At 62.5% G+C, this 56063-nt stretch carries 56 protein-coding genes, 1 tRNA gene and 2 pseudogenes (2 of these 59 running past the window's edge); 29 read left to right on the forward strand and 30 right to left on the reverse strand.

Going from position 1 to position 56063, the window contains the following annotated elements; translation table 11 throughout:
* The 5 genes from VOI21_RS10180 to pheT form a co-directional block, all read left to right on the forward strand.
* A protein-coding gene (locus tag VOI21_RS10180) for a gamma-glutamylcyclotransferase (protein WP_323769744.1) crosses the window boundary here: on the forward strand, positions 1 to 10 show its 3' end. It extends 716 nt beyond the left edge of the window; the window shows 10 of its 726 coding nt (coding positions 717-726); the start codon falls outside the window, past its left edge; its stop codon occupies positions 8 to 10.
* Positions 11 to 91: 81 nt separating this feature from the next.
* On the forward strand, positions 92 to 1165 hold the full coding sequence (gene pheS, locus VOI21_RS10185) for a phenylalanine--tRNA ligase subunit alpha (protein WP_323769745.1): 1074 nt from the start codon (positions 92 to 94) through the stop codon (positions 1163 to 1165).
* 164 nt (positions 1166 to 1329) lie between these two features.
* Positions 1330 to 1719 (forward strand): hypothetical protein, encoded by a 390-nt coding sequence (locus tag VOI21_RS10190; protein WP_323769746.1) that lies wholly within the window; start codon positions 1330 to 1332, stop codon positions 1717 to 1719.
* 21 nt (positions 1720 to 1740) lie between these two features.
* On the forward strand, positions 1741 to 2022 hold the full coding sequence (locus VOI21_RS10195; RefSeq protein ID WP_323769747.1) for a YrhK family protein: 282 nt from the start codon (positions 1741 to 1743) through the stop codon (positions 2020 to 2022).
* Positions 2023 to 2098: 76 nt separating this feature from the next.
* Positions 2099 to 4504 carry a phenylalanine--tRNA ligase subunit beta gene (gene pheT, locus VOI21_RS10200; RefSeq protein ID WP_323769748.1) on the forward strand — a complete coding sequence of 802 codons (2406 nt, stop codon included), beginning with the start codon at positions 2099 to 2101 and terminating at the stop codon, positions 4502 to 4504.
* A gap of 79 nt (positions 4505 to 4583) precedes the next feature.
* Here the strand turns inward: pheT and VOI21_RS10205 are convergent, their stop codons facing one another.
* From VOI21_RS10205 to VOI21_RS10215, 3 genes are all read right to left on the reverse strand, one after another.
* Positions 4584 to 5036, reverse strand: a complete 453-nt coding sequence (locus VOI21_RS10205; protein WP_323769749.1) for an EF-hand domain-containing protein — start codon at positions 5034 to 5036, stop codon at positions 4584 to 4586.
* A gap of 137 nt (positions 5037 to 5173) precedes the next feature.
* The gene (locus VOI21_RS10210; RefSeq protein ID WP_323769750.1) at positions 5174 to 5509 is read right to left on the reverse strand and encodes a carboxymuconolactone decarboxylase family protein; all 336 of its coding nucleotides are present in this window, start codon (positions 5507 to 5509) and stop codon (positions 5174 to 5176) included.
* A gap of 178 nt (positions 5510 to 5687) precedes the next feature.
* Positions 5688 to 7373, reverse strand: a complete 1686-nt coding sequence (locus VOI21_RS10215; RefSeq protein ID WP_323769751.1) for an acyl-CoA dehydrogenase family protein — start codon at positions 7371 to 7373, stop codon at positions 5688 to 5690.
* A gap of 238 nt (positions 7374 to 7611) precedes the next feature.
* Between VOI21_RS10215 and VOI21_RS10220 the strand changes: the two genes are divergently transcribed.
* Both VOI21_RS10220 and VOI21_RS10225 read left to right on the forward strand, forming a co-directional pair.
* Positions 7612 to 8379: a sulfite exporter TauE/SafE family protein gene (locus VOI21_RS10220; RefSeq protein WP_323769752.1), complete on the forward strand. Its 768-nt coding sequence runs from the start codon at positions 7612 to 7614 to the stop codon at positions 8377 to 8379.
* A gap of 5 nt (positions 8380 to 8384) precedes the next feature.
* Complete coding sequence (locus tag VOI21_RS10225) at positions 8385 to 8702, forward strand: hypothetical protein (protein ID WP_323769754.1); 318 nt, start codon at positions 8385 to 8387, stop codon at positions 8700 to 8702.
* Between the two features lie 23 nt (positions 8703 to 8725).
* Here the strand turns inward: VOI21_RS10225 and VOI21_RS10230 are convergent, their stop codons facing one another.
* The 4 genes from VOI21_RS10230 to VOI21_RS10245 all read right to left on the reverse strand — a co-directional run bounded on the left by VOI21_RS10230 (position 8726) and on the right by VOI21_RS10245 (position 12305).
* A complete protein-coding gene (locus VOI21_RS10230) occupies positions 8726 to 9211 on the reverse strand; it encodes a DUF6653 family protein (protein WP_323769755.1) in 486 nt (161 codons plus the stop codon).
* A gap of 2 nt (positions 9212 to 9213) precedes the next feature.
* The gene (locus VOI21_RS10235) at positions 9214 to 11184 is read right to left on the reverse strand and encodes an OmpA family protein (protein WP_323769756.1); all 1971 of its coding nucleotides are present in this window, start codon (positions 11182 to 11184) and stop codon (positions 9214 to 9216) included.
* A 527-nt stretch (positions 11185 to 11711) separates the two neighbouring features.
* Positions 11712 to 11787 (reverse strand) — tRNA-Ala (locus tag VOI21_RS10240).
* Positions 11788 to 11981: 194 nt separating this feature from the next.
* Positions 11982 to 12305 carry a TIGR02300 family protein gene (locus VOI21_RS10245; protein ID WP_323769757.1) on the reverse strand — a complete coding sequence of 108 codons (324 nt, stop codon included), beginning with the start codon at positions 12303 to 12305 and terminating at the stop codon, positions 11982 to 11984.
* A 105-nt stretch (positions 12306 to 12410) separates the two neighbouring features.
* Between VOI21_RS10245 and VOI21_RS10250 the strand changes: the two genes are divergently transcribed.
* Positions 12411 to 13100, forward strand: a complete 690-nt coding sequence (locus VOI21_RS10250; RefSeq protein ID WP_323769758.1) for a SprT family zinc-dependent metalloprotease — start codon at positions 12411 to 12413, stop codon at positions 13098 to 13100.
* On the opposite strand, the gene VOI21_RS10255 is transcribed toward VOI21_RS10250, so the two are convergent.
* Complete coding sequence (locus VOI21_RS10255; protein WP_323769759.1) at positions 13097 to 13585, reverse strand: J domain-containing protein; 489 nt, start codon at positions 13583 to 13585, stop codon at positions 13097 to 13099. The genes VOI21_RS10250 and VOI21_RS10255 overlap by 4 nt on opposite strands.
* Positions 13586 to 13791: 206 nt before the next feature.
* Between VOI21_RS10255 and VOI21_RS10260 the strand changes: the two genes are divergently transcribed.
* Positions 13792 to 14439 (forward strand): GntR family transcriptional regulator, encoded by a 648-nt coding sequence (locus VOI21_RS10260; RefSeq protein WP_323769760.1) that lies wholly within the window; start codon positions 13792 to 13794, stop codon positions 14437 to 14439.
* Positions 14440 to 14500: 61 nt separating this feature from the next.
* Here the strand turns inward: VOI21_RS10260 and VOI21_RS10265 are convergent, their stop codons facing one another.
* From VOI21_RS10265 to VOI21_RS10315, 11 genes are all read right to left on the reverse strand, one after another.
* Positions 14501 to 14914, reverse strand: a complete 414-nt coding sequence (locus VOI21_RS10265) for a thioredoxin family protein (RefSeq protein ID WP_323769761.1) — start codon at positions 14912 to 14914, stop codon at positions 14501 to 14503.
* 21 nt (positions 14915 to 14935) lie between these two features.
* Entirely contained in the window at positions 14936 to 15649 is a 714-nt protein-coding gene (locus tag VOI21_RS10270) for a cytochrome c biogenesis CcdA family protein (RefSeq protein WP_323769762.1), read from the reverse strand.
* An 85-nt stretch (positions 15650 to 15734) separates the two neighbouring features.
* Positions 15735 to 16745 carry a hypothetical protein gene (locus VOI21_RS10275; RefSeq protein ID WP_323769763.1) on the reverse strand — a complete coding sequence of 337 codons (1011 nt, stop codon included), beginning with the start codon at positions 16743 to 16745 and terminating at the stop codon, positions 15735 to 15737.
* A gap of 205 nt (positions 16746 to 16950) precedes the next feature.
* Positions 16951 to 17913, reverse strand: a complete 963-nt coding sequence (locus VOI21_RS10280) for an acetyl-CoA carboxylase carboxyltransferase subunit alpha (RefSeq protein ID WP_323769764.1) — start codon at positions 17911 to 17913, stop codon at positions 16951 to 16953.
* Between the two features lie 889 nt (positions 17914 to 18802).
* Positions 18803 to 19501, reverse strand: a complete 699-nt coding sequence (locus tag VOI21_RS10285; protein ID WP_323769765.1) for a GntR family transcriptional regulator — start codon at positions 19499 to 19501, stop codon at positions 18803 to 18805.
* Entirely contained in the window at positions 19498 to 20655 is a 1158-nt protein-coding gene (locus tag VOI21_RS10290; protein WP_323769766.1) for a PatB family C-S lyase, read from the reverse strand. The genes VOI21_RS10285 and VOI21_RS10290 overlap by 4 nt, the downstream gene beginning before the upstream one ends.
* The gene (locus VOI21_RS10295) at positions 20655 to 21404 is read right to left on the reverse strand and encodes an SDR family oxidoreductase (RefSeq protein ID WP_323769767.1); all 750 of its coding nucleotides are present in this window, start codon (positions 21402 to 21404) and stop codon (positions 20655 to 20657) included. The genes VOI21_RS10290 and VOI21_RS10295 overlap by 1 nt, the downstream gene beginning before the upstream one ends.
* On the reverse strand, positions 21404 to 22330 hold the full coding sequence (locus tag VOI21_RS10300) for a dihydrodipicolinate synthase family protein (protein WP_323769769.1): 927 nt from the start codon (positions 22328 to 22330) through the stop codon (positions 21404 to 21406). The genes VOI21_RS10295 and VOI21_RS10300 overlap by 1 nt, the downstream gene beginning before the upstream one ends.
* Entirely contained in the window at positions 22327 to 23703 is a 1377-nt protein-coding gene (locus VOI21_RS10305) for a dihydroorotase (RefSeq protein ID WP_323769770.1), read from the reverse strand. The genes VOI21_RS10300 and VOI21_RS10305 overlap by 4 nt, the downstream gene beginning before the upstream one ends.
* 1 nt (position 23704) lies before the next feature.
* Entirely contained in the window at positions 23705 to 24379 is a 675-nt protein-coding gene (locus VOI21_RS10310) for an aspartate/glutamate racemase family protein (protein ID WP_323769771.1), read from the reverse strand.
* 45 nt (positions 24380 to 24424) lie between these two features.
* Positions 24425 to 26212, reverse strand: coding sequence for an ABC transporter ATP-binding protein (locus VOI21_RS10315; RefSeq protein ID WP_323769772.1), 1788 nt, complete (start codon positions 26210 to 26212; stop codon positions 24425 to 24427).
* Between the two features lie 113 nt (positions 26213 to 26325).
* On the opposite strand from VOI21_RS10315, the gene VOI21_RS10320 reads away from it, so the two are divergent.
* The 7 genes from VOI21_RS10320 to VOI21_RS10350 all read left to right on the forward strand — a co-directional run bounded on the left by VOI21_RS10320 (position 26326) and on the right by VOI21_RS10350 (position 34498).
* Positions 26326 to 27195, forward strand: coding sequence for a sulfurtransferase (locus VOI21_RS10320; RefSeq protein ID WP_323769773.1), 870 nt, complete (start codon positions 26326 to 26328; stop codon positions 27193 to 27195).
* Positions 27196 to 27398: 203 nt separating this feature from the next.
* Positions 27399 to 28973 (forward strand): ABC transporter substrate-binding protein, encoded by a 1575-nt coding sequence (locus VOI21_RS10325; RefSeq protein WP_323769774.1) that lies wholly within the window; start codon positions 27399 to 27401, stop codon positions 28971 to 28973.
* A gap of 81 nt (positions 28974 to 29054) precedes the next feature.
* Positions 29055 to 30065 carry an ABC transporter permease gene (locus VOI21_RS10330; protein WP_323769775.1) on the forward strand — a complete coding sequence of 337 codons (1011 nt, stop codon included), beginning with the start codon at positions 29055 to 29057 and terminating at the stop codon, positions 30063 to 30065.
* Positions 30066 to 30078: 13 nt separating this feature from the next.
* Positions 30079 to 30915, forward strand: a complete 837-nt coding sequence (locus tag VOI21_RS10335) for an ABC transporter permease (protein ID WP_323769776.1) — start codon at positions 30079 to 30081, stop codon at positions 30913 to 30915.
* Positions 30912 to 32294 carry an ABC transporter substrate-binding protein gene (locus VOI21_RS10340; RefSeq protein WP_323769777.1) on the forward strand — a complete coding sequence of 461 codons (1383 nt, stop codon included), beginning with the start codon at positions 30912 to 30914 and terminating at the stop codon, positions 32292 to 32294. The genes VOI21_RS10335 and VOI21_RS10340 overlap by 4 nt, the downstream gene beginning before the upstream one ends.
* 48 nt (positions 32295 to 32342) lie before the next feature.
* On the forward strand, positions 32343 to 32726 hold the full coding sequence (locus VOI21_RS10345) for a VOC family protein (RefSeq protein WP_323769778.1): 384 nt from the start codon (positions 32343 to 32345) through the stop codon (positions 32724 to 32726).
* On the forward strand, positions 32723 to 34498 hold the full coding sequence (locus tag VOI21_RS10350; protein ID WP_323769779.1) for a formylglycine-generating enzyme family protein: 1776 nt from the start codon (positions 32723 to 32725) through the stop codon (positions 34496 to 34498). Before VOI21_RS10345 ends, VOI21_RS10350 begins: the two co-directional genes overlap by 4 nt.
* 37 nt (positions 34499 to 34535) lie before the next feature.
* On the opposite strand, the gene VOI21_RS10355 is transcribed toward VOI21_RS10350, so the two are convergent.
* Together VOI21_RS10355 and VOI21_RS10360 are read right to left on the reverse strand one after the other, a co-directional pair.
* On the reverse strand, positions 34536 to 34745 hold the full coding sequence (locus VOI21_RS10355; RefSeq protein WP_416358968.1) for a transposase: 210 nt from the start codon (positions 34743 to 34745) through the stop codon (positions 34536 to 34538).
* A 199-nt stretch (positions 34746 to 34944) separates the two neighbouring features.
* Positions 34945 to 35694 (reverse strand): FadR/GntR family transcriptional regulator, encoded by a 750-nt coding sequence (locus VOI21_RS10360; RefSeq protein ID WP_323769780.1) that lies wholly within the window; start codon positions 35692 to 35694, stop codon positions 34945 to 34947.
* A gap of 226 nt (positions 35695 to 35920) precedes the next feature.
* Between VOI21_RS10360 and VOI21_RS10365 the strand changes: the two genes are divergently transcribed.
* The 5 genes and pseudogenes from VOI21_RS10365 to VOI21_RS10385 all read left to right on the forward strand — a co-directional run.
* Entirely contained in the window at positions 35921 to 36127 is a 207-nt protein-coding gene (locus tag VOI21_RS10365) for a hypothetical protein (protein ID WP_323769781.1), read from the forward strand.
* Complete coding sequence (locus VOI21_RS10370) at positions 36121 to 37338, forward strand: aldehyde dehydrogenase family protein (protein ID WP_323769782.1); 1218 nt, start codon at positions 36121 to 36123, stop codon at positions 37336 to 37338. Before VOI21_RS10365 ends, VOI21_RS10370 begins: the two co-directional genes overlap by 7 nt.
* Positions 37339 to 37355: 17 nt before the next feature.
* Positions 37356 to 38543, forward strand: a complete 1188-nt coding sequence (locus VOI21_RS10375) for a mandelate racemase/muconate lactonizing enzyme family protein (protein WP_323769783.1) — start codon at positions 37356 to 37358, stop codon at positions 38541 to 38543.
* A gap of 60 nt (positions 38544 to 38603) precedes the next feature.
* Positions 38604 to 39320 (forward strand): annotated as a pseudogene (locus VOI21_RS10380) (2-dehydro-3-deoxygalactonokinase).
* A 12-nt stretch (positions 39321 to 39332) separates the two neighbouring features.
* A pseudogene (locus tag VOI21_RS10385) lies at positions 39333 to 39710 on the forward strand (2-dehydro-3-deoxy-6-phosphogalactonate aldolase); the annotation flags it as partial.
* 217 nt (positions 39711 to 39927) lie between these two features.
* Here the strand turns inward: VOI21_RS10385 and VOI21_RS10390 are convergent.
* From VOI21_RS10390 to VOI21_RS10410, 5 genes are read right to left on the reverse strand one after another with little or no spacing between them, the layout of a single operon-like run.
* The gene (locus VOI21_RS10390; protein ID WP_323769784.1) at positions 39928 to 40854 is read right to left on the reverse strand and encodes an amidohydrolase family protein; all 927 of its coding nucleotides are present in this window, start codon (positions 40852 to 40854) and stop codon (positions 39928 to 39930) included.
* A 2-nt stretch (positions 40855 to 40856) separates the two neighbouring features.
* Positions 40857 to 41699: a fumarylacetoacetate hydrolase family protein gene (locus tag VOI21_RS10395; RefSeq protein WP_323769785.1), complete on the reverse strand. Its 843-nt coding sequence runs from the start codon at positions 41697 to 41699 to the stop codon at positions 40857 to 40859.
* A 26-nt stretch (positions 41700 to 41725) separates the two neighbouring features.
* Positions 41726 to 42472: an SDR family NAD(P)-dependent oxidoreductase gene (locus VOI21_RS10400; protein WP_323769786.1), complete on the reverse strand. Its 747-nt coding sequence runs from the start codon at positions 42470 to 42472 to the stop codon at positions 41726 to 41728.
* A complete protein-coding gene (locus VOI21_RS10405; protein ID WP_323769787.1) occupies positions 42459 to 43553 on the reverse strand; it encodes a Gfo/Idh/MocA family oxidoreductase in 1095 nt (364 codons plus the stop codon). The genes VOI21_RS10400 and VOI21_RS10405 overlap by 14 nt, the downstream gene beginning before the upstream one ends.
* Positions 43550 to 44563, reverse strand: a complete 1014-nt coding sequence (locus VOI21_RS10410; protein WP_323769788.1) for a LacI family DNA-binding transcriptional regulator — start codon at positions 44561 to 44563, stop codon at positions 43550 to 43552. Before VOI21_RS10410 ends, VOI21_RS10405 begins: the two co-directional genes overlap by 4 nt.
* A gap of 168 nt (positions 44564 to 44731) precedes the next feature.
* Between VOI21_RS10410 and VOI21_RS10415 the strand changes: the two genes are divergently transcribed.
* The 8 genes from VOI21_RS10415 (at position 44732) to VOI21_RS10450 (ending at position 52487) form a co-directional block, all read left to right on the forward strand.
* Positions 44732 to 46051: a sugar ABC transporter substrate-binding protein gene (locus VOI21_RS10415; RefSeq protein WP_323769789.1), complete on the forward strand. Its 1320-nt coding sequence runs from the start codon at positions 44732 to 44734 to the stop codon at positions 46049 to 46051.
* Between the two features lie 106 nt (positions 46052 to 46157).
* On the forward strand, positions 46158 to 47045 hold the full coding sequence (locus VOI21_RS10420; RefSeq protein ID WP_323769790.1) for a sugar ABC transporter permease: 888 nt from the start codon (positions 46158 to 46160) through the stop codon (positions 47043 to 47045).
* Positions 47042 to 47899, forward strand: coding sequence for a carbohydrate ABC transporter permease (locus VOI21_RS10425; RefSeq protein ID WP_323769791.1), 858 nt, complete (start codon positions 47042 to 47044; stop codon positions 47897 to 47899). Before VOI21_RS10420 ends, VOI21_RS10425 begins: the two co-directional genes overlap by 4 nt.
* Positions 47896 to 49053 (forward strand): enolase C-terminal domain-like protein, encoded by a 1158-nt coding sequence (locus tag VOI21_RS10430; protein WP_323769792.1) that lies wholly within the window; start codon positions 47896 to 47898, stop codon positions 49051 to 49053. The genes VOI21_RS10425 and VOI21_RS10430 overlap by 4 nt, the downstream gene beginning before the upstream one ends.
* Before the next feature lies 1 nt (position 49054).
* A complete protein-coding gene (locus VOI21_RS10435) occupies positions 49055 to 50107 on the forward strand; it encodes a sn-glycerol-3-phosphate ABC transporter ATP-binding protein UgpC (protein WP_323769793.1) in 1053 nt (350 codons plus the stop codon).
* Between the two features lie 5 nt (positions 50108 to 50112).
* Entirely contained in the window at positions 50113 to 51279 is a 1167-nt protein-coding gene (locus VOI21_RS10440; protein ID WP_323769794.1) for an enolase C-terminal domain-like protein, read from the forward strand.
* The gene (locus VOI21_RS10445; protein ID WP_323769795.1) at positions 51276 to 51602 is read left to right on the forward strand and encodes an L-rhamnose mutarotase; all 327 of its coding nucleotides are present in this window, start codon (positions 51276 to 51278) and stop codon (positions 51600 to 51602) included. The genes VOI21_RS10440 and VOI21_RS10445 overlap by 4 nt, the downstream gene beginning before the upstream one ends.
* On the forward strand, positions 51603 to 52487 hold the full coding sequence (locus VOI21_RS10450; RefSeq protein WP_323769796.1) for a dihydrodipicolinate synthase family protein: 885 nt from the start codon (positions 51603 to 51605) through the stop codon (positions 52485 to 52487).
* A gap of 240 nt (positions 52488 to 52727) precedes the next feature.
* Here the strand turns inward: VOI21_RS10450 and VOI21_RS10455 are convergent, their stop codons facing one another.
* From VOI21_RS10455 to VOI21_RS10470, 4 genes are all read right to left on the reverse strand, one after another.
* A complete protein-coding gene (locus tag VOI21_RS10455; protein ID WP_323769797.1) occupies positions 52728 to 53540 on the reverse strand; it encodes a hypothetical protein in 813 nt (270 codons plus the stop codon).
* A gap of 127 nt (positions 53541 to 53667) precedes the next feature.
* Complete coding sequence (locus VOI21_RS10460) at positions 53668 to 54981, reverse strand: TRAP transporter large permease subunit (RefSeq protein WP_323769798.1); 1314 nt, start codon at positions 54979 to 54981, stop codon at positions 53668 to 53670.
* Complete coding sequence (locus VOI21_RS10465) at positions 54978 to 55691, reverse strand: TRAP transporter small permease (protein WP_323769799.1); 714 nt, start codon at positions 55689 to 55691, stop codon at positions 54978 to 54980. The genes VOI21_RS10460 and VOI21_RS10465 overlap by 4 nt, the downstream gene beginning before the upstream one ends.
* 61 nt (positions 55692 to 55752) lie before the next feature.
* Positions 55753 to 56063: the 3' end of a TRAP transporter substrate-binding protein gene (locus tag VOI21_RS10470; RefSeq protein WP_323769800.1), read on the reverse strand. Its footprint extends 673 nt past the window's final position; the window shows 311 of its 984 coding nt (coding positions 674-984); its start codon lies off the right edge, out of view — the gene reads right to left on this strand; its stop codon occupies positions 55753 to 55755.

Below are 56063 nucleotides of genomic sequence, written 5' to 3' on the forward strand. Positions count from 1 at the left end.
CGGCGCCTGACACCGCCCGCGCGGCATTCAAACGGTTGCAAAGCGGGCGGGGCAGGGCTAACCCCACGCGGGCAAGCCTGAGGGACGTGACATGGACGATCTGCGCGAAAAATACATCACCCTGATTGCCGAAGCGGGCGACGAGAGCGCGCTGGAGGACCTGCGCGTCACCGCCGTGGGCAAGAAGGGCGAGATCAGCCTGAAGATGCGCGAACTGGGCAAGATGAGCCCGGAAGAGCGGCAAGTGGCCGGCCCCGCGCTGAACAAGCTCAAGGATGAGATCAACTCGGCGCTGGCGGCGAAGAAGGCCGCGCTGGCCGATGTGGCGCTGGAAGAGCGGCTGCGCACCGAATGGCTGGATGTGACCCTGCCGGTGCGGGCGCAGCGCCGTGGCACGATCCACCCGGTCAGTCAGGTCATGGATGAAGTCTCTGCCATCTTTGCCGACATGGGTTTTGCCGTGGCCGAGGGGCCGCAGATCGACAGCGACTGGTATAACTTTGACGCGCTGAACATCCCGTCGCACCACCCCGCGCGGGCCGAGATGGACACGTTCTACATGCACCGCGCCGAGGGCGACAATCGCCCGCCGCATGTGCTGCGCACCCATACCTCGCCGGTGCAGATCCGGCATATGGAAAAACACGGCGCGCCCTGCCGGATCATCGCGCCGGGCCGCGTGTACCGCGCCGACTATGACCAGACCCACACCCCGATGTTCCATCAGGTCGAGGGGCTGGCCATCGACAAACATATCTCGATGGCGAACCTGAAATGGGTGCTGGAAGAGTTCTTTTCCGCTTTCTTTGAGATCGACGGCATCAAGACCCGCTTCCGCGCGTCGCACTTTCCCTTCACCGAGCCGTCGGCTGAGGTGGATATTCAGTGCTCGTGGGACAACGGCCAGTTGAAGATCGGCGAAGGCGACGGTTGGCTAGAGGTTCTGGGGTCCGGCATGGTCCACCCCAAGGTGCTGTCGGCGGCGGGGGTGGACCCGAATGAATGGCAGGGCTTTGCATTCGGGATGGGGATCGACCGGATCGCGATGTTGAAATACGGCATCCCGGACCTGCGGGCGTTCTTTGATTCCGACCTGCGCTGGCTGCGGCATTACGGGTTTGCGAGCCTTGATGTGCCGACGCTGCATGGTGGTTTGAGTAGGTAGGCAACCGTAGACACGGCGAGGGTCGCATTTCGGGTGGTCGTCCGCCTTTGTCGAATTGAGGCATTCCCGGTCGCGCTGGGCCTGCAAAGGTCTTGAAATCCTTGCTGTCCAGTGCGCGCCGTTCATGCCACTCTCCGCCCAACATTAACCCACGGAGACCTGCCATGTTCCGCGCCCTGACCCTTGCCGCCCTGCTTGCCACCCCCGCCCTTGCCGATGAGGTCTGGGACAGCGACATTGGGGCCTTTGTCTATGAGGCGGAAACCGATGGCGCGGCGGTGTTCTCCTTTCGCAACTTCGACGGCTATCAGGCCACGCTGGTGATCCCCGGCCTTGCGGGGAACTTTGACAATCGCGGCGTGCATGAGGCGTTCTGGATCGGCAAGGGGCCGGGCTATTGCCTTGGCTCCATGTCCTACAACGCGCAGTCCGGCAACCAGTGGGGGCGCGCGCTGTTGCAGTTCGACAAACCCAACTACCCGACCTCCTTCACGCTGCTGATGGGCGATTGTTTTGACCCGCTCAGCTATTCGGTTCGCGCCATCATTCGTTGATCCGAAAGACAATCCCCAGCCATGCCGCTGTTTTCCCACGAGAACCGCGAGCGCAGCGCAGAATCGCGCCGCGTCTTCGCGGCCTTCGAGATCGCCCATACCATCGTCGATTTCATTGCCGCCTTCTGCTTTCTGATCGGGTCGGTGATGTTCTTCTGGGCCGCTTGGGAAACGGTGGCGATCTGGTTCTTTGTGGTCGGGTCCGCCTGTTTTGCGCTTAAGCCGACCCTGCGATTGGTGCGTGAGTTAAAGCTGGCAGCCATGGGCGACACCGACGACCTTGCCGAGCGGTTTCGCGACTGAGCGCGCGCGCCTCTTTTCACCCCCGGGCCGATCCGCTAAGCACGCGCCAACAGACGCATAGGCGGGGCACGATCCGATGAAATTCACCTTCTCCTGGCTCAAAGAGCACCTCGACACCACGGCCACGGTTGATGAGATCGCCGAGGCCCTGACCGATCTGGGGCTGGAGGTCGAAGAGGTCGTCGACCCGGCCAAGGCGCTGTCCTCCTTTACGCTGGCAAAGGTACAGGAGGCTGAACAGCATCCCGACGCCGATCGCTTGCGCGTCTGCAAGGTCATGACCGACGAGGGCGAAAAGCAGATCGTCTGCGGTGCGCCCAACGCGCGGGCCGGGATCACCGTGGTTCTGGCCAAGCCGGGCGATTATGTGCCCGGTCTGGATGTGACCCTGTCGGTCGGCAACATCCGGGGTGTTGAGAGCCACGGCATGATGGCCTCCATGCGCGAGTTGGAACTGGGTGAGGATCACGACGGCATCATCGAACTGGCCTCGGGCGAAGTTGGGCAAAAGTTCACCGACTGGCTGGCGCAGAACGATCCCTCCAAGGTCGACCCGGTGATCGAAATTGCGATCACGCCCAACCGTCAGGACGCGCTGGGCATCCACGGCATTGCGCGCGATCTGGCGGCGCGGGGGCTGGGCACGCTGAGACCGCTGAAGGTCGAGCAGGTCAAGGGAAGCTTTCCCTGTCCGATCTCCGTCACCATCGACGCCGACACGGCGGGTGAGGGCGGCTGTCACATCTTCGCCGGGCGGCTGATCAAGGGCGTCAAGAACGGGCCAAGCCCGCAGTGGTTGCAGGACCGTCTGCGCGCCATTGGGCTGCGCCCGATCTCGGCGCTGGTGGATGTGACGAACTTCTTCACCTTTGACCGCAACCGCCCGCTTCACGTCTTTGACGCGGATAAAGTCAAGGGCGGCGTCCTGCGCATCCATCGCGCCACGGGCGGCCAGACGCTGGTTGGTCTGGATGAGAAGGATTACGCCTTCTCCGACGGGCAGGTTGTGATCTCTGACGCCGAGGGCATCGAGTCGATTGGTGGCATCATGGGCGGGCTGCAAACTGGCTGCACCGAGGAGACGGTCAATGTCTTCCTTGAGGCCGCCGTCTGGGATCGCATTCAGATCGCCCACACGGGCCGCGCGCTCAAGATCAACTCCGACGCGCGCTATCGCAACGAGCGCGGCATTGACCCGGCCTACAACATGCAGGCGATGGAGGACGCGGCGCAGATGATCCTTGATCTCTGTGGCGGTGAGGCGTCCGAGGTTGTCGTGGCGGGCGAAGTGCCGGACACGGACCGTGCCTACAAGCTGGACACGGACCGCGTTGTATCGCTGGTCGGCATGGAAATCCCCGCCGACACCCAGCGCGCCACGCTGGAGGCGCTTGGCTTTCGCATGGACGGCGACATGGCGCATGTGCCGTCGTGGCGTCCCGACGTGATGGGAGAGGCCGATCTGGTCGAAGAGGTGGCGCGCATCGCCTCGCTGACCAAGCTGAAAGGCACGCCGCTGCCGCGTCTGTCCGAAGGGGTGGTGCGGCCCGTCCTGTCGCCCTCGCAGGTCCGAGAGCGTAGCGCGCGCCGCACCGTGGCGGCGCTGGGCTATAACGAATGTGTCACCTACAGCTTTGTCGATCAGGCCGCAGCGGCGCTGTTTGGGGGCGGCGACGATGCGCATATGCTCGCCAACCCGATCAGCTCGGAAATGAGCCATATGCGGCCCTCGCTGTTGCCGGGGTTGTTGCAGGCGGCGGCGCGCAATCAGGCGCGCGGCTTTGCCGATGTGGCGCTGTTCGAGGTTGGTCATGTGTTCGACGGCGGTGAGCCGGGTGAGCAGCACGTGCAGGTTGCCGGTGTGCTGGTGGGCCGAACCGGGCCAAAGGACGTACACGGTGCCGCGCGCGCCGTGGATCTGTTCGATGCCAAGGCGGATGCCGAGGCGGTTCTGGCGGCCATCGGCGCGCCCGCCAAGATGCAGATCCTGCGCGGCGGCGAAGGCTGGTGGCATCCCGGGCGGCATGGCCGCTTCTGTCTTGGCCCCAAGAAAACGCTGGGCGTCTTTGGCGAATTGCACCCCAAGGTTCTGGACGCGCTGGACATCAAAGGCCCAGCCGTGGGTTTTGTGATCTGGCCGGAACAGGTGCCGATGCCGCGCAAGTCCGGCGCAACGCGGGCGGCGCTGGTGCTGAACGACCTGCAGGCAGTCGAGCGTGACTTTGCCTTTGTGGTGGACGCAGAGGTCGAGGCGCTGACGCTGGTCAACGCGGCCGCAGGGGCCGACAAGGGGCTGATCGACGATGTGCGCGTGTTCGATGAGTTCATCGGCGGCAGTCTGGGTGAGGGCAAGAAGTCCCTTGCCATCACCGTGCGCCTGCAGCCGACCGACAAGACCCTGAAGGAAAAGGATATCGAGGCGATCTCTGCCAAGATTGTCGAGAAGGTGAGCAAGGCCACAGGCGGCACGCTGCGCGGGTGATACTTGCAGGGCGGTAGCCGCCCTGCGCTTTGGTTTCGGGGCGGCGGGGTAAACCCCGCCCTACGCCCTAATCAGCCGTTCAGTTGTTGCCCATGCCCATGCCCTTGCCGCGACCGAAGTCGGCGGTGGTGACGGCACCGTCTTCGTTTGTGTCCATCGCAGTGATCCACGCAGCGGCGTTGTCGGTAAATTCTGCGCGGCTGACCTTGCCGTCCTTGTCGGTGTCATTGCGCTCCAGCAGCATGCCATCTGCGGCGCGCATCATCGCGCCACGCCCGTGACCGCCCTGACCTGCCATGTCGGCCGCGCGTGCCTCGTCGAACAGTACGTATTCCTCGGCGTCCAGAAACCCGTCCTCATTGCTGTCGAAAGCATCAAAAACGCTGTTTCGGCGCTCTGTGGCCTCTTCGACGGTCACCTTGCCGTCGCCGTCCAAGTCCCAGTTTTCAACGAAATGCGCGCCGGGCTGGCCCTGCTGGGCAAGGGTCGGTGTGGCGGTGATCGCAAGGGCAAGTGTGAGATATCTGATCATCGGGTCCATCCGTTTTATGAGGTAACAGTCATATAACGATACCGGAATGTGATCCCGTCGCGGCAGGCTGTCGCAGGTCATGAAAATGAGAATGGCCCCCGAAGGGGCCACTCATCGCAGGATTGAAACAATCACGCTCAGGCAGAAAATTCGTCAAAAGCGGCCAGCGCCTTGGTGCCATACATGATGCCCGGCCCGCCGCCCATCTCGACACAGACCGCCAGTGTTTCGGCGATCTCTTCGCGTGTGGCCCCAAGGCGGACCAGCGCCTCGGTATGGAAAAGGATGCAGGGTTCGCAGCGGATTGCCACGGCGATGCCCAAGGCCACCAGTTCCTTGGCCTTGTGGGTCAGCGCGCCGTCGTCCTTGAGGCTTTTGGCAATAGCGCCAAACCCTTGGGCGGTGTCACCAATGGCGATGTTGAAATTTTTCACCTGCGGTTTCATCGCGGTGAGTGTGTCTTTGTAGCTCATGAAGGAGGCTCCGCTCGTTATCCTGCGGGCCTAAGATCACGACATGAGGCGCGCGTCCTTGATCGGGATCAGATCAGGGGCTTTGCCTCTCAAAGCCTGTGGACCGTTTATGCCAGAGCCAAAAAGAACGGGGCCCCGCCGGTTGGCGCGGCCCCGTCATTTGCTGGTGCCGGACGTCTCAGGCCAGCAGGCGGCGCGCGATGACCTGCGCCTGAATCTCGGCAGCTCCTTCGAAGATGTTCAGGATGCGAGCGTCGCACAGAATGCGGCTGATCCGATATTCCAGCGCAAAGCCGTTGCCACCGTGGATCTGCAAGGCGTTGTCCGCATTGGCCCAGGCCACACGGGCGCCCAGCAACTTGGCCATACCGGCCTCAAGGTCACAACGGCGGCCCTCATCCTTTTCGCGGGCCGAGAAATAGGTCAGTTGACGCGCGATCATGATTTCCACCGCCATCATCGCCAGTTTGCCGGAAACGCGGGGGAAGGCGATCAGCGATTTGCCAAACTGCTTGCGGTCGATGGCGTATTGCATACCCACGTCCAGCGCCGATTGCGCCACGCCGATGGCACGGGCAGCGGTCTGGATGCGGGCGCTCTCAAACGTTTCCATCAACTGCTTGAAGCCGTTGCCTTCCTCGCCGCCTAGCAGGTTCTCTCCCTTGACCTTGAAGTCGTCAAAGCCAAGCTCGTATTCCTTCATGCCGCGATAGCCCAACACCTCGATCTCACCGCCGGTCATGCCTTCGGTAGGGAAGGGGTCTGCGTCGGTTCCGGGGGTCTTTTCAGCGATGAACATCGACAGACCCTTGTAGTTGTCCGTCTCGCTATCGGTGCGGGCCAGCAGCGTCATGACATGCGCGCGGGCCGCATGGGTGATCCAGGTTTTGTTGCCGGTGACTCGGTAATCGCCGTTCTCATCCTTGACCGCGCGGGTCCGCAAAGAGCCGAGGTCAGAGCCGGTGTTCGGTTCGGTAAAGACGGCTGTCGGCAGGGTCTCACCGCTGGCAAAGCGGGGCAGCCATTTTTCCTTTTGCTCTTGTGTGCCGCCAGCGATCACCAGTTCGGCGGCAATCTCGGACCGGGTGCCAAGGCTGCCGACGCCGATATAGCCGCGTGACAGTTCCTCAGACACAACGCACATCGACGCCTTGGACAGACCCAGACCGCCGAATTCCTCCGGGATGGTCAAACCGAAGACGCCCATTTCGGACAGTTCCTCGATGATTTCCATCGGGATCAACTCGTCCTTGAGGTGCCAGTCATGCGCATAGGGTTCTACCTTTTCGACCGCGTAGCGGCGGAATTGGTCGCGGATCATCTCTAGTTCGTCGTCAAGGCCGGTGCGTCCTACCGTCACCTCGGCGCGACGTTCCTCCATCAACTCGACAAGGCGGGCGCGGGCACCCGGATTGTTGCCCGCCTGCATGAGATGTTCGACCTCGGCGGTCAGCATTACACGGCGTTCGTCCTGATTGAGACCCATGTCGGCAAGGCGCACGATCTCGCCCTGGTTCATCTGGATGCCGCCGTGGATCTGCGACAGGTATTCGCCAAAGGCGATCTGGTGCAGCAGTTGCTCGACCTCGCCAAAGGTGCCCTCGCTGTCCAGCGTCGTGGCCCAATGCTGCATCTGCCGCAGCGATTCGACATAGGTCGCCAGCCACGCCAGCCCGTGAGCGGCGAACTGGTTCTGTTCCACCAACGCGCCGGATACGCGACCGTCGGCCACCACCATCTCACGCACATGGCCGCGCGCGGTTTCAAGAATCGCCTCGACCGGGGCCACAGCCGCGCCGGTAAGTGTCAGAAGATCGGGCAGAATTACGCCGTCCAGAGTCAGGTCTTGTCCATCATGCGCCATGAATTCAGGTCCTCTCGTGTTGCGCCGACCCTTTCGGGGTGGCCCGGGCATGGCCAGCGCGCGTCTCTTTTTTCAGTGCGGAACATCAGAGGATCGCCCCAAGCCCGCTGTCCCGTTGGTCCTAGCTACTTTGCAGGTGCAGCGCAACAAAAATACGTTGAGCGCGTCAGTGGTGATCATTTATTGCGCAACTCAGATTCAGCGTGCAGCCGTTGGGTCACGTGCTATGACGTAAAACATGCCCGGAATCCTTGCTGATCTTACCCCGTTTGTCTTGCTCTGTGCCGTTGGAATTGCGGCACTGTCCGGTGTTATCAAGGGGCTTGTCGGATTTGCCATGCCGATGGTCCTTGTTTCGGGGCTGGGCAGTCTGATCGCGCCAGAACTGGCGCTGGCGGGATTGATCCTGCCGACCCTTGTCTCCAACGGGGTGCAGGCCCTTGCGCAGGGACCGCAGGCAGCGATGCAGTCGGTGCGGCGGTTCCGCCTGTTTCTGGGCGTCGCCTTTGTCATGTTATTGTTGTCCGCACAGATGGTGGCGATTGTGCCGACGCAAGTTCTGCTGCTGATGATCGGCGGGCCAATCACCTTTTTCGCGTTGCTGCAACTGGCGGGCTGGCAGCCACGGGTGACCGAAGGCGGGCATCGGGGGCTAGAGATCGGGATCGGGGCATTTGCCGGGTTCATCGGCGGCTTTTCGGGTGTCTGGGGGCCGCCAACGGTGGCCTACCTGACTGCACTGGGCACCGAAAAGCGCGAGCAGATGCGGGTGCAGGGGGTGATCTACGGGCTGGGCGCTGTGGCGCTGACGCTGGCGCATATCGGCTCGGGCGTGCTGAATGCGAAGACGGTCTGGCTGTCGGTGATGTTGTTGCCCCCGGCGTTGCTGGGCATGTGGATCGGGCGGCAGGCGCAGGACCGGATTGACCAAAAGGCCTTTCGACGGGCCACGTTGGTGGTGCTGTTGGTTGCAGGCTTGAACCTTGTGCGCCGGGCCTTACTCTGAGCCGCATGGTAAGTGACGATCTTTCGGCCCATGTAACGCAACTGGTGGACGGGGAACTGGCGGGCTTTGCGGTGCAGGGCCGTGGTGACCGCCTGTTGCTGGAGGATTTCGCGCGCCTTCGGGTCCGGCGGCCCCGGCCAATCACGGTGACATTCAGCGGCGGCCTGACCCAGACGTGTTACAGCGTGACCCGCTCGGACGGGGATTATTCTGTCCTGTTCATGCCGAAAGCCGGGTATTTCAGCCTCTGCGTAGACAGCGTGTTCGGGCCGCTGGACATCGGGGTGCATGGCCCCGCGCTGGGCTGTTTCGCCTCGGTCTGACGGCGGGATTCTGTGTCTCGGGTCTAGCCGTCGGGCCGCGTCATGTCGGTGTGCAGCCAGACCATCCGGTCCAGAAACCAAAGCTTGCCGCCCATCGTCAGCGCAAGACCGGCCAGCACAAGGCCGGGGTCATAGCGCCAGAGGCCAAGGGCCAGCGGAACGAAACCGATCCCGGCCAAGATATTCAGGATCATGGCCGCGCGGGCGTGATGGGCTGGAATGGGCGTCTTTTTACGTGCCAACCAGACACGCTCTCCCAGCACCCCCCGGGACATCCAGCTGGTCAGCGCGGCGGGCTCCGGGAAAAGGCGCGGGTTGAGCCATGTCCAGACCACCAGCAGGGTAAGTGCAGCCCAGATCCAAGGGCCAAGCCTGAGACGGAGCCACAGCGTCAGCGCAAGCAGCGGCAGGATGGCAACCCGGGACCAGCCGCTGAGCGGGTTGGCATGGCGCGCCCACGTCCGATCATCCATGCCCATCAGACGTTCCGTCAGGTGACCGATGTCCATGTCTAACGGTCCGTCAACGAAAGCTCGATGCGGCGGTTGCGGGCGCGGGCGGTGGCAGAGTTGGCAGGGTCAAGGGGCTGGAACTCTCCGAACCCGTTGGCGGAAAGGCGGTGCGCGGGAAATCCGCCCTCGACCAAAGCGCGCAGGACGGACAAGGCGCGGGCCTGACTGAGGTCCCAGTTGTCCGCGAAATCCCCGCCGGACCGGATTGGTATATTGTCGGTATGGCCGTCCACGCGCAGGATCCAGTCCACTTCCGCCGGGATGCGGTTTGCGACCTCGGCCAGCACGTCCGCAAGCTGTGCCAATTCCTGTTGCCCAGCCGCAGAGAGATCGGCAGAGCCGGGACGGAACAGCAATTGGTTCGGCAAGACAAAGCGTTCTCCGGCGAATTGCACTCCTTTCTGTCCGACCAACGCGTCCCGCAGTCGGCCCTTTAACTCAGAACGGTGCAGGCTCAGGCTCTTGGCCTCGGATGCCAGACGTGCGGCCAGTGCTTCGGCCTGTTTGCGCTGGGCTTCTTCTGCAAGACGCCGACGACGCTCTTCCTGCGCGACGCGGGCGAGGGCGGCGTTGAGTTCCGAGCCTAGGTTCTGCAGGCGTACGTCCGCCGCGGCGTCCCGGGCCTTGGCATCGTCCAGCACTGCCTGCAAGTCGCGCAGTTGGAGGCGCAATGTGGCGACGTTCTGGCTCAGAGCCTTGACCTGCACGTCGGCCTGCAATGCGCGATCTTCGGTCAGGACCAGCCGTTCGCGCGTGTCGCGCGCCAACGCCTCGGCCGCCAGCCGTGCGGCCAGCGCCGCAGCCAGTTGCTCTTCAAGAGCGCGCACCCTGTCGGGGTTGCCGGCACGGCCGGCCTCGCTTTCTGCCAATGCAGCCCGCAGGTTCTCGACTTCTTTCTGAACGCGGGCAGCGCGGTCCTGCGCTTTTTGCAAATCACCGGTCAGTTGGGCGACCTGTTCGTCTGCGCCCTTCAAGCCCCTCTTTGCGGCCTCCAGTTCGGCAAGCAGCCGCGCAAGGTCTTGCTGCGCTTTCTCGCGCGACTCGCGCTCTTTGCCGAGGCGAAAGCCCATGGCGGCCACTTCGTCTAGCAGTTTGCTCATGTCACGAGAGGGCGGAGCCACCGGGACCGCGTCCGGGGGCAGGGGTTCATCGACAAGAGGCGCAGCTTTCAAAATGTCGGAACTGGCAAGGATCAATCCCATGGGCACGGCAAAATTCACCGAGTCGCGGTCGGACCCTGCGTGATGCAGCGCCACCACGGCCTGCAGCGCGGCGTCGATTACCGGAGAACCGGAATTGCCCGGCAGCGTGTCGCAGGTGTGTAGCAGCCGGTCGTTCGTCAGGGCCGGGGCGTTGGCGCGGCATTTCTCACGGCTGATGCGCTGCGCCTCGCCCATCGGATGGCCGATGATCCAGAACGGATCGCCGTCGTCCGGCGCATGGGTCGACAGCTTCAGCGTGCCATAGTCCTCTGACGGATCGCCGATCACCCGCAGCACCGCATAATCCAGTTCGCGGTTCCTTTCGACCGGTTCGACGCTGACAAAATAGCGCCGGGTACCGGCCTCAACCCCTTGCCGGGTGTATCCGGCGACAAACTGGATTGCCTCGATCCGGGTGGCGCCGGTCTTGGGATTGTCGAGGATACCGGGCACGCAGTGAAAGTTGGTCAACAGGGTGGCCTTGGCCACGATAAACGCAGTGCAGGGAAAGACGCCGCTGTCGGTGAGGATGTCCAGCCGACCGACCGCGCGACCCATGCGCGCAAAGACCGATTTCGGCGAATAGGTGGCGATGGGTTCGTTGTTATAGGCCCCAAGAGCAACCTCTGGTACCGGGTTGCCGAAACTCTGCTTGCGCGACAGGACGGTGCGCCCGAATTGTGTGGCGTCAAAGCCCAAGAGGTCCTGCGCCCCAAGCGGGGCCGCCGGGATCAGGGCAAGACAGGCAATAAGCAGCGGGCGGATCATGTGGCCCCCGGATGCGGTTGACGCAAGGCAAGGATAGCGCCAATTCGCCCGCCTGTGAACGGCGCTCTACAAGGTGAAGCCGGCCGGCGACCTGCCGGAGCTTGCGAAAATGTGGGTTTCTGTCCCGGCGGCGGGACCGGCGTCCGTGTCGGTTTACGCGGTTGCGACATAGTTCATTGACTGACGTGAGCGGCATCCGGTCGTAGGCTGATCGGCGTAAGGAGGGTGAGAGGGCCGCCACCTCAAGTTTTACCGTATCGAGCAGTTCGCTTTCCTGGCCCTGTCTGTATTCAGAATACATGATGAGCGCGCCACAAAGATGAACACCAGACCGCCGGCGACCAAGAGGAGGCGGTTGTTATTCCAGGGGTCCGGCGTTGCACGTCGATCTCGCCGTCTCTAGGACAAAGGATGCGTCTATCTTCAGGCGCCGCCCGATCAATCGACGTAACCGCCCGCTGTGGCACCCATTGCCCAATGCCCCGATATTCAGAGATTTTCAAAAATATCAAGGGGGTGGGAGGGAATGGTGGAGCCTAGGGGGATCGAACCCCTGACCTCTACAATGCCATTGTAGCGCTCTCCCAGCTGAGCTAAGGCCCCGTTCCCTGGGCGACGCCACCGGCGTCGTGCCGGGGTGATTACGCAATGCCGCCGATGGGATCAAGCGGAAAATCGCGGCGGGTCAAGAATTTCGCAGCAACATTTGGCCGACAGGGCCAAAGCCGCCCTCAGAACGAAAAACGCCGGTCGGAAAACCGACCGGCGTTTTTGTAGATGCCCCGATAAGGCCTGCGTCAGGAGTCGTCGTCGTCGCTTGCGACGTCGGCGATTTCGTCCAGCGACACATCATCGTCGTCGTCTTCGTCCTCAAGAACATCGTCGTCCTCAAGCTCGACTCCGACATCATCGTCATCGACCAGTTCGACCTCTTCCTCGTCCTTCTTCGTCTTCGGATTGGCCGCATCGGCCGAGTCCGCCGCGATCATGCTGCGCTTGCCGGTTTCGAGGTTGACCACCTCACCGGTATAGGGGCTGACGATCGGGTTGCGATTCAGGTCGTAGAACCGTTTTCCAGTGGTGGGGCAGACACGCTTGGTGCCCCATTCTTCCTTGGGCATGGGTGATCCCCTTCAACTCTTGTGTCTGTCGACAATCTATGCCCCCTGCCATATCAGTTGGCGGATGTCAAAACCTTTGACCAAAGGGAGCGAGGCTAGGGGCATATGGGGCAGATTACCTTGGCTGGCAACCCATTGATCGCGGTTCAGCTGCGTCGGTCGGCGCGCGCGCGCCGTCTTAGCCTGCGGGTCTCGCGGCTGGACGGGCGTGTGACCCTGACTCTGCCCAACGCGGTGCCAGAGGCCGAGGGCGTCGCCTTTCTGCGCGCCAAGGAGGACTGGCTGCGCGGACAACTGGCGGATGTGTCCGGTCCGGTGATGGTGGGGCCGGGCGCGCGACTGCCGATCGAAGGCGTGCCGCATGAAATCCGCAGCGGTACGGGACGCACGGTGCGGCAAGAGGCGGGGCTGCTGTTGGTGCCCGGCCCGGAACAACAGGCCGCCGCGCGGTTGAAAGGCTGGTTGCGGACGCGTGCAAGGGACCGGCTGTCGGAGGCGTCAGATCGCTATGCGGCGCGGCTGGGGCGCGGCTATAGCCGCCTCACACTGCGGGACACGCGGTCTCGCTGGGGATCGTGTACCCATGACGGTGGTTTGATGTATTCTTGGCGGCTGATACTGGGCCACCCAGAGGTGCTGGACTACGTCGCCGCGCATGAGGTGGCCCATCTGGCCCATATGAATCATTCGGCGGCCTTTTGGCGGCAGGTCGAGGCGCTGTATGGCGATTGGCGCGCGCCCCGAAAATGGCTGAAAGATCATGGCACGGAGCTGCACCGATACCGGTTTGACTAGGCGTCGCGTATCATGACTGCCTCAGCGACATGGTTACAGATCTTCTGCACTTCCCTGTAGTTGCGCCGCGCGTGGTCGGCCAGAAGGTTGCCAACCTCCCGCAAGGCGGGAACGGTGGGCGCTTGGCGGCCCGGATCTTCTGAAGGGGCCGTGTCGCGGCGCGCGGTTTTTGCCCGGTTGACGGGACTGGTTCGACGCGTGCGCAGGGCGTCCTCTCGCCGGGTGCGCTCGTCTCGGGCTTCCTGACGGCGCTGGTCTTCACGCGCCTTGTGGATGCGCAGCTTTTCCGGACTGTGCCACCGCAACGAGTCGTATGCGTCGTTGATCCGCGACAGCCGCCGGGTTGCGGTCTCGATGTCGCCGCCAAGGGCGTCGGGGTGGTTTTCCTTGACCAAACGCACCCAAGCCTTTCGGATCGTGGCGAAATCATCCTGCGATGTCACGCCAAGAACGGCGTAGGCCTGTTGGGGGGCGATGCGGGTCATGGCGATACCTTTGGCGCGGTGCTGTGAGGTGGACCTCGCCGATACCGTCTGGCAAATCGGACGATGCGTCTCAAAGTGTATATAAATTCGCGGCGAATGATTTTCAGCTTGTTTCTGAACAGAAGGTTAAGAGGGGGCCGGGCGAAATTGCCCTGCGCGCCTGAGTGCAATTGACCCCCGCATGAAACGTGATCACAAATGAGACCATGCAAGGAACCCTGAGAACAGACATCGCCGCATCGGCCCATGATCGCGTCTATCGCGGCTTGCGCACGCGGATCATGCACGGCCAGATCGCACCGGGTCAGGCGTTGACCCTGCGTGGTTTAGGGCGCGAATTTGGTGTCTCGATGACTCCTGCGCGTGAGGCGATAAACAGGTTGGTCGCCGAAGGCGCGCTGCAAATGTCGACTTCGGGCCGGGTCTCGACTCCCGAACTGTCCAACGAGAGGATCGAGGAGTTGGCGGCATTGCGGGCATTGATCGAGGTGGAACTGGCCTCACGCGCGCTGCCAAGGGCGCATATCGCGTTGATCGACCGTCTGCAGACGATCAACGCCAGCATCGCCGATGTCGTGTCGAACCGCGATTCCGTGGGCTATATTCGCACCAATCTGGAATTTCACCGCACGCTGTACCTGCGCGCACAGGCCCCGGCGATGCTGGCTATGGCGGAAACCGTGTGGTTACAACTTGGGCCGACGATGCGCGCGCTTTACGGACGGCTGCGCCGCTCCGAGCCGCCGCAATATCACCGGCTTATCATCGCCGCGCTGAAAGCGGGCGATGAACCGGGCCTGCGGCTGGCGGTGCGCTCGGACGTCACGCAGGGGCTGCGGATGCTGGCGGGTTAGCCCGCTTTGGGGGCGGATAAGTCAGCGTTCTAACCGCTGATCCTGGTGGCGACGCGCGCCCTCAGGCCATTGCCGCACCAAGGGCGGTATCCATCAGCCCCTTGATCGTGCTGCGAGAGGTCTGGGCAACGATGCGACCCAATTCTTGCTCACCCTTCAGCACCACCAGCGTGGACCGGCGCGGAATGCGCAGCGACTTGGACAGTTCGGATTTGCCGTAGGCGTCCCAGTCGACGTCGATAAAGGTGATGTGCTGCTCATAAGCGGCGTTCTCGTCCTTGAGCGCCTTGATCACCCGATCCTGCGCGGCACAGGTCGAACACCAGCTTGCCTTGAAGTCGAGAAAGACGGTCTCGCCTTTGCCAAGTCGGGTCGTGACCAGTCCGGGTGTGTAGCCCAGAGGGGCGGCCGCGGCGGCAAAGGGCAGGGCAAGGGCGCTGCCAGCGGCGATGGTCATAAAAGTGCGACGGTCCATGAGTTTGTCTCCTTGAAAATGTCAGAGGGCAACCGAGAGGTCGATCAGCCAAGCGGGCAGAGCACCGACCAGCCATCCCTCGATCACGTGGTGCAGATTGAAAAACAGCGCGAGCCCGACGGCCACGAAGGTTGCGCCGAGGATCGGGCGGGCGCGGATCGCCAGCGCGCGCATTTGTGCGTTGTATCGGCCAATGGCTCCGCGCGTGCCATAGGCCAACCCAAGGATCAGGGTGGACACCCCCAGCGCGAAGAACATCATGATCAGTGCCGCCCAACCAAGATTTTGTCCCTGACTGGCAAGTGAGATAGCCCCACCCAGCGTCGGGCCGATACAGGGGCTCCAGACTGCGCCCAGCAGCATCCCGCCAAGGAACTGGCCGCGCAGCCCGCTGCGGTCCACGTGATCCATCTGCGCATCGGCGCGCGCCGACAGACCGGCGGTGGCGGTCTCCATCAGCACGGCCCCCTGTGGCAGCAAAAGCGCCAGTCCAAACAGCACCATCAGCACCGCCCCGGCCTTGGCCACGGTGTCGACGTCCAGACCAATCGCATGGCCAAAGGCGGTGATCCCCAGCCCCAGCACCACAAACGACAGGCTCAACCCGGCGGCCATCGCCAGCGGTCCCAGGCGGCTGGCCTGCAAAGCTGTGGCGATGACAATCGGCAGCACCGGCACCACGCAGGGGTTGATCAGCGTCAGCAGGCCCGCGCCATATGCGAATATCAATTCCATGGTGGGAATATCGCCAGAGTCCCGCGCGCTGTCACCCTACGATGCCCTGACGGTGCATCACTCTAGCGTGGGGAAATATTACGGCTCAGCGCCGCAGCAGGCGGGCGAGCACGCCGGGCCGGGTGGCGAATTTGTCCAGATCGGGGCCGGTGTCCGGCAGCCCACAGCGCTGCATCATACTGGCAAAAGCGGCATTGCGGGTGTCGTTGGCGATCCAGTCGCCATGCGCGACGATGGCCTGCAATGCGTGCCGGTCAAGGTCTGTCAGCATGGACCGGCGACGGCCCCGGAACATCCCCTCGATCGGGGCACCTGCCGCAAGGGCTGTCAGCAATGCGCGCACCAACCCGGCCGTGACTGCATCTGCGGCCCGCGCCTGTGGCAGGGCAGCAATGATCGTTGTGACGGTTTCGGCGCGCTGGGCCTCTGTCCCGCGCCAACGGGCAAGTTGTGCCGCGACGCGATCCGCCGTCCAAGCCTGTGAACGTCGCAACTGTCCGTCTGCCTTGTCGGTGCCGTACAAGCTGTCCGCGCCTTGCAAAGCCTGCAGCAGCACGTCACGCCGCGCGGATTCTGATGAGGTCATCCCCAACGCGGCCTCTGCCCGAACGGGCAAAGGATGCCGGGGGGACAGCCAAGCCCGCAAGACGGCGTCGGCATCGCCGGTTTCCACCGATCGGGATAGCCTGCCCAATGCATAGACGCCCGCGCGCTGAACGGCCGGGTCAGATGACGTGTCTAATGTGCTGATGATGCGCGGCGCGCTGTCGGACCATCGCTCTGGAACCTCCGCGAGCAGCATCAATAGCGGCGCGACCAGCGCCGGGGGTGCGTTGTTCAACAACCCGATTAGCTGTGGCACAGCCGCCGACACCGCCGCCATACAAGCGCCCCGAACACGCGCAGTCCCCCCGTGCTCTTCGGCATGTTCGCGGTCAGGCGGGCTGTGCCCGGCCTCGGCGCGGGCCATTTCTGCATAGAACGCTTTTGTGCTCAGCCTGTTGTCCAGCATGTACTGGCTGATTGGCGCGGCGATGGCCCGCAACAGGTGGAACAGACCGGGGGCATGGGGGCCGGGGCGAAGCGCCAGTTCCACCAGGAACGGTATCGTGGCAGGCGTTGCTGAGTACCCGCGCCGTCCCCCGTCGCAGATCGCATCGGTAAGTCGGGATAGGGCGCGTCCTGCCTGAGGCCTGCCCCCAACCGCCACTGCCCGTAACAAGGCGGGTACGTCCGTCGCCGGTCCGTATGCGTGTCTCAGCCGGGCCCAGTCCACCCGGTCCAGGCCTTCCAGCATCGGATCAGGCCGCCAATCCTTTGGAACCCATGTTCAGAAACTTGTTTCGACGCGCGCGGATCAGTTCCTCTCTGCTCATACCATCGAGGTCGGTCAAAAGGCCGTTGATCGCAGTGTGGACCGCTTTGATCGCGGTCGCAGGCGCGCGGTGCGCGCCGCCCAGCGGTTCGGGGATCACCCGGTCGCAGACGCCCAGTTGATGCAAGTCCTGCGCGGTCAGGCGCAGCGCTTCGGCGGCTTCGCGCATCTTGTCCGCGTCTTTCCACAGGATCGAGGCGCAGCCCTCGGGCGAGATCACCGAGTAGACCGCGTGTTCCAGCATCGCCACGCGGTTGCCGGTGGCAAAGGCCACCGCCCCGCCAGAGCCGCCTTCGCCGATGATCACGGAGACCAGCGGCACGCCGATTTGCAGGCATTTCTCGGTTGCGCGGGCGATCGCCTCGGACTGGCCGCGTTCCTCGGCACCCTTGCCGGGATAGGCGCCGGGCGTGTCGATCAATGTGACCACCGGCAGACCGAAACGGTCGGCCATATCCATCAGCCGGAGCGCCTTGCGGTATCCCTCAGGTCGGGCCATGCCAAAGTTGCGGGTGATGCGCGACGTGGTGTCGTGGCCCTTTTCGTGGCCGATCACCATGACCGGGCGGTCATCCAGCCGCGCCAGACCGCCCATGACGGCGTCGTCCTCGGCAAAGTTGCGGTCCCCGGCCAAGGGCGTGAACTCGGTGAACAGCGCCTCGATGTAATCCTTGCAATGGGGACGCTCGGGGTGGCGCGCGACCTGACATTTGCGCCACGGCGTAAGCTTGCCGTACAAGTCCTTGAGCAGCGTCTTGGCCTTGCCGTCCAGCGCCTTGGCCTCTGCCTCGACATCCATGTCCTCACTCTGCCGGGCCATGGCGCGCAGTTCTTCGGCCTTGCCTTCGATGTCTGCCAGCGGTTTTTCGAAGTCGAGGTAATGGGTCATCGGCGTCTCCTTGCACGGCGCTATATGACCTCGCCGCCGTCCGGATGCAATAAAGCAAGATATGTCGGTCAGTCGCGCCCTAAGGCGACGGCAGGCCGGGATTTGCTGTAGGGAAGGGGTATTTGGACAGAGAAGAAGCCGAAGAGGCGCATTTCTTTCAGGACTGTCCGCCTCATCTGGCCACGTCGCCGCGAAGATCAGGAGTGCCAAGGACGTATTGTTTGAAACTCCGCGACTGTCTCTCAATGTGGTTGGCTACCCGTTCAGCACGTGGCGGGCGCAAACCTTTGGCACCAAACGCGCGATCTTTTGGCTCGGAGGACATTTTCTTGCTCCTTTCAGGGGGTGCAGCCTCGGCTCGGCATTGGTGCGTCGCCCATTCCCAGACGACGCGGCGGCGCCGCTTGAAACCGTCCGGCCGTAACTGATGCCAGAGTTCTTCGCCGTTGCGACAGCTTTCCTGTCAGTACCACTTCAACCGCTGGAGCGAAGGTGCGAGGCTGCTGATGCCGTTGAACGCTTTGATATTGAGGGCCTCCGCCGCAGTCAGGATACTTGGACCCGGCTCGACACCGCAGGCTATTATTCTTATGGGGGCGACCGCCATGGCTCGGCCTAGATAGGCAACGAAGTCCTGAAAACGCATTGACCTACGGCCATGCCGACGTGCGAGGTGTTCTGGGACGCCCTCGCTGAAGGTCTGCGCGTTGGCCAGCCGCCGTAGATCACAGGACAGCCCAAAGACGAAGGCACGATAGTGTTCAACTTGTTGAAATCACTTATCGAGGCCACGACCTACAGGTCGAACTCTGTGCGGCCGAACAAGAACGAGGCTCGTGTGTTGTGTTCTTGAACCCGTGCCCGGATGACCAAGGTCGTCCGTCTCGGATCACAACTCCAATGTCGATGTCTCGTCCGCGATAAGAGCGGTCAGGAGGCCGCGGCGGGTGTTCTCCGTATGCAGGCCTATGGCCTCGCGTGCCGCCGCGCCGTCGCGCGTGCGCAGTGCGGCGACGATACGTATGTGGTCCTCTTGGGTCTCCGGGGTCACGTCGCGGATGGTCGCGCCCATGTGGAAGAGGCGGGTACATTCCTCAAGATAGCCGGTGATCAACGCGTGCAGCCTTGGCACTCGGGCGCCTTTTGCGATGGCTGCGTGGAAACGGTTGTTGGCCGCAACGAACTCTAGGACGGGCAGAGTCTTGTCCTGCCCGTAGGTCTCATGCGACAGCGCTTCCAGATCGTCGAGTTCCGCGTCGGACATGCGTACCGCGGCCAGTTCCGCGGCGACGCCTTCGAGCGCCTTGCGCACGGTAAAGATGTCCGTGATGTCCTTCACGGTCACCGGCGTGACCCGGTATCCACGGCGGGGGAAGGCCTCTAGCAAACCCTCCAGCGTGAGCCGCGCAAGGGCTTCACGGACCGGGGTCTTGCTCATCGACAACCGCGCGGCCAACTCCTGCTCGCCGATGTCGGTGCCCGGCCGCAAGGCGCAGGTGATGATTTCTTCGCGAAGCATTGCATATGCCTTGTCGGTGAGCGACGGTGCCTTGCTTCGGTCGCCGACGGCTTTTTGCGCCTTGGTCATGCCTGCTGTTCCCTGTATTCCTGCACTGCCTCGGCCATGCGCTGCAGCGCCTGCTCCAGCAGTTCCGGGGCACAACCGTAGTTGAGCCGCGCCCAGCCTTCCAGACCTTCGCCGAACTCCGTGCCGCAGCTTAACGCCACGCGGGCGCGATCAAGGAAAAAGCTGGCTGCTGGCGCGGGCAGGGCCAGCGCGCGAAAGTCGATCCAGGCCAGAAAGCCGGCCTCGGCGGGTTGTATCTGCGCATCGGGGATCGCTGCGGGGAGTTGCGCCGCCAGCATGTCTCGGTTAGCGGCCAGCCGGTCACGAACAGCGTCACGCCAGTCGATGCACTGCCCGTAGGCCGCACTCATGCCGGCGAGGCCAAGGATGTTGACGCTGTCGACCATGCCGCGCTTCGACGCCTCGAACCGAGCGCGCATTCCGGCCTCGGGGAGGATCGCGAAGGCGGTCTTCAGCCCCGGCACGTTCCATGTCTTCGAGGCCGCCATCAGCGTCACAGAGCGCGCGGCGATCTCAGGCGACAACGAGGCGATAGGGATGTGGCGCCGCCCGTCAAGCACCAGACCGCAATGAATCTCGTCCGAGATCAACACCATGTCGTGGCGCAGGCATAACTCGGCCCGGAATTCGAGCTCTGCGCGTGTATAGACCCGACCCGTCGGGTTCTGCGGGTTGCATAGGAGCAGCGCGTCCGAGGCCCGGGCAGCGTCTTCCAGAGCAGCGTCATCGCTGATCCAGCGGCCATGCGTGGGGCGCTGCCAGACCTCCCGAAGCGTCAGCCCCCAATGGCCCGGCGCGGCCCGCAGCGGCGCATAAACCGGCAGTTCCTGCATCGCGCTGCCGCCGGTCGAGGTGAACGCCGACAACGCCATGTTGAAACCGGGTTCGACGCCGGGCAGGAAAACCAGCCACTCCGGCTCGATCCTCCAGCCGTGGTCGCGCAGCAGGGCGTGCACCAGAACCTCGCGTTGCGCGTCCATGGCCCGTCCGTAGCCGAGCACACCTTCGTCCAATCGAGCGCGTATTGCATCGGCAATGCGCGGATCGGCGGCGAAATCCATGTCGGCCACCCAGAGCGGCAATACGTCGGCGTTATAGCGCCGCCACTTGTTGCTGTCGGTGCCGCGCCGATCCGGCGCTGTCAGCAGGCTCATCACAGGCCCCGGATCATCCCACCATCGACGCGCAGCATCGAGCCTGTGACATAGGCGGCCTGAACCGAGCAAAGGAAAGTCACCATGGCACCGAACTCCTCGGGCGTGCCGTAACGACCGGCAGGGATGGTCTTGCGGCTCGCCTCCTGAACCGCGTCGAGCGAGGTGCCGGTCTTCTCGGCCTTGATCCCGTCGAGTTGCGCCACGCGATCGGTCGCGATCCGACCGGGAAGCACCATGTTGACAGTGATGCCGTGCGGCGCGACCTCTTCGGCCAGTGTCTTGGACCAGCCCGCGATTGCGCCACGCACGCCGTTCGACAGCGCGAGGTTGGGGATCGGCTGCACGACGCCGGAAGAGCCGATCGTGACCACGCGGCCCCAGCCTTTAGCAATCATTCCGGGCAGGGAAGCGTCGGTAATGTCGAAAAGCGGACTGGCCATGGACTCAAAGGCGGCTTGCCAGGCACCTGCCCCCTGGCCCTTGGCCGGGCCGGCAGCCGGGCCACCACAATTGTTGACGAGGATGTCGACAGGTTGCTTGCCAAGGCGCTCGACCAGCGCAGAGACGGCGGCTGCATCGGACAGGTCGAGGCTCAGCCCCTCCATGTCCTCTTCAGGGGCGGTGCCGCTGCGTGAGGCCGCGATCACGTGCACGCCTTCGGCGGCCAAAAGCTTTGCGCTTGCGGCACCGAGGCCGCGGCTTGCGCCGAGCACCAGTGCGGTCTTGCCATTCAATCCAAGGTCCATCAGGTCAGTTCCTTCAGTCGTTTTTCTTGTCGGGCGAGCAGCCGCTCGACCTCGGTGATTGCTTCGGGGGCCAGCCCACCCCCCGGCGCACGCAGCGCCGCCGAGCCGATGGCTCCGCGCTTGGCCAGCACGTATTTGCGGACGGCCAGTCCCGCGCCGGGCTGCTGTTCGTACCGGACAAGCGGAAGGTAGGCGTCAAAGATGTCCTGCGCGCGGTCCATTTGGCGCTCTGTGACGAGGCGCACCACATCCGCCAGCATCTCGGGATAGCCGAACCCGGTCATCGCGCCGTCTGCGCCGCGGGCGATTTCCTCGGGCAGGAACACGCCGCCATTGCCGCAGAGGATCGAAATCCGACGCCGGCCCTCGGCCTCTGCCCGGCGCAGACGGGTGATCTTGGCGAGACCCGGCCAGTCCTCGTGCTTGAGCATGACCACCTGCGGCACATCGTCGATGATCCGGCCTAGCACCTCGTCCGAGATTTGCACGCCCGTGGCCAGCGGGAAGTCCTGCAGCACAATGGGCACGTCCGCACCAAGAGTGCGGGCGACCTGTCCGAAGTAGGCGTGGATCTGGGGGTCGGTCTTTAGCGATCCCGGCGTCGTCACCATGCATCCCGCCGCGCCCATGTCCATCACGGCCTTGCCCAGTTCACCGATCGCTGCGAGGCCGGGGGCCGAGACGCCGACGACCACGGGTTTGCCTGCGGCGCGTCGGATCACCCGTTCGGCTACCGCCTTACTTTCCGCCTGCGTCAGCTTTGGCGCTTCGCCCATCATGCCAAGGATGGTGAGTCCGTCAGCGCCCTTTTCGAAATAGAAATCGGTGACCCTGTCGAGGCTGTCGCAATCGACCTCACCGCTGTCGGTGAACGGCGTGACGGCGATGACGAAAACGCCCCGCGCGTCGGAGGTGAGCAGGCTCATTGTCCTTGTCCTTCTTCGGTGAACCATCCGCCCGCGCCGCGTTTCACATAGCGCCCGCTTCCGGGAGTGTTGAGAATGCGGCTGCCATCCCAGACGGGCTCGCCGCGCAGGTAGGTGGCGGCGACGCGGGCGGAGAAGGTCTCGCCGTCGAACGGCGACCATTTCAGCCCGTCCTCGGCGCTGGCTTCGTCATAGGTAAAAGCGCCAAGTTCGAGCACTGCGAAATCCGCATCCTTGCCCGGCGCGATTGCGCCCTTGGCGTCAAGCCCGAAGAACCGGGCAGGGCGTGTGCAGAGCTGCTCGGCCGCCAGCCGCGCGGCGTCTAGACCGCGTGACTCGGCGAGTGTGTAAAACAATGGCAGTAGCGTCTGAAGCCCGGGCACCCCGGCCCCCGCGTCGAAAATCGAGTCGGTCAGCTTGTTGTCAATCGGCCAACTCGAATGGTCCGAAGACGTGAAGGCGATCTGGCCGTCGACCATCGCCTGCCAGAGGCCGTCCACTCGTCCGGCGCGGATCGGCGGGTTCACCTTCATACGCGCACCCAGCCGCGCGCCATCGCGTGCGGCGTCGAGGCAGAGGTAGTGTACGCAGGTCTCACCGGTCGCGCGCACGCCAAGCCCCGCAAAGGCGGCAACCTGCGCGAAACCTTCGGCGCCGGTCAGGTGGACCGGATGGGCATGTGCCCCGGTGGCCTGCGCAATGGCCAGGAATTGCGCGGTGGCGGCGAGTTCGGCAGCCATCGGCCGGGCCTCGGCATGGGCCTCGATGCCGTCGCGCCGCGCGGCGCGGACTTCGGCCATGCGTGCAAGGACAATCTCCTGATCCTCGTTGTGCAGCCCCAAAGGCAAATCCGTGTCCGCAAGAAGCGCCATCATGTCGAGCATGAGATCGGGGCCAATGCGCGGGAAGCGGGTCGGGCTGCTCTCAAACGATGAGATTTTGAAGGCGCAGACCCCGCCTTCGATCAGGGCGCGCATCTCTGCGGTGCCGGTTTCGCGTGTGGCGGTCCCGTACAGCGCCATGTCGGCATGCGCATGCGCCGCGATGGCCGCCGTCTTTTCGGCAAGTCGGTCTGGCCGGTCCAGCGGCAGTGGGTTGTCGTACGGCATGTCGACCAGCGTGGTTACCCCGCCGGCAAGCGCGCCTCGGGTGGTCTCGGCGATGCCCTCCATCCCCTTGCAACTGGTGGCATGGGTTTGTCCATCGACCACACCGGGCAGGATCAGCGCTGCGCCGTGATCGACGGTTTTCTCCGCGTCTGGCGCATCCGTGCCTTGTCCTATGGCGGCGATGCGGCCCGCTTCCACGGCGACCCAGCCCCCAATCAGCGTGGCCTCGGGCGTGATGATCGTGCCGCGAAGGAGAAGGTCCATGTCAGGCTCCGGTTTTCTGAAATGCGTAATAGCCGAGGTCCAGCGTCGTGATCGCCGCCGCGACGGCGGCCTGCACCGGGTCGATCACCGGCAGACCGATGGCCCGCTGTAGTGCCGTGCGGTGCAGCCCCATGCCAGCACATCCCAGGATGATCACTTCGGCCCCGTCGCGATCGCGCAGCGCCTCGGCCGTGGCGCGGATATTTGGCAGGCTTTCCATGCGATTGCCCTCGGCGACGTTCATCGAGATTTCGCGGTCACCGGCCAGCCGCGGCAGCAGCTCCAACTCTTCGAGCCGCGCTGCGTGACGGGCGATGGAAGAAGGGCCAAGCGAGATTACCCCGAACCGCTGACCCAGCTGCAACGCGGCGTAATAGGCAGCTTCGGCGATGCCAATCACCGGGCGACCCGGCAGGGCCTTGCGCGTGGCCGCGACCCCCGGATCAGAAAAGCACGCCACGACCGTGGCGTCGATCGCGCCAGCCGCGATGCGGGCCTGCACCATCGGCCCGACACGGGCGACATCGTCATCTGTCTCGATGCCGACTGGTGCGTCCGCGAGTTCGGCGCAGTGAATTTCGTGACGGGTCAAGGCGCGCTGGGGCGCGAGGCAGTCCGCAATGGAGGCGGTGATCGCCTCGGAACTGTTGGGGTTGAGAACGAGTATTCGGGACATCGTGGGTCTTTCGAGAGTTCTGTCACTTTGGGTGCTCGGGCGGGATCAGGCGGTCTGCATCACGAGATGTCCGGGGGCGACTTCGGCATAGCTGCGCTCGGGGGGCTGGTGATCGGGCGCGTAGACGGGGCTTTTCAGTTCGGTCACCTCGATCCGGCGACGGGTTAGCCGACGGGCAGGGTCCGGTGCGGGCACGGCGGACAGCAGCCGGCGGGTGTAGGGGTGCTGCGGATCGGCGAATATGCGCTCGCGGGGGCCGATTTCGACGATCTCGCCCGAGAGCATCACCGCCACCCGGTGGCTGATCCGTTCGACGACTGCCATGTCGTGGCTGATAAAGAGGTAGGACAGGCCAAGATCGGCCTGCAATTCCATCAAAAGGTTCACCACCTGCGCCTTGATCGTGACGTCCAGCGCCGACACGCTCTCATCGGCCACGATAAGCCGCGGCTTCAGGCCCAATGCCCGGGCGATTGAAATCCGCTGGCGCTGGCCGCCAGAGAACTCGTGCGGCCAGCGTCGGGCCATGTCAGGGTCGAGTCCGACGCGGTTCAGCAGCCGTGCCACCTCGGCCGCCGCCTCCTCGCGGCGCAGCAGTCCGTGCACGACCATCGGCTCGGCGATGGCCTCGCCGATCCGCATACGCGGGTTAAGCGAGGAAAACGGGTCCTGGAAGATCATCTGCATGGCGCGTCGCTCACGGACCAGCGCGGCTGGGGGCATGGCGCGCAAGTCTTGCCCGGCGAAGCGCACGCTGCCGGATGTCGGTTCGGTCAGGCGCAGCACGGAACGGCCAGTCGTGGACTTGCCACAGCCGGATTCCCCGACCAGCGCCAGCGTCTCGCCGGGAAAGAGGTCGAAAGAGATATTCTGCACGGCATGCACGCGCGCGTGCACCCGTCCCAGAATGCCGCGGCGCAGATCAAAGCGGGTGACGAGGTTGCGCACTTCGAGAAGCGGTTCCGCCGCGCGCTGTACCGTGTCGACCACGGTCGGCGTCGGGACGCCAGCCTCCGGATAGGGCCGGGGCAGGGGGCTGCCGCCCAGATCGCCGAGGCGCGGCGCGGCGGCGAGCAGGCGGCGGGTGTAGTCGGTGCGCGGGTTGGCAAAGACTTGTTCGGTCGGCCCCTCCTCAAGCATCCGGGAACGGTACATGACCACCGTGCGCTCGGCGATCTCGGCCACAACGCCCATGTCGTGGGTGATGAAGAGCACGCCCATCCCGTCCTCGTCCTGCAACTCCTTGATCAGTTCGAGGATCTGCGCCTGGATCGTCACGTCGAGCGCAGTGGTCGGCTCATCCGCGATCAACAGGCGCGGCGCGCAGGCGAGAGCGGTGGCGATCATCACCCGTTGCAGCATTCCGCCCGACATCTCGTGCGGGTACTCCGAAGCGCGGCGTGCCGCGGCGGGGATGCGTACCCGGTCCATCAGGCGCACAGCTTCGGCCATGGCGGCGCGGCGCGACAAGCCACGGTGGCGCACCAGCGGTTCGGCGATCTGGCGTCCGACGCTGAGGACCGGGTTGAGCGAGGTCATCGGCTCCTGAAAGATCATGGCGATGTCGTTGCCGCGGATGCGCGCCATTTCGCGCTCGGGCAGGGTCAGCAATTCGCGGTCGTCGAACCGCACCGACCCGCTGGCACGCGCCAGACCCTCGGGTAAAAGCCCCATGACCGACAGTGCAGTGACGCTCTTGCCGGACCCCGACTCTCCGACCACCGCAAGCGTTTGCCCGGCGGCGACCTCAAAGCTGACGCCATCGACCACCGTCTGCCAGCCTTGAGGCGTGCGGAACTGAGTCGAAAGGCTGGAAACGGAGAGAAGGGACATGCGGATTCCGTCGGAGAGTTGATGAAGGGATTTACAGCCGATCTGTTCTGTGGTGTCAAATGTAAAAGTGCCGTGTGATATATCACGGGAAGTGACAGCAGCGGAATCCGATCATGCCGACACCTGATGCCGAAACCCGCCGAAAGGTTCTTTTGACGCCCCGAGAACTGCACGACATGCTGCTTGGTCCAGAGCCGCCCGTGGTCATCGCGGTGCAATCGGTCAATCCTTATACCGGCGTCTCCTCTCGCAGTGGAAAGTGGATACCGGGCGCCGTAGAGGTGGATGCCTATCGCGATTTTGCCGCACCGGCCTCGACCGAACTTGGCCAGCGTCCGCTGCCGCATGTGGCCGCGTTGCAGGCTGCGGCGCGGCGTTGGGGTGTGCGTCATGACCGGCCCGTGGTGCTCTATGACGCCGAGCGCACGATGACTTCCGCTCGGTCATGGTGGGTGCTGAGGTGGGCCGGAATCTCGGATGTACGGGTGCTTGATGGCGGGCTGGATGCGTGGGAAAAGGCCGGACTTCCAGTATCGGAAGTTGCTGGCAGTAATGAAGAAACTTGCATTTCACTTTCCCCGGGGCACATGCCGGAACTGGATGCGACCGCAGCGTTGAACTTGGCGGGCGACGTTCCGGGCGTGCTGCTCGATGCCCGTATCCGGCCCAACTATATCGGCGGTTCGCCGGACGAGGGGGACCCGAAGCGCGGCCATATCCCCGGCGCGCTCAGCGCCCCGGCCCCCGACAATTTCACTGATGAGGGTCCGATCACCGATGGGGCGACGCTTGCCGAGATGTATCGCGGGCTGGGCGCGACCGAAGGGGCGCCGGTCGGCGTCTATTGTGGGGCCGGCATGTCCGCGGCGGTGACTGTGCTGGCGTTGGCCTCGATTGGAGTCGAGGCGGCGATGTACGTGGGGTCGTGGTCGCAATATGTTCAGGATCCCGCGCGCCCGGTGAGGCGCGGCCCGTTCCCGTGATCCGTCGAATTTGTCGTGTAAGGTGCCCGGTTGCCCAATGCTTGGGCACAAAGGCTGTCTCACCACTGGGCTCGATGCGAAAATGCCAGCATGTCCAAAATAAGATATTGCGTCAGATATATCACACGGCGCAAGATCAGTGGAATTCCCGCGACTCGGTCGCGCAATCAGGGCCCCGGCCCGATCCAACACAGGAGTGAAACATGAGACTGACGCGCAGATTGTTCGGGGCCCTCTCCGGCGTGGCGCTGGTGCTGGCAACGGTGCCGCTCTCCGCCCAGAAGGTTCAGGCGCAAGAGGCATCGACACTGGTGATCGCGGTGCCATCCGACCCGGCTGGGCTGGAGCCCGGGGTCAACAAGGCCGAGCCGATCGGCTCGGAAATCATCCTCAATGTTTTCGACACGCTGGTTGCATGGAAGGCGCCGGACTTTTCCGAGCTTGAAGGCCGGCTTGCCACCGACTGGAGCATTTCCGAGGACGGCAAGACCTTCAGTTTCACCCTGCGCGAGGGTGTGACATTCCATGATGGTACGCCGTTCAACGCCGAGGCGGTGAAATTCTCGATCGAGCGCACGGCGCAGATGAACCCCTATGTCGAGGCGACGCTGGGATCTGTCGAAAGCATCGACACCCCTTCCGACATGGAGGTGGTCTTCAATCTCGCGCGGCCGTACCCGGCTTTCCTGTCAATCCTCGCGCAGCCGCAATCGGCGATCGTGAGTCCGGCAGCGGTCGAAGAGCTTGGTGAGGATTTCGCCAACAATCCGGTCGGCACCGGCCCGTTCAAGTTCCGCGCCTATCAGGCCGACACGCGCGTGGTGCTGGACGCCAATCCCGACTATTTCCGCGGCGCCCCCAAGCTTGAGCGGCTGATCTACACGATCATTCCAGAGGCTTCGACCCGGCGGCTGGAATTGGAAAACGGCGGCGTCGACATCATCCAGCAGGCCGGACAGCTTTCGGCGGTCCCGTCCGAGGAAATGACCGCTTTCGCGGATAACCCCGATATCCAGATCCTCGAAAGCCCCTCGCAGATTATTCGTCAGCTCGAGTTCAACAACTCCCTGACCGATGGTCCGTTCACCGACGTGCGGGTCCGCCGTGCCATCGCGATGGCAATCGACTATGAGGGGCTTCTTGACGGCGTCTTCGACGGCACCGCCGAGCGCGTTTACGGCCCGCTCACGTCGAACAGCTGGGCCTTTGACCCGGCCGTTAAGGATATGGCGCCGACATACGACCCAGAGGGCGCGAAGGCGTTGCTGCAAGAGGCGGGAGTCGATCCGGCTGATCTGAGCGTGAAGCTCTACAGCTTTCAGGGAGCGCTCTGGGGCGCCGTGGCGACCTTCGTGCAGGCCAATCTTGCCGATATCGGTGTCGAGGTGGAAATCGCACAGACCGAGTTCCCGTCCTACCGCGCGTTGCACGTAGCGGGGGAGTGGCAGATGGCGTTGGACGGCCGCCAGCCGTGGTACAATGACCCTGATGCACATACCACAATTGGTTACCTGTCGTCGCTCAAGAACAGCGCGATGACCTTCCGGATGCCGGAGAACGCCGAACTCGACGCCAAGATCCTTCAAGCGCAAGGCGAGGCGGACATGGAGAAGCGCAAGGCGCTCTATTCCGAAATCCAGAAGACGATCGTGGAGTCCGTGCCGGGCGCCTATCTCTTCAGCCCCAAGCTGATCGTTTTCGCCCGCTCGAATGTCGACGGCCTTGTCGTCAACAGCGCGCCGCCACTTAATGAATATTGGAGCGTGTCCAAGAATTAATCTGCGACACGGCATGACAACCGGCACCGGCCTGGACCCTAGTGTCTGGGCCGGTGTCCTCCACTCTGACGGGACCACCCGATGTTTGCCTTCCTCGTGCGGCGCCTGCTGTCGCTCCTCCCCGTTCTTGCGCTGGTTCTGGTGATCGTTTTCTCGCTGGTTCGGATGATTCCCGGTGATCCGGCGGTCACCCTTCTGGGACCCGGCGCCACCGCCAGCCAGATCGACGCCCTGCGCCAACAGCTCAACCTGGACGAGCCCGCGCTGTTGCAGTTCTGGCACTACGTGGTCGGGCTGGCCCAGGGCGATCTGGGCGTGTCGTTGAAATCGGGACGACCGGTGCTGGACGAGATCCTGTTGCGCCTGCCCGCGACGCTGGAAATCTCTATCGCCGCCGTGTTGGTCGCCATCCTTGTTGGCACGCCAATCGGTGTCCTGTCCGCCACGCGGCCAAATTCCGGTTTCGATCACGCGGTGCGTATCCTGTCGCTGACCGGCGTGTCGATGCCAGCGTTCCTGCTGGCGCTGATCTTGCAGCTGGTCTTCGCGACCTGGCTGGGATGGCTGCCGGTCTCGGGGAGGATGTCGAGCTATCTTTTCGTCGATCATGTCACCGGCTTTGCCGTAATCGACGGCTGGCTATCGGGCGAAAAGGGCGCGGTCCGGAGTGCGCTACTGCACATGATCCTGCCGGTCACCGTTCTGGCAGCCTTCCTCGCCGCTACCCTAGGCCGCTTTGTGCGCGCCACCATGCTGGAAACGCTCAGCGAGGACTTCGTGCGGACCGCGCGCGCCAAGGGGTTGAGCCGGCGCGAGGTGATCTACGGCCATGCGCTGCGCACGTCGCTCCTGCCGGCGATTACCGTAGTTGGACTGAAATTCGCCGAAATGCTGGGTGGCGCGATCCTGACCGAAACGATCTTCAGCTGGCCGGGCATCGGGCGCTTCATGTTCGAGGCGATCCGCAATCGCGACTACCCGGTGATCCAGGGCGCGACGCTGGTCTTTGCATTGCTCTTTATGCTGACATCGCTCTTGGTCGACATCCTTTACGCCGTGCTGGACCCGCGCGTCCGCCGCAAGATGACTTGAGGGGAACGATCCGATGAAGGAACTGGTTCATTTCCTCAGCCGCAACACGCTGGCCTTGGTCGGCACCTGTATCTTGAGCGCGCTGCTGTTGGTGGTGCTGGTCGGACCTTTGCTGGTGCAGTCGCCGATCACCATCGACATGGGGGCCAAGCTGCTGCCGCCGGGGCCGGGCCACTGGCTGGGCACCGACAGTTTCGGCCGCGACATGCTCTCGCGCTTGGTGCACGGAGGGCGCTACACGCTTGCCATCGGCATTCTCGTCGTGGGCATTGCCTTCGTGATTGGCGTGTTTTTCGGGATGATCGCGGGCTTTGCCGGCGGCCTGCTCGACACACTGATCATGCGCCTCGTCGACGCCATGCTGTCCTTCCCGGCTCTGGTTCTGGCCATTGCGCTTGCCGCCGCCTTCGGACCGAGCCTTGAGAACGCGATGATCGCCGTTGCCATCACACTGGCACCGCAATTCGCCCGGGTGGCGCGCAGTCAGGCGCTGACCGTTTCGGCACGGCTCTACGTGGATGCGGCCCATGCGCTTGGCCTGCCACGACGTCGGATCCTGCTGCGGTACGTGCTGATCAACGCCATCGGGCCCCTGCTGGTACAAGCCTCGCTGAACGTAGGCAGCGCCATCCTGCAAACCGCAAGCCTGGGCTTCCTCGGGCTTGGCGCGCAGCCGCCCATGCCGGAATGGGGCGCGGATGTCTCGGCCAATCTGGCCTTTGCGCGGTCCAGCCCATGGACGGCGCTTGGGCCCGGGTTCGCCATCCTCCTTGCCGTGCTCTCCTTCAACCTGATCGGTGACGCACTGGCAGACTGGTTCAACCCTCGCCGCCGGAGCCAGATCGCATGAGCCTCCCCGAGATCCCGACCATTGCATTGGAAAAGGTCGATTTCCTGCCACCGGACCGGGTGACCGACGATGGCAGCATCCTGACTCTGAAATCGCTGGTGCTCGATCCGATGTTGCGCTGGAAGGACGGGGCGATCCAACCCGGCCTCTTCGATCACTGGGCGCTGGACAGCAGCGGCTGTCTTTGGACGTTACAGATCCGACCCGGCAAGACCTTCCACGACGGCAGCCCGGTTCTGGCCGAACAGGCCGCAGCGTTTATCAGCCGCATCATGGATTCGCGTGACATGTTCGGGATGCCTTGGTCCTACGCGCGCTACCTGGCAGGCGCGCGCATGGCGGCCGACGGCCTTGTGTTGACCATCGAGACGCCCAAGCCGTTCCCGGATCTGCCCGAAATCCTCTCAGAGTTCTACCTGCCGCGCATGGACGGTGCGGGCCGCCCTGTGATCGGCACCGGTCCCTGGGAGGTCGAGACATTCACCGCCGGGCAAGAGGTGCTGTTGCGCCGCCGCGCCGATGGGTGCCGACGCCGCTTCGTTGCCTTGCCGCGGGCCGAGGACCGGCTGGCGGCGCTGCACTCGGGACAGGTGCAGGCTGCGACCCACATGGAGCGACTGGACTCCGTGCGACGCGGCCTCGACGGTTTCGGCTGGCAAGAGCAGGCAAGCACCATGTCGGTGATGGCCTATATGAACGGGTTCGAGGGCAGTTTCTCCGATCCTCGCGCGCGGCTGGCTGCCAATCTGGCAATCGATCGAACCCGCCTGATCGCCGAGGTGATGGGCGGGCTTGCCCTCCCGTCTGACACGATTGTCAGCCCATGGCATTTCGGACATCCGGAGGCCGGTTTGACGCCTATGGGCCATGCGCCGGACGAGGCGCGCCGCTTGTTGGCGGCGTCGCAGGCCCCGCGCGAAGTGGTGTTGCGCAGTCCGACCTACATGCCCGAACGTGCCCCTGAGATCGCCCGCTTTTTGGCCGAGGCTTGGAATGCGGTCGGCTTTGAAACCCGTGTGGAAATTGCCGAGGATCGCCCGCAATACGCCCGCGACATCGGCGAGAAAAAGATGGGCGATGTCGCGATTTTCGACAGTTCGCCGCACAGCACTTTCCGGGTGCTCGATGACAAGATTTCCGCCTCAAGCCGGGCAGTCTGGTGGCAGGGCGTGGAGGATCAGCAGGTCGACGCGGGCTTTGATGCCGCCCGGCACATCACGGACAACGATGCCCGCGCGCGCGCCTACGGCACGATCCTGCGACGCCTGCAGACGGCCCCGCCTTGGGTCTATCTCTTTCACCCCGTGCTCTGCCTTGCCCACGCGCCCGCGTTGCAGGGGCTGAGCCTCGATCACAAGGGCATCCTTCGGATCGCCTGAGGGCCGCGCCGAACGGCCCATTCGGAAATAACACAAAGGACACCGATCATGCTCAGGGAATGTGCGATCACCTTCTACTATTATCAGGACATCCACGCGGTTGCCCCATTCTACGAGGATGTGCTGGGTTTCGAGCTGGTGCTCGACCAGGGACTGGCGCGGATCTACCGCATCGCCGGAAACGCTTATTTCGGTATCGTCGATGGCACCAAGGGGCACCTCAAGTTTCAGGAAAAAAGCGCGACCTTGCTGACAGTCGTCTCGGAGGACGTGCCCGGATGGCATGAAAAGATGAAGGCAGCAGGCGTCACAGGCTTGTCGGACATCCTGCGCGGCACCTATTGCGAGCATTTCTTCTTCGAGGATCCGGCGGGGTACGCCATAGAAATCCAGCGGTTCCACAACCCGGACGTGGCAAAGCTTTTCAAATGACCGGGCATCCGATCCTGCCGCGACTGGTGGACTTTACGCACGAGGACCGCGCCGCCAAGGGGCTGCGGGTCTTCGCCGAGGGCGCCGCACCAGATGCGATCGTTCAGTTCACCGCCGCCGAGATGGTCTCGATGAACCGCGCACAACTGCTGCACGCGCCGCGTGGCGGGGGGATGACCACGCTGGCGCAAGAGATCACTGGCGCGCTGGAACATCAGCGCGCCAGTGACCCTGCGCGGACCCCACCGGCGCTCTGCCGTCTGGCGATCCGCAACCCGGAGGGCCTGTCACTCCCGCAGGTCTGGGAGGCGGGGGTGCCACGTCCCCTCGTCTCCGCCCCGGGGCAGGGCAGGGTGTTGCTGGCCAAGGCGAAAGCGACCACTGGACCGGTGCTGCTGATCCTCGACGGGCTGGAGCGTGAGACTGATCCCTCGGCTCTGGTGCAGGCGGCGATGGCCTGGCTGGCCGATACCCACGAGACGCGGCTGCTGATCCTGTGCGAGAGTGGCGCGCTTGAAACTATCCGCCTGCATCCGGACCTTCGCGCCCACGCACTTCTGCCGCTGCTAAAGCCCGCGCGGGAGGCCGCGCTGACAGGTATGCAAAGGCACGACCCCTGCGATGAAATGTGGGTGCACGCGGGCCTCTGGGCGCTTTCTCTGGACGAAAGCAGGGCCTTGCGGATCGCCGAAGCCGCGGCGCTTCCGGTCGAGGCGGAATGGCTGCAAGAGACCCGCGACGCCGCCGCCCTAGCTGCGCTGGATGCCGAAGGCGTCGTTGCGCGTGTCCTGAGCAACAAAGCCCGCTGGACCGGACCGCTGCGGGCGTTGGTGGTAAGCCGGGGCGAGGACGCAGAGCTTGCCACCGCATTGGCCGGGGCAGGCGAGCTGGGGATGTTGATGGCTGCGGCCGATCTCACGCCTGCGGCCAGCCCCGCTGCGCCGGAATTGGCACGGATGCTGGCAGATGCCATCGAGGCAGGGGGCGCCGCCCCGGCGCTCCGCCGCCGTGCAGGTCAGGCCTTGGCAAGGCTGGGTGATCCACGCCCGCTCGATCAACTGGTCGAGATCCCCGCCGGACGCTACGAAATGGGGGGCGACCTGCACCCCAACTCGGCGCCGTCCCACGAGGTCACGTTGCAGGCGTTCCGTATCGGGGCGTTCCCCGTGACATGTGGCGCTTATCTGCGCTTTGTCGAAGCCACGGCACGCGACTGGAGTTCGGCCAGCGGACGCGCCCCCGAGCGGGCCAGCCACCCGGCCACGGATCTGACTTGGCACGACGCACGCGCGTTTTGCCGCTGGCTCACCGAGCTGTGGCGCCGCGAGGGACGTGTCGACGCCACGCAAACCGTCCGCCTGCCAACCGAGCGCGAGTGGGAAGCCGCGGCCCGCGGTCCGCAAGCGCGCATTTATCCTTGGGGCGCCGAATGGCGGGCCGAACACGCCAATGACGAAGAGACGGGCTTCAACGACATATGCACGGTCGGGCTTTTCCCCGAGGGCGCGTCTCCCTACGGGTGTTTCGACATGGCCGGTCAGGCTTGGGAATGGTGCACCACGCTCTGGGGCGAGGACATGACCGCGCCGCGCTTTGCCTTCCCCTGGGCCGATGACGGACGAGAGTCTCTCGACGCGCCGCCGCAAGTGCGGCGGGTGTTGCGCGGTGGGTGCTTTTCGTCGGGGCGGGCAAAGGCCAATGGCATCTATCGTGGGAGCCTGGAACCGAATGGTTTCTGGCGCGGCAACGGATTTCGGATCGTGGTGGTTTGATGACGCGCGTCAAGGCTTGATCGGGCATTCGGATAGTTCACGCACCCCCACGATACGGCAGGCTTACGTTCGGCAACTTATCGCGACGGCACGAGGTCGTGAAGTTGGGCACCTGCCAATCCTGCCCAACCAATTTCAGTACGTGTTCTACAAAGCCTGTGGTGGGCAGCAAAGGCGGGCCAAACAGGACTTGGGGGTCAGACAGCGCTGGATCGCGGCTTCGCCGACACTTGGCTTGGGGCCGCACCCGCCGCTAAGCGGCCATCGCCACGTTATCTTGGGATCGCTTGACGTCGTCGGTGCCAGTAGCGCCCGCTAGGCAGCGGACAGGCAATGACCAATTCGTGGTCTTGTCCTTTGCTGGGCCGCAACGGCTCATATCGCCCGGCTACTGTCCCAGGTCCACGCAGTAAGTCCAACAGTCGGATTTGCGCGGCAGAGCCAATTCAGTCGGCCCGGTTCATCTTGACGACTTTGGCCAGTCTGGTTGATGCGTCAGCAAGGTGTTCCTTCATGCATTCTCGCGCGGCCTCCGCTTGCTTGTCCTTGATGGCGTCCGCAATCGCCCGGTGAAGCGGGATGGATTTGCGGTTCAGGCGTTCGTCCGGATTGGTCAGGCGTATGGACAGCATCAAACCAGCGAAAATCGCATTCTCCAGCGCGTCGAGGTAGCGGTTGTCGGCGGCGCGCAACACCGCGATGTGAAACCGGGCGTCCGCCAGAACGTATGCACTGTTCTCGCCCGCATGGGTTTCCATCTGGTCGCAGGCGCCGAGTATGGCATCCAGTTGCGCCTCGGTCCTGCGCGTCGCCGCGTGAAAGGCCGCGTCCGGCTCGATGGATTGCCGGAGCTCCATCAGATTGATCAGACGCTCGTCCTCGATCGTGAGCGATTGGTGCCACATCAGCACGTCGCGATCCAGCATCTGCCAATGACGGAAGTCCTGAACACGCGTACCGATCCGCTGGCGGACTTCCAGCAGGCCCTTGGCGACCAGCATCTTGACCGCCTCACGGACGACCGTGCGGCTGACAGCGAATTCCTGACAGAGCGCGTTTTCGTCGGGCAGCATCTGGCCGGGTTCAAGTTGGCCGTCAAGGATGCGCTCTCCGATCTTGCGCGATATCTGCCCGGACAAGGAGCGCGACAGTGTGTTCGAAGACGGGATCAGAAGGTCTGCTTCCGGGGTGGTCACGTTGCGATACCTCCAGCGTTTCGATAATCATAATACCTTTGAGACTGGTCGCAAAGCGGAAGTTCGCGCCGTGGTCACGGCGTGCATTTTATCATTGATATTATGATTTTTAAAAATTGTGTGTTGTTGACAGAAATGGAGAATACCGATGATCCGGTCGACAAGGCGCTATTGTATGTGTTAAACATATTATGAATAAATTTTATACGTAAGGGCGGACCAAGTGTTGCACAAGAGGATTGATGTCGGCGGCGCGCTGCTGGACGGACAAGCCACGCTGGACGTCGTGAATTCCGCCACCGAAAAATGCGTCGAAAAACGTGCCGCAGCCGGGCTGTTAGACGTGCAAAAGGCGCTGGAAGCGGCACGCGATGCCGCGCCGCGCCGGGATGGGCTGCGACACCTATCGTTGAACGACAACGTTGGATGCTGAGATTGCGCGACGCGGTGATCGCAAGCGAAAAGGCGTTGCGCGACTGCGTCCACAAAAAAATGGGCAAGCTCTGGGGCGGCACGCAAGTGGAGCGCGCGCTGACCTTCTACACCGAAGAGATTGCGCGCGTTCACGAAAAGACCCTGCGCGATCTCGACGGGACCCACGAACACCGTGTCGTCTATGAGCCCTCGGGTGTGGCGGTGGCCTATCTGGCGTGGAATTTCCCGCTGCTCAACCTTGCCTATAAGATCGCCCCGGCCATGGCGGCGGGTTGTCCGATCATCATCCGCCTTTCGGCGGCACCCCGGGTGACCGCCTACGCGGTGGGTGAGTTGTGCCAACAGACCGGCCTGCCTGCCGGTGTTGTGAACATTCTCACAACTGATGACTACGCGCCCTCGGACACGCTGGCGGCGTCGACCATTCCCAGCGAGATCACGTTGATCGGGTCAACCAACACCGGCAAGCACCTGATGACAGTGGGGGCCACCTCGATCAAGAAATTCTCGATGGGATTGGGCGGCAATGGACCGGTACTGGTCTACAAGGATGCGGATCTTGATCTTGCCGCCGATATCGGGACGACGGTCAAGTTCAGCAACGCGGGTCATATTTGCGTCACCCCGAACCGGGTCTTTGTCGAACAAGGGGTCTGCGACACTTTCCGCGAGAAGGTCGTCGCCCGGGCAAAGGCCGCCAAAGTCGGCTTTGATCACCATGCCGGTATCTTGACCGGCCCGATGATCGACGACCGCGTCTGGACAAGGGCGAAAGCACTGATTGACGACGCGGTGAACAAGGGCGCGACACTGCTGGCCGGGGGCGACCGTCCCGAAGGGTTGGACAAGGGGCACTTTATGGCGCCGACCGTTCTGGATGGCGTCACCCCCGAGATACAGATCTATCAAAACGAGATCTTTGGCCCGGTGGTCAGCCTGATCCCCTTCAATGATCGCGAGGACGTTCTGGACCGCGCGGGTGATGGCGAAGAGGGCGGTCTTGCCTCATACATTTTCACTGCCGATCTCGCGCTTGCGGACAAGGTGGCGAAGCGGCTGCGCTGCGGCGAAGTGCAGATCAACGGTGTCAAAGATGACATCTACATTCCGCACGGGGGCATCGGCCAATCTGGCACCGGTCAGGACTGCTCGCGTCTTGCCCTGAACGACTGCCTTGTCGTGAAGCGTATCGGCCGCGCACTGACATAAGGAAGGAGGCCATAAGAATGGAAAACAACACCAACGGACTCAAGATCACCAAGATCACCAGCCATGTGCTGCAATGCGACATGCCTGAGGAACTTGGCTATTCGCAACAATATTATTCCAAGCGCACCGCGCATCTGGTTGAGGTTGAAACCGATCAAGGCATCACCGGCTGGGGAGAGTGTTTCGGCCCCGGCAATGTCGCCTTGGCGAACAAGGCGATCGTCGAACGGGTCATCCAGCCTTTGGTGCTGGGCATGGATCCGATGGATCGCGATGTGATTTGGCACAAGGTTTACAACATGCTGCGGGATCATGGGCAAAAGGGGATGCCGCTGCAGTCCCTGTCCGGTGTCGATATCGCGCTGTGGGATATTGCCGGAAAAGTGACAGGGCAGCCCATCCACAAGCTGATTGGCGGGGCACATCGGACGCATGTGCGGTCTTACGGCTACGGCATGATGCTAAAACGCGAGAGCGTCGAAGATCACGTCGCGCGGTTCACGGATGAGGCCGCGGCGATCCGGGACATGGGATTTGCTGCAACCAAGATGAAGATCGGCCTTGGCGCAAAAGATGACGTCAAACTGGCCGAAGCGGTGCGGCGCGGGGTCGGCGATGAGTTCGATTTCATGGCCGATGCCAACCATGCCTATAACACGGTGGATGCCTTCTATGTCGGGCGCGCGCTGGAGGAGTTGGGGGCCTTCTGGTTCGAGGAACCCGTGGCGCCCGAAGATCTGGACGGCTACCGCGAATTGCGGGCCGGTCTGAAGGTCAATATTTCCGGAGGCGAGGCGGAATTCAACCGCTGGGGCTGGCGCACCCTGTTGGAGTCGCGGGGGCTGGATATCGCCCAGCCCGAGGTCTGCGCCTTGGGCGGTATCACCGAGTATCTGCGTGTCTTGGCGCTGTGCCACGCGCATTTCACACCTGTCTTTAACCATGTCTGGGGGTCGGCCATTGCCGTGGCGACCAATCTGCAACTGCTCGCGGCCATGCCACCGATGCCCGGGGGGCTTTTCCCGCGTGAACCGTGGCTAGAGTTCGATACGACGGAGAACCGTTTCCGCGATCATCTTCTTGCCGAACCGCTGGACATTCAGGGTCAGGTTGCGCGCAACGATGGTCTGATCGCCATACCAACGGGGCCGGGATTGGGTGTCGAACCGGACCGGAGCTTTATCAAGGCCTATGAGATTGAATAGCAACGCATCGCAGGTTGCCCGGTTTGTCGAAGTCGACTGGGGAAGGTCCAGCTTCCGCCTTTGGGGTCTGCAGGTGACGGGCATACACTGGCAGAGCGCAAGGGCGCAGATGGCATGCCTGCCCTCACGCCTGACCAGTTTGGCCTTCTGCTGCAGTCACATCTGATGGCGCTGAAGGTCCCGCGTGATGTCCCGGTTTTGTTCTGCGGGATGGCCGGAGCGCGGACAGGCTGGCGCGAGGCTGGTTACATGGAACTGCCGCTCCGGCCTTCCGATCTTACAACTGCAACCATCTAAGTGCCGGGATTTCCATGGAACGTTCGCATCCTGCCCGGCGCCGCGCAGCGGCAAGTGATGTCGCCCGACGTGATGCGCGGTGAAGAGACCATATTGCTGGGCGCCGCTCGGCTTGGCGTGCAGGGCTGGGACGGCATTCCCGGGACACATTGCAAGTGGGCACAAGTTCAGGATGGAGCACTGATCCGCTTCGATACCTCTATGACGGGCAAAATTTTTGCGCTTTTCGCGGGGCGATCTACGCTTTCGGGGTTCATCGATTCAATTCAGTTCAATGCCGCCATCTTTGATCGCGCGGTCGAGGTCGCTGTGCGGCGGCCCGAAGACAGCCTGCGCAGCCTGTTCCACCTGAGAGCAGGCCCATTGCTGAATTCGCCTGATCCCTTTGCCTCGATCGCGCGGGCGGTGGATGTGGCCCAGGACCACGATGCCTGTCTTGTCGAGGCTGGCACCTTGTTGGAGGCGGGGCAGGTCGATTAGGTCCGAAAGGCGGGCGAGAACCTGATCGTTTCGCCGGAGGTAAAACCCGAGGGCGTCGAGGCGTCGGTTCAGGCAGGCATGGCAAGCGTCCCCGATGTTTTTACCGCCACCGAGGCGCATCGCGCTATCAGGTTCGGGGCGGCGGGCCTGAAGTTCTTCCCGCCTTCGCGGGTCGGAGCCTCGGGCATTTACGCGATCCGCGCGGCCCTGCCTGAAACAACGCGGATCTGTGCGGTCGGCGGTGTCGGCCCATCGGATTTCGAAGACTACAAGGCCGCTGGCGTTTGCGGATTTGGACTGGGGACCAACCTGTATCGGCCCGGGAATACGGCCGCGCAGGTCAGTGCCTGTGCCATAAAGGCTGTTGCGCCGCGCGTCGGCTGGCACTGACATCAGGCGCATGTCCACGGTGGACCGCAGGCTCTCCACCTCGAATTCCGATCAGGCGTAATCCCGGAGTCGAATGCGGCAGTCAGGCTGTCGGGGTCTCGATGCGTCAACAACTCCCCGAAAAGCTTCGGGCAGAAGCAGAATACTCCGCGCGCGTGATCCAGAAGGAAAGAATTGTCTTGAGTGAACTCCGTTGCGCCGGGGACGCAAGCAAACCTTATTCGAGCCGGTAAACCCGCGTTGCGGTCTTGCTGAACACCGCGTCGAGGGCTTGGGGATCGGTTTCGTCCACCAAAGAGGCAAGTGTCCGTATCTGATCCAAGACCGAACAATGCAGGGTTTCAATCGGCGCATTGGACCCGTACATCAGCCTGTCGGGGCCGATCTGGTCAAGGACGTGTTGCACGTAGGGGCGCAGTCGGCCCGAGTTCCACGTTTTGTCGACGGTCCAAAGGCCCGACAATTTCAACGCAACGTTGGGGCAGGGGGCCAGCGTCCTGATCCCGCTGGTCCATTGTTCCTGAGTCTTGGGTTCCGGAGTTCCAAGGTGATCGACAATGATTGTGAGGTCAGGCAGGGACGCGGCAAGTTGCGCCACCTCGCAGAGTTGTTCGGGTACAACGACGAGATCCAGACTGAACCCCAATTCGACCATCAGCGATGCGTTCTTCATGAATGCAGGCCCGCCCATGATCCCGGGGCGGTCGGAAAACCGCCACCGTCCGGTGGCGTCGTGCGCAACCATGGCGCGGACACCCCGCGCCAAAGGGTAATTGGCATGAGCGGCCAGGACCTCCGGCGCCGTTTCGGATGTCAGGTCGATGCCTCCGACGGCGGCGTTGGGGGTGCCGGTCTGTTCGGACAGATCGGCAAGCCACCCCGTTTCGTGGCTGGGAACCGCCGCGCCGCAATTGGCCTGAACATGAACCGACGCAATCAGCGGCAAATCTTCGAAGTGGGTCCGGTATTCCGGTACCAGAAAGTTGCGCTTGATGGCGTCGTGATTGCCGAACGGGCGTGGCGGTGCCGCAGGCGCAAGCCAAGGATAGGGAAAGCGCCCGAGATCCCACAGGTGGTGGTGAGCGTCGACGATGGCCTGAGGCATCGGGCCATCCGGGCCGGACTTGCGGGCGCTTTCCATCATGGTCAGTCCGCAGCGACGGTGCGTTGACGCTGCTCACCAAGGCCCTGAATGCCAAGGTGCATGACGTCGCCCGGTTTTAGGTACAGGGGCGGTTTCTGTCCCATACCCACACCCGGAGGGGTGCCGGTCGAGATGATATCGCCGGGCTGAAGGCTCATGAACTGCGAGATGTAGGAGACCAGATGCGCAACCCCGTAGACCATCGTCCGGGTATTGCCGTCCTGATAGCGGTGGCCGTTGACCTCTAGGAACATGTCCAGATTTTGCGGATCTGGCACCTCATCGCGGGTGACCAGCCAGGGACCTGTCGGCCCGAAAGTATCGGCGGATTTGCCTTTGACCCATTGGCCTTGGCGCTTGATCTGGAAATCACGCTCTGACACGTCGTTGACGACGCAATAGCCCGCGACATGATCCAGTGCGTCTTCTTCGCTGACGTATTTCGCGGTTTTCCCGATAACCACGGCCAGCTCGACCTCCCAGTCGGTCGCCGTGGAGTTTCTGGGTATCTCGACGTCGTCATTAGGGCCGCAAATGGCCGAGGTCGCCTTGAAAAAGATGATCGGTTCGGGCGGCACGTCCATACCGGATTCCGCCGCGTGGTCCGAATAGTTCAGGCCAACGCAGATGAATTTTCCGACCTCGCCGACACAGGGGCCGAAGCGGGGCGTGCCATCAACCAACGGCAGGCTTTCGGGATCGACGGCAGCCGCTGCCGAGATGGCGGATTGCAGATCCGGTCCGGCAAAATCGCGGACATGCGCAGAAAGATCCCGCACTTGTCCGTTGGCGTCCAGAATGCCCGGACGTTCCTGGCCCGGCGGGCCATAACGCAAGAGTTTCATGAATTTTCCTTGTCGTTCGAGAGTGATCAGAAGGTGGCGCGTCCGCCCGAAAGGTCGAAGGTCGCACCTGTGGTAAAGCTGTTCTCGGGGGACACCAGCCAAGCGATCATCGCGGCGGCCTCATCCAGTTCCAGAAACCGCCCGCGCGGAATCTTGGACAGCATGTAGTCGATGTGTTCCTGTTTCATCTGGTCAAAGATCCGGGTCCGTGCCGCGGCGGGGGTGACGCAATTGACAGAGATATTCTGCCCGGCCAGTTCCTTGCCCAGCGATTTGGTCAACCCGATCACCCCGGCCTTGCTGGCGGAATAGGCGCTGGCGTTGGGATTGCCCTCTTTGCCGGCGACCGAGGCGATATTGACGATGCGCCCGTATCCCTTTTCGGTCATCACCGGCGTCACGGCCTTGTTCACAAGGAAAGCGCCGTAGAGGTTGATGTCGAGGATCTTTCGAAACTCATCGACCGGGTAGTCCGCCAGCGGCGCGTTCATCCCTGCGATGCCTGCGGAATTGACCAGAATTTCGACGCCCCCGCAGGCGTCAAGCGTTTTGGCCATCGCCGCCTGAACGCTGTCCCAATCGGAAATATCAACCTGCACAGCCAAGGCGTCGCCGCCGACCCGTGCGGCAGTTTCCTGTGACAAGGTCGCATCCATATCCCAGATCGCGACGCGGGCACCCTGAGCGGCCAGCAGTTCGGTCACTGCGCCGCCGATCCCCTGTGCACCGCCGGTGACAATGGCGGTCTGGTTCGAGAAATCATATTTGGTCAACGAGGTGCCCTTCCTTAGATGTGATTGCCGTCATGCGCCCCCCGGCGCGTGACGAGGTTACAAGTGCGTGCAGCGTTTCGACTGCCCGTGCGCCGACTGAACCGGGGCTTTCACTGCCGCCTTTTCCAAGCGCGACATCCACCAGTGCATTGGCCGGACCTTCGCAGCTGTAGGTCCAGGTGCCGGGGTCGACGGAATGATCTTCGACCACGCCATCGGGCAGTTTGAGGATCATCCGTTCTGTTTCGATGTCGATCAGAACGGACCCGTGCGCGCCATAGATGCGGATATCCAGTTCAAAACCGTGTCCATGCGGGACACCGCAGGTGCCGGAAAACACCCCGGTTGCGCCGTTCGTGAACGTCGCCGTGGCGGCGTCATGCAGATCGACCTGACTGGGCGCATTCCATGTGACAGCGCCGACCGATGCGGCCTGCAAATCTGTCAGCCAATACAATAGCCCTAGGGCGTGGCTGAGTTGGCCGTATGCAAAGCCGCCCCCGGTATCGGCGTTCTGCCATGTTTCCGCTTCGGGCTGGATACGGATGTGCTGCCAACGTGACGCCCCGCCAGAGCCGGCAAAGACGCCACGGGTAAACGACCCCATATGACAAAGAACGTGCTCGATCTTGCCGATCCGCGCGATCAGATCCCGAGCCGTCTTTAGCCCGGGTTTGTAATGCCAGCCGTAGGACACCAACAATTCCCGCCCGACCTCTTTGGCCTTTGCGACAAGCGCCCAAGCCTCTTCGGGATCAAGGCACATCGGCTTTTCAACCAGAACGTGGCACCCCTTGTCCAGAGAGGCCATTGCCTGTTCAAAATGCAGGTGGTGCGGTGTTGCGATAACGGCGACATCAATGTCGCGGGCGAGAACATCGCGCCAGTCCTCGGACGCAAAGGCAAAGCCGAATTCATCCTGAATCACGCCAAGTTCCTCAGCCCCGATCCGGCAAACGGAATCCAGCACCACCTCCGGGCGCGATTTCAGGACGGGGATATGGACGCGGTAGGCGAAATGCCCGGCACCGATGACGGCGGCACGGATTGGCCGTGACGCAGTGTCGTTTTGAGATGTCATGCGCTTTTCCTGATCATGAGTTCGAAGCCGACGTCTTCGACGGAAGTGGGGACTTCGTCCTTGTTGAGCCGTTGCACCACCAGTTCCGCCGCACGCTGTCCCATTTCCTCGGCGCGGATCTTGATGGTGGTCATCGGAACCGGCATCAGCCGAGAAATGCTGAGATCACCAAAGCCGGCGATTGCCACGTCTTCTGGAACCCGAATGCCCCGCGACAGGCAGGCCATCATCGCCCCTTGGGCGGGCAGTTCGGCCTGAAAGAACACGGCATCCGGCGGGTCCTTTCGATCCATCAGGGACAGAATCAGCGGACCGCCGCTTTCGATTGTTGTCGGGTTGGGAACGGCCAGAATGTTCTCGGCCGGGACAGACCGGCCTGCTTGGCGCATCGCGTTCAGAAATCCGTTCTGGCGATCCGTCGCCTGATCATTGTTCTCAAACGCGCCGCCGACTGTGGCGATATTCCGATAGCCCTTGTCGATCAGGTAGCGGGTCATGTCCGCCGAGGCGTCAAAGTTGCTGTAACCCACGGAAATATCCAGTGCCTCGGGTCGCAGGTTCCATGTTTCAACGACCGGACCGTCAAAGGCTTTAAGCAACTTATGGCAAGCATCGGAATGGGTGAAGCCTGTCACGATGATCGCATCGGCCTGACGTGCGATAAAGGTACGAACCGCCTCTGCCTCTTGCTCTCTGGAGCGTTGGCTGACACCCAGCAGCATTTGCAGGTTCGCCCCTTTCAGGACGGTCTCTGCCCCTTGGGCAAAGTCGGCAAACAGCGAACTGGTCAGGATCGGAACGACAACGCCGATCATGTTGGATCGATTCGACACCAGTGACCGCGCCATCAAATTTGGCACATAGCCGATCTCGTCTATCGTCTTCAGGACCTTCTTTCGGGTTTCTTCCTGCACGGTTTCGGGGCGTCGAAGCGCCCGTGACACAGTGATCAGCGACAGGCCCGACGCCGCCGACACATCCTTTAGCGTTACTTTTTTTCCAGACGGCATGAGCGCCTCCCCTCGCATTCCCGACGCATGATCGGCGAATACTGATACGCTTTACAAGATTGTTGACATACGAATGTCATGGGCATAAAGCTGCGTCAAGGTCAAATGACATACGAGTGTCATTTCGATTTGTTCGGAAAGCAATTCATTCACTCGGGAGGAGAAACGATGAAACTTGATCTCAGCAGACGGGGTTTTCTGGCGGGCACCACCGCGTTGGCCGCAAGTGCGGTCTTGCCGGCAGGAAGGGCGCACGCGGCGTCCGGCAAGCTGTCGGTCTGGAAATTTGGCGGCACACCCGCCGAGGTGGAGGCATGGCCCGCCGCCAACGACCGCTTCCTTGCGGAAAACCCTGACATCCAATTGGATTATTCGTTCTTCAACGGCCAGATTCGCCGCCAGAAAATCCTCGCGGGGTTCCAGACGAATCGCTTGGCGGACGTTGTCATCGCATTCGGGCAGGACATCCCCGAATTTGCCGGTTTCGGACTGGTCCAGCCGCTTGATGACATTGCCGAAGACGGCCAGATCGAGGACTGGAAGTCGCGTCTTGTGCCCGAGGTCATGGCCTCTGGCATGCACGAAGGAAAGCTTTACGGCGTGCCGACCTACGTCGACATGGCGACTTTCCTTGCCGTCGATATGGATGCCCTGGCAGAGGCGGGCTACGACAGGCCGCCGCAGACATGGGCCGAGTTGCGTGAATACGCCAAGGCAATGACCAAACCCGACCGTCCCGGCATTGCCTTTCCGGCGACCACGGCACCCGTCGACATCAATATCTTTGAGGGCATCGCCTATGCAAACGGCGGGCGCGTGTTTGATGAGGAAACGGACAAGGTCCTGCTGAATGATCCCGGCATGGTCGATGCGCTACAGCTATACGCGGATCTGATCGCAGATGGATCGACCCCGCCGGGAACCGCGATGACAGAAACAAACTTCCGCGACACGGCGCAGTTGTTCGGGCAGGGGCGCGCTGCAATGTGGATCGGCCTGTCGTGGCTGAACACTCCGTGGCCCGTGCCTGAAGAGTTGAACTGGGAAGGCACGCCGTTCCCGCGGCCCGATGCGGCAAGCGGAAGCTATCCGCCTGTTGCGGCGATCATGGACGGCACCGCTGTCCTGATGGTCTCGGCCCGCACCAAGAACCCCGAGGCGGCCCTGGCCTATATCGATTTCTGGACCCAGAACGAACAGCTCAACACATGGGGCGGCAACCCCGAGATCGCCCGCGTGCCCGCAGGCAAAGACGCGTGGTCCAGCCCCGCGCTGGCGGAAGTCTGGCCGAACTGGGTCTCTGCCTACAACGAGGGCAGCTTCTTTGCGGGTGCAGAGCCGATGCCACGGTTCATTGGTGTCTCAGCGGTTGAAAGCGCGCTCGCCACGGCGATCCAGCAAGTGGTTCTGGGCCTCAAGACACCGCAAGAGGCCTTGGACGCCGCAAACGAAGCAGCCCAGGCGCAGATCGACCTTCTGCGCGGCTGACACCGGCGGGGCCGGCGGGTTTCTCCCTGCCCGCCGGACCTTGCCCTGTCGACGCGGGCCGCCTGACGGCACCTGCGCACCCCAATCCCATTCGAAAGGCCAAACGATGAATCGTCGCAGTGACGTATGGCTTGCCTATTTCATGATCCTTCCGGTCGTCGCCGCGGTCCTTGCCTTTGTGCTTGGGCCGACGTGGGACGTCGCCACGCTTAGCCTCACCCAGTTTGTAATGGGGCAAGAGCGCGGGTTCGGCACCTTGACGAACTTCCGCGCCCTCTGGGCCGATCCCGTCTTCCTGACCGTGGTCAAGAACACGGCGATCTGGATTCTGGGCGGGACGTTTTTCTGTGTCCTCACCGGTCTTGCCGTGGGCACCTATCTGGCCATCGATTCCAAGATGACCGCAGGCCTGCGGGCGCTGATCCTTCTGCCTTGGGTCTTGCCGGACGTGGTGACGGCCATGGCGTGGAAATGGATGCTGCACGGACAGGTGGGCGTGATTGGTGATGCGTTCACCCGCACCGGACTGACCGAAAAGCCCATCTCGTTTCTGGGCGATCCGACCCTTGTGATGTGGATGCTGGTGATCGTGCTGGTCTGGCGAAAGATGCCCTTGGTCGCTTTGATCCTCTGCGCGGCGATCCGGTCGGTTCCGGCTGAACAGATCGAAGCGGCCCGCATGGACGGCGCAAACGGCCTGCAACGGTTCCGCAACGTGATCCTGCCGAACATTGCCTTTTCGCTGACGGCCGTAACGGTGATCTCGATGATCTGGATCACTGCCGAATTCACCCTGCCTTGGGTCATGACCGGCGGCGGTCCCGCAAACGCCAGCCAGATCATGTCGACGTACATCTATCAGCAGAGCTTTACGTTCTTCAACTGGGGCGTCGGGTCGGCCATGTCGGTCGTCAATCTTGCCTTCCTGATGTGTGTCGTCGGCCTTTACCTTTACATCAACCGCCGGTCCTGGGCCGCGGGAGGAAGCAAATGAACGAGTCATCGCGCCCCCTATACTGGTTGGGTCTCAGCCTGGTCGGGGCCATCATTGCCGCCTATGTTCTATTCCCGATCTTCTGGCTGGTGCTGGCCTCCTTCAAGACGACCGGAGAACTGGCCAGCCTGCCACTGACCTTCTGGCCGCAAGCCCCGACGATCGAGGCATACACTGCCCTGTTCGACGCCAATTCGCAGTCCAGCCAACTGCTGCGCTGGCCCACGCTGATCTCGAACAGCTTTATCGTCGCGGTCAGTTCGACGGTTCTGGTGCTGATCTTTGGGACGCTCGCGGGCTATGCCTTTAGCCGGCTGCATTTCCCGGGGCGGGACCTGATCCTGGGCGGACTGTTGATCAGCCGTATGTTTCAGGGCGCAGCGCTTTTGTTGCCGACCTATCGACTTATGAACTCGCTGAACCTGCAGGACTCCCTGTTGGGCCTGATCCTGCTCTATTCCGCCTTCGGCCTGCCGTTCGCGACCTGGATCATCGCGTCTTCGCTGCGTGAAATCCCGTTCGAGTTGGAAGAATCTGCGATGATGGACGGCGCCAGCCGGTTGCAAAGCATGGTCAGGATCGTGCTTCCACTTGCCACGCCCGCGCTGATCACGGCCGCCATGTGGCACTTTGTCGGCGCATGGAGCGAATTTGCCTTCGCGTCGATCTTGATGGAAAGCTCTGACAACAAGACCGTCACCATCGGTTTGGCCAGCTTTGTCGAACTGTTCACCATCGAGTTCAACCGCGTTGGCGCAGCTGCCTCCTTGGTGGCGATGCCGATCATGGTCGTGTTCTTCTTTGGTCAACGCTATTTCACACGCGGCCTGTTGGCCGGGGCGGTGAAAGGATGAGGATCACATCCATTCAGGCCCGCGCTGTTGACTGCGGGTTTCAGACGCAAAAGTTGCAGACCAGCCGCGTCGCCTCTCCCATGTCCCGCTGGCCCCAGTTTGGTGAGAACCGGTCCAGTTGGATGTGGCCAAGCAAGAAGGTCTTTGTGCGGGTTGAATCCGATGATGGTGTCGTCGGTTGGTCCTGCACAAACGGCGGTGAGATCGTTGCGCTGATCATCGATAAACACCTTTCGCGCCTGGTCGAGGGGACAATGGTCCATGACATCGCAGATGTCTGGGACCAGATGTTCAACTCTTTGCTGCCGTGTGATCGATCAGGGTTTTCGATGATGGCCGTGGCCGGGGTTGATATCGCGCTGTGGGATCTGCACGCCAAGACCCTTGGCGTTCCCCTGATCACGGCGCTTGGCGGCACGGCAACCGACCTGCCGGTTTATTGCACGACGCCACAGCCAGAGGCGAATGGGGGCGATGCTTGGTGGGGCTTGAAGGCTGCGATGCCTTTTGGCCCGGATGCGGGCGAACATGGATTTCAGGCCAATGTCGACTACATGCGCACGTTCCGCGAAGCGGCGGGGCCGCAAGGCCGTATTATGCTGGATTCGTTCATGGCTTGGGACGCCGACTATACCCTGCGGTTCGCCGAGGCGGCTGCCCAGCACGATCTCTACTGGATTGAAGATCCACTGCCGCCCTACGACATGGAGGGCCTGCGCCGGCTAAAGGCAGAGATTGGAAGCCAGACACGCCTTGCCCTTGGCAACTTCTGCTTTACGCGCTGGGACTGTGCCGAACTGATCCGCGAAGGCCTTGTCGACATCCTGCAGCCGGATGTCGCCTGGGCCGGGGGCATCACCGAATGCTTGCGCATCCTCGATATGGCGCGGCAGGCCGATGTGCCGGTGATCCTGCACAACACCTGCGAACAACCTTGGGCGCTGGCCATGGCAGCGGCGCGACAGTCCGATCCCGTGGTCGAATTCGTGGATCGCGGCGAAGGGTCGTCTCTTTACGGGTTGATGGGGGCATCGCCGGTCTTCCGCGCGGGCCGCGTTTGCGTTCCCGCCAGCGTCGCCGGGAACCAGCCACCCGCCAACATCGCACAACACTTCGATGGCCATAGCGCCACAAACCTTTTGAAGGAGGTCTGACATGGGTTCAGTCGCACTTCGTGAAATTCGCAAATCCTATGGTGCCGTTGAGGTTCTTCACGGCATAGATCTTGATGTCTCTGACGGCGAATTCGTCGTTCTGGTCGGCCCCTCGGGCTGCGGCAAGTCCACGCTGCTGCGCTCACTCGCCGGGTTGGAGACCATCAGCAGCGGCGAAATCGCCATTGACGGATCCAGCATCGTACACCTGCACCCCAAGAGCCGGGATATCGCGATGGTATTCCAGAATTATGCGCTCTACCCGCATATGAATATCGCCCAGAACATGGGGTTTGCCCTGAAGATGGCGAAGGTCGGCAAGGCCGAGATCGACGCAAAGGTCCGCAAGGCCGCCGAGATCCTCAGCCTGACGCCGATGCTTGACCGCTTCCCCAAGCAATTGTCGGGCGGACAGCGCCAGCGCGTCGCCATGGGCCGCGCCATTGTGCGCGACCCCAAGGTGTTCCTGTTTGACGAACCGCTGTCCAATCTGGACGCCGCCCTGCGCGTGCAGATGCGTGCCGAGATCAAGGAATTGCACCAGCGTCTTGGCACCACCATCGTCTACGTCACGCATGACCAGATCGAAGCGATGACCATGGCCGACAAGATCGTGGTGATGAAGGACGGGCATGTCGAACAGGTTGGCGCACCGTTGGAATTGTACGACCGTCCGGCAAACCGCTTTGTCGCAGGGTTTATCGGCTCTCCGGCGATGAACTTCCTGCCGTGCAAAGTGCAGAACGGGCAGGCGGTGATGGAGAATGGCGCTGTGTTGGCCCCGGCGCCCGCAGAGCTGACTGAGGGTCAGGTCTTTACCGCCGGGGTGCGGCCAGAACACTTTATCCTGTCCGACCACGGCACGCCTGCACGGGTCACCGTGGTAGAGCCGACCGGGGCCGAAATCCAGTTCGTCGTCGATCTTGCCGGACATTCGGCGCTGGTCTCGACACGCGACAGGGTCAACCTGAAACACGGCGACACCCAGCATCTGACCGTCGAAGCGGGGCGGCTGCACGCCTTTGATGCGGCAACCGGTGCGCGGCTGGGCTGACCCTGATGCGTATCACGGATGTACGGGTCGTCCCCTTTCGCACCTATGCCGACCGATGGGATATTGGCCACGGTCGGCTGATCCCACGGGCGGAGGTGCTTCAGACCGTGACCTGCATCGACACCGACGAAGGGTTGACCGGCTATTTTTTTGGCGGTGGCAAACACGGTGATCAGGACGGGCTGAACATGGTCGAGCAACAGATGCTGACCGGTCGGATCAAGAGCCTGCTCGTAGGGCAGGATCCTTTCGACCGGGAAATGATTTGGAAATGGCTTTGGGTGGCCAACATTCCCGAAGTCGTCGCCAGCGTTGTCGATCTGGCCTTGTGGGATCTGGCTGGCCGGGCTTTCGGCCAGCCGGTGTACAAGGTGATGGGCGGGGCGCGCGATAAGGTCAAGGCCTATGCCTCGACCTATCCCAACATCGGATCACCGCAGGTCTATGCCGATCACGCGCTGGCCTGTCAGGCCGAGGGGTACACCGCCTACAAGATCCATCCACACTACTTCTGGAACCCGGAAACGGGCCAGCCAACACCCGGTCGGCCCTCTAATATCAAGGCCGACATCGAGACCTGCCATTTGGTGCGAGAGGCCGTCGGGCCGGACATGGTGCTGATGTACGATGTTTGGGGCACCTATCACACACTCGAGGAGACCATCAAAGTCGGGCGCGAACTGGAAAAGCTGGACTTCTACTGGTTCGAGCATCCGATGCCCGAATACCGCGTCGAAAGCTATGTTCGGCTCTGCCGTGAACTGTCCATCCCGATTTTGGCACCGGAAATCGCCGCTGGCGGCGTGTTCACCCGCGCTGAATGGATCCTGCGCGGTGCGTCCGACATGAGCCGTATGGACGTGCGGCGTGGCGGGTTGACCGGCTGTCGCAAAACCGCCGTGGTCTGTGAGGCCTACGGCATCAAATGCGAAATCCACATGGCGGGATGGGGCAACCTGCACGCGATGGGGGCCACGTCTGAGGACACCAGCGAATACTACGAAAAGGGCTTGTTGGCCCCCGGCGTCGATTACGATGCACCGCACCCCTATCTGCGTGCCAACTGTGACCCGATGGATGCCGATGGGATGATCCCTCTGCCGCAAGGAGCGGGGCTGGGGTACGACATCCTCTGGGACTACATCCATGACAACCGGCTGGCGGCGGCATGATCCGGCGTGTCTGGTTGATGACCCTGAAACCGGGATGCGAGGCCGAATACAAGGCCCGGCACGACGCGATCTGGCCCGAATTGCTGGATCTGATGCGTGCCAGTGGCATCCGCAATTTCACCATTCACCGCCACGGCCTGACGCTGATCGCGATTCAGGACCGGGACGAGCCTGCTGCCGTTTCTGAACCGGACCCAATCCAGTGGCGTTGGTGGGCGGCGATGGAACCGCTGATGGAATGTCACCCCGACAGTCGCCCGATTCAAACCGAGGTCGAAGATGTCTTCGCCTTCCATGCTGCCACACTGCCAAAGGATCATTGAATGCCGATGACCGATTTTCAGGGGATCATCCCGATCCTCGTCACTCCGTTCGACGCCCAGGGCCGGATTGACACCGACAGCCTGCAAAGCCTTGTCGAGTTCAATATTGCCGCCGGTGTTCACGGGCTAGGCATCGCTCTGGGCAGCGAAATCTTCAAGCTGACCGGTGACGAACGCGATCTGGTGCTGAAGCTTGTGGTCGACACGGTGAAGGGACGCGTTCCGGTGGTCATGAACTCTTCGGCTCCGGGGACCGATATCGCGGTTGCGCAGGCGCGCCGGGCAGAAGAGTTGGGCGCGGATGGGTTGATGATTTACCCGGTGTCGTTCATGCCCACCGGACCTGAGGCGGTTTTGGATCTATTTGAAAGGATCGATGCGGCCACGACTCTGCCCATTATCTTGCAGGACGTCCCGCAGGCCCCCATAGGTGCAGAAATGGCCCGCCGGATCGTTCTGCACGCACACCGCACCGCGGCCATCAAGGTGGAGACCCTGCCGACAGTCCCGCAGGTTCTCCGCATGGCAGACAAGGTGGCCGGGCAGTTGACCGTGATTGGCGGTGCCGGTGGCAGCTACATGATTGAAGAGTTCTGCCGTGGCGCACGGGGCACCATGCCCTTCTGCAGCCAGCCAGAGGATTTCGTGGCGGTCTGGGATGACCTGACCTCCGACAGGGCAGGAGCCGCCCGTGAACGGTTCGATTCCCGCATCATGGCGATCAACCGGCTGGCCGCGCAGGACGGGGACCTGTTTTACCATGTCCACAAGCAGATATTGCAACGTCGCGGAGTGATCGCCACAGCCTTTGTCCGGTCTCCGACCTGCGGTATCGATGGGATCACCCAGCTAGAAATCGACGCCTTGCTGGAACAGCTTTTCTAGGCAAACCGGGTCTGACGCAGTTACAGATGTGGGTATCTGCGTGAAACCGCATCTGACAAAGACACTTTCGGCTCCGCTGTCAGCGGCCACGAAGAATAGTAGCTTTTGGTCTGCTTCCTGAAAACATCATGACTGCACAATTCGACACCGGCTGGAGGGGCCATTGCCATGGCGGGTCCCGAACGCAGAGATCGTCAAGGGAACAATTGGCCCTGAGCCCAGGACACCGTAGATATTGCGTCAGCAAGATTGTGCGGGTCCCTGGAAAACCGGGCGCATTATGATCGGAGTGAGATACATAGGGAATTGGTAACACCCCAGAAACATTAGGAACTCTTCAGATTGGGTCGCGCTTGACGCGACAAGAAACAGCGCAACATTTCGGTTCCCCGCAACCAAGGCGTTGGGAGCAGCGTTTTCGCCTATTCCCAAGAAACGCTGTGCCGCGTAGGCCAGAAGTTGCATCCCAAAGTTCGCGCCCGTGGCCACAAGCATCCAGCCTGCAAGACGCCACGGCTCTGCGGAGATCGCGGGCGCAACGGCGCTCATCAACCCAACAACAATCACGACAAGGGCGAGCGATGTCACACCGTCAACGGCTTGAAGCTCGGTCGTGCTCATGTCGGGTCTGACAAACGCGCGACCTGCAAAGGCCAATGCGACCACAGCAGAAATCGACAGGCCCAGTCTCGCGGCGGCCTCGATTGCGGCTTGCAGGCTTCCCAACTCTGGAGAAAGCCAGAAGATGGGAATGATGGTGAGGGGCAGTATCAATGTGCCAAGTATCAACAACCGAAACGCGGGTTCCGGTCTATGGCCAAGCATGACCGACATATTCGGGCTTCCTGTGACAGAGGGGGCCGCAAACATAAGCGTCAGTGCGATGGCCACCGGGCTTTGCGCCAGTCCGAACAGGGCGAAAGTCCCGACACAGAGCAAAGGCAGGGCCAATTGATAGGCCAGCACGACGGCGAGCGTTTCCCGTGCATGGCCGAACCCTTGCTTTGCGGCGGGCAGGCCGACACGGAACGCCGTGAGAAACAGCAGGACCAAGACCAGTTCGCTAAGCCATGGGCGCAGCGCCAGCGCCACTTGCGGCAGGACTAGTCCGGCAACAAGCCCGGCCACCAAAACAAAGCGTCCGTGGCGGGCAAAGAACCCCAGTGATGTGAGCAGCGGTTTAGCCTCCGGGTCCCTTGCGGATGTTGTCCGGCAGCCATGTCGCCAGTTCTGGCCAGACCACAAGGATCACCACCATCAAAAGCATAAGGCCAACCATAGGGATCGCTGTTTTGGCGATATAGCCGATCTCATGTCGGGTCATCCCTTGCAGTACAAAGAGATTGAACCCGATGGGCGGTGTGACTTGTGCGGTTTCGATGACCACAACTAGAAAAATACCGAACCAGATCACATCGATACCGGCGCTTCGGATCATCGGTTCGACGATCGCCATTGTCAGGACGACAGAGGACAGCCCGTCCATGAACATGCCGAGGATCAGGTAGAACACCGTCAACACGGCGATCAGCGCCACCGGTGACAGGTTATAGCTGTCGATCAGTTCAGCGAGGGCACGCGGCAGCCCGGTAAAGCCCATAGAGAGCGACAGGAAGGCGGCGCCCATCAGAATGAAGGCGATCATGGCAGAGGTTTTCGTGGCCCCCATCAGGGCCTCTTTGAACGTCGTCCAATCCAGCGAGCCTTGCATCGCTGACAGGGCGAGCGCCCCGACCACACCGACGGCGGCGGCCTCTGTCGCGGTGGCATAGCCCAGATACATTGATCCGATGACGACAAACACCAGCCCGAAAAGTGGCAGCAGAAAGCGGCTTTCGGCCAGACGTTTGCTCAGCGGGATGGCGGGCTCAGGCTCGGGGCGCTGGTCTTTGTAGATGAAGTGCCAGAACACGATGTAGAGCATGAACAGCCCCGCTAGTACGAGGCCCGGAAAGACACCTGCCATAAACAGCTTGGTGATGCTTTCATTAATCGTGACGCCATAAACGATCAGTGTGAGCGATGGAGGGATCATCAGGCCCAGTGTCGCGGCCCCCGCCAGCGTTCCGATGATCATGAATTCCGGGTAGCCGCGCTTGCGCAGCTCGGGGATCGACATTTTGCCGACCATGTTCAGCGTCGCCGCAGACGATCCCGAGACGGCGGCAAAGATCGTGCACCCCGCGATGTTGGTGTGCAGCAATCCGCCCGGCAAAAACCGCATCCAAGGGGCCAATCCCCGGAACATGTCCTGCGATAATCGGGTGCGATACAGGATCTCTCCCATCCAGATAAACAGGGGCAACGCCGTCAGGGTCCAACTGGCGGACCCTGTCCATATGGTCGTGATCATCGCATCGCCCGCGGGGCGCGATGTGAAAAGCTCCATGCCGATCCACGCGACGCCCATCAATGCTAGGCCGATCCAGACCGATCCCCCCAACAGCGCGAACAGAACAAACAAAAAGAGGACTGTTGCGTATATCTCGCTCATTCCAGAACCTCCCCGTGAATTTGACTTTCCCGCAAGGCAAGGAGGCGGGTGAGGTAATCCCATATCGCGATGGCCAGCAGCACGGTGCCGATCGACATGGGCAACTGTGGTAACCACACAGGTGTATAGACCCATTCGGGGCCGGTTTTGTCCCACAACTCTGCCCATTTGGCGGGGGAGGTCGCAAACATAGCAAAAACAGTCAGCACCCATTCAGGGACCAGATCCTGTCCCTGTGTGCGATCATTGAGCATCTCGGACATGATGTTGGTCTTGATCGCATAGCGGGCAAAATAGGTCGCCGTGACAGCCGCAATCAACATGGCCACCGCGTCGAGCCAGAACTTGGTATGTTCATTGAGATTGAGCAAAACCGAGACGCGGATATGCCCGCCTTGGGTGAGTGTATAGGCCAGAGCGAAAAAAGAGGTCGCGGCCATCGCATAGCCTGCATATTCAGTCGATCCGGGAAAGGTAAGGTTGGACCACCGCGCAACCATCTGTCCGATGATAAGCAGCAGGATCAACACCATAAAGCACGCGGCAAGGATGCCAGCGGCCTTGTAGACCTTGTCGAGCAATTTCCAGACTGGCGTCAACAGCGCTGCGGCTTTGGGACCCTGCCAAAGACAATAAAGGGCCAGCAGCGTTGGAAAAACGAACAGCCAAACCCATAAGGGCAGCCCCAGAAACGGTTGCCAATCTCTCATCAAAGCTTCCCCGGAATTATTTGTGGCGACCCTTCATCAAGAAGGGTCGCCGCCATGGCCTTTAGTTGGCCTCGTATGCGTCGAGGATGGCCTTGGCGTCGTCGCCTGCGGCCGCGACCCAGTCGTCCTTCATCTTGGCGCCGATGCGCTCAAGCTCTGCGAGGAACTCGGGGCTGGCGTCTTCGACCGTCATACCGTTGGCTTCAAGCTGTTCGAAGTACCAGTTGGCGAGCTCGGCGGATTTGGCCGCGCAGGCCGCACCGGTTTCGTCAGCCGCTTTCTGGACGGCGGCCTGGGTTTCGGCGGACAAGCCATCCCAGATGCCCTTGTTGACCATCACATAGTTGCGCGGGTGCCATGCGTTGACCTTGT

The organism is Antarctobacter sp., from assembly GCF_034670325.1.
GTDB lineage: Bacteria > Pseudomonadota > Alphaproteobacteria > Rhodobacterales > Rhodobacteraceae > Antarctobacter.

Bases quoted from the DNA above. Each gene is read 5' to 3' on its own strand.
- pheS (WP_323769745.1), top strand. From the start codon at position 92: ATGGACGATCTGCGCGAAAAATACATCACCCTGATTGCCGAAGCGGGC.
- VOI21_RS10190 (WP_323769746.1), top strand. From the start codon at position 1,330: ATGTTCCGCGCCCTGACCCTTGCCGCCCTGCTTGCCACCCCCGCCCTT.
- VOI21_RS10195 (WP_323769747.1), top strand. From the start codon at position 1,741: ATGCCGCTGTTTTCCCACGAGAACCGCGAGCGCAGCGCAGAATCGCGC.
- pheT (WP_323769748.1), top strand. From the start codon at position 2,099: ATGAAATTCACCTTCTCCTGGCTCAAAGAGCACCTCGACACCACGGCC.
- VOI21_RS10205 (WP_323769749.1), bottom strand. From the start codon at position 5,036: ATGATCAGATATCTCACACTTGCCCTTGCGATCACCGCCACACCGACC.
- VOI21_RS10210 (WP_323769750.1), bottom strand. From the start codon at position 5,509: ATGAGCTACAAAGACACACTCACCGCGATGAAACCGCAGGTGAAAAAT.
- VOI21_RS10215 (WP_323769751.1), bottom strand. From the start codon at position 7,373: ATGGCGCATGATGGACAAGACCTGACTCTGGACGGCGTAATTCTGCCC.
- VOI21_RS10220 (WP_323769752.1), top strand. From the start codon at position 7,612: ATGCCCGGAATCCTTGCTGATCTTACCCCGTTTGTCTTGCTCTGTGCC.
- VOI21_RS10225 (WP_323769754.1), top strand. From the start codon at position 8,385: ATGGTAAGTGACGATCTTTCGGCCCATGTAACGCAACTGGTGGACGGG.
- VOI21_RS10230 (WP_323769755.1), bottom strand. From the start codon at position 9,211: ATGGACATCGGTCACCTGACGGAACGTCTGATGGGCATGGATGATCGG.
- VOI21_RS10235 (WP_323769756.1), bottom strand. From the start codon at position 11,184: ATGATCCGCCCGCTGCTTATTGCCTGTCTTGCCCTGATCCCGGCGGCC.
- VOI21_RS10245 (WP_323769757.1), bottom strand. From the start codon at position 12,305: ATGCCCAAGGAAGAATGGGGCACCAAGCGTGTCTGCCCCACCACTGGA.
- VOI21_RS10250 (WP_323769758.1), top strand. From the start codon at position 12,411: ATGGGGCAGATTACCTTGGCTGGCAACCCATTGATCGCGGTTCAGCTG.
- VOI21_RS10255 (WP_323769759.1), bottom strand. From the start codon at position 13,585: ATGACCCGCATCGCCCCCCAACAGGCCTACGCCGTTCTTGGCGTGACA.
- VOI21_RS10260 (WP_323769760.1), top strand. From the start codon at position 13,792: ATGCAAGGAACCCTGAGAACAGACATCGCCGCATCGGCCCATGATCGC.
- VOI21_RS10265 (WP_323769761.1), bottom strand. From the start codon at position 14,914: ATGGACCGTCGCACTTTTATGACCATCGCCGCTGGCAGCGCCCTTGCC.
- VOI21_RS10270 (WP_323769762.1), bottom strand. From the start codon at position 15,649: ATGGAATTGATATTCGCATATGGCGCGGGCCTGCTGACGCTGATCAAC.
- VOI21_RS10280 (WP_323769764.1), bottom strand. From the start codon at position 17,913: ATGACCCATTACCTCGACTTCGAAAAACCGCTGGCAGACATCGAAGGC.
- VOI21_RS10285 (WP_323769765.1), bottom strand. From the start codon at position 19,501: ATGACCAAGGCGCAAAAAGCCGTCGGCGACCGAAGCAAGGCACCGTCG.
- VOI21_RS10290 (WP_323769766.1), bottom strand. From the start codon at position 20,655: ATGAGCCTGCTGACAGCGCCGGATCGGCGCGGCACCGACAGCAACAAG.
- VOI21_RS10295 (WP_323769767.1), bottom strand. From the start codon at position 21,404: ATGGACCTTGGATTGAATGGCAAGACCGCACTGGTGCTCGGCGCAAGC.
- VOI21_RS10300 (WP_323769769.1), bottom strand. From the start codon at position 22,330: ATGAGCCTGCTCACCTCCGACGCGCGGGGCGTTTTCGTCATCGCCGTC.
- VOI21_RS10305 (WP_323769770.1), bottom strand. From the start codon at position 23,703: ATGGACCTTCTCCTTCGCGGCACGATCATCACGCCCGAGGCCACGCTG.
- VOI21_RS10310 (WP_323769771.1), bottom strand. From the start codon at position 24,379: ATGTCCCGAATACTCGTTCTCAACCCCAACAGTTCCGAGGCGATCACC.
- VOI21_RS10315 (WP_323769772.1), bottom strand. From the start codon at position 26,212: ATGTCCCTTCTCTCCGTTTCCAGCCTTTCGACTCAGTTCCGCACGCCT.
- VOI21_RS10320 (WP_323769773.1), top strand. From the start codon at position 26,326: ATGCCGACACCTGATGCCGAAACCCGCCGAAAGGTTCTTTTGACGCCC.
- VOI21_RS10325 (WP_323769774.1), top strand. From the start codon at position 27,399: ATGAGACTGACGCGCAGATTGTTCGGGGCCCTCTCCGGCGTGGCGCTG.
- VOI21_RS10330 (WP_323769775.1), top strand. From the start codon at position 29,055: ATGTTTGCCTTCCTCGTGCGGCGCCTGCTGTCGCTCCTCCCCGTTCTT.
- VOI21_RS10335 (WP_323769776.1), top strand. From the start codon at position 30,079: ATGAAGGAACTGGTTCATTTCCTCAGCCGCAACACGCTGGCCTTGGTC.
- VOI21_RS10340 (WP_323769777.1), top strand. From the start codon at position 30,912: ATGAGCCTCCCCGAGATCCCGACCATTGCATTGGAAAAGGTCGATTTC.
- VOI21_RS10345 (WP_323769778.1), top strand. From the start codon at position 32,343: ATGCTCAGGGAATGTGCGATCACCTTCTACTATTATCAGGACATCCAC.
- VOI21_RS10350 (WP_323769779.1), top strand. From the start codon at position 32,723: ATGACCGGGCATCCGATCCTGCCGCGACTGGTGGACTTTACGCACGAG.
- VOI21_RS10370 (WP_323769782.1), top strand. From the start codon at position 36,121: ATGCTGAGATTGCGCGACGCGGTGATCGCAAGCGAAAAGGCGTTGCGC.
- VOI21_RS10375 (WP_323769783.1), top strand. From the start codon at position 37,356: ATGGAAAACAACACCAACGGACTCAAGATCACCAAGATCACCAGCCAT.
- VOI21_RS10390 (WP_323769784.1), bottom strand. From the start codon at position 40,854: ATGATGGAAAGCGCCCGCAAGTCCGGCCCGGATGGCCCGATGCCTCAG.
- VOI21_RS10395 (WP_323769785.1), bottom strand. From the start codon at position 41,699: ATGAAACTCTTGCGTTATGGCCCGCCGGGCCAGGAACGTCCGGGCATT.
- VOI21_RS10405 (WP_323769787.1), bottom strand. From the start codon at position 43,553: ATGACATCTCAAAACGACACTGCGTCACGGCCAATCCGTGCCGCCGTC.
- VOI21_RS10410 (WP_323769788.1), bottom strand. From the start codon at position 44,563: ATGCCGTCTGGAAAAAAAGTAACGCTAAAGGATGTGTCGGCGGCGTCG.
- VOI21_RS10415 (WP_323769789.1), top strand. From the start codon at position 44,732: ATGAAACTTGATCTCAGCAGACGGGGTTTTCTGGCGGGCACCACCGCG.
- VOI21_RS10420 (WP_323769790.1), top strand. From the start codon at position 46,158: ATGAATCGTCGCAGTGACGTATGGCTTGCCTATTTCATGATCCTTCCG.
- VOI21_RS10425 (WP_323769791.1), top strand. From the start codon at position 47,042: ATGAACGAGTCATCGCGCCCCCTATACTGGTTGGGTCTCAGCCTGGTC.
- VOI21_RS10430 (WP_323769792.1), top strand. From the start codon at position 47,896: ATGAGGATCACATCCATTCAGGCCCGCGCTGTTGACTGCGGGTTTCAG.
- VOI21_RS10435 (WP_323769793.1), top strand. From the start codon at position 49,055: ATGGGTTCAGTCGCACTTCGTGAAATTCGCAAATCCTATGGTGCCGTT.
- VOI21_RS10440 (WP_323769794.1), top strand. From the start codon at position 50,113: ATGCGTATCACGGATGTACGGGTCGTCCCCTTTCGCACCTATGCCGAC.
- VOI21_RS10445 (WP_323769795.1), top strand. From the start codon at position 51,276: ATGATCCGGCGTGTCTGGTTGATGACCCTGAAACCGGGATGCGAGGCC.
- VOI21_RS10450 (WP_323769796.1), top strand. From the start codon at position 51,603: ATGCCGATGACCGATTTTCAGGGGATCATCCCGATCCTCGTCACTCCG.
- VOI21_RS10460 (WP_323769798.1), bottom strand. From the start codon at position 54,981: ATGAGCGAGATATACGCAACAGTCCTCTTTTTGTTTGTTCTGTTCGCG.
- VOI21_RS10465 (WP_323769799.1), bottom strand. From the start codon at position 55,691: ATGAGAGATTGGCAACCGTTTCTGGGGCTGCCCTTATGGGTTTGGCTG.